This is a genomic window from Paraliobacillus sediminis, assembly GCF_003426055.1.
Map to the genome: position 1 here is coordinate 1,038,087 of NZ_QJSI01000002.1, position 57,671 is coordinate 1,095,757.

At 34.5% G+C, this 57,671-nt stretch carries 66 protein-coding genes and 3 pseudogenes (1 of these 69 only partly in view); 19 read left to right on the top strand and 50 right to left on the bottom strand.

What is annotated here, in order from left to right:
- Positions 1-1,664: the 3' portion of an ABC transporter ATP-binding protein gene (locus tag D2K60_RS11225; protein WP_117170080.1), read on the top strand. It extends 76 nt beyond the left edge of the window; 1,664 of the gene's 1,740 nt are visible here — the last part of the coding sequence; its start codon lies off the left edge, out of view; the stop codon is at positions 1,662-1,664.
- Positions 1,665-1,981: 317 nt separating this feature from the next.
- Here D2K60_RS11225 and D2K60_RS20915 read toward each other — a convergent pair whose 3' ends face one another.
- Entirely contained in the window at positions 1,982-2,077 is a 96-nt protein-coding gene (locus D2K60_RS20915; protein ID WP_338048368.1) for a putative holin-like toxin, read from the bottom strand.
- Positions 2,078-2,481: 404 nt separating this feature from the next.
- Positions 2,482-3,438, bottom strand: coding sequence for a tRNA dihydrouridine synthase (locus D2K60_RS11230; protein WP_117170396.1), 957 nt, complete (start codon positions 3,436-3,438; stop codon positions 2,482-2,484).
- A gap of 424 nt (positions 3,439-3,862) precedes the next feature.
- On the opposite strand from D2K60_RS11230, the gene D2K60_RS11235 reads away from it, so the two are divergent.
- Positions 3,863-4,564, top strand: a complete 702-nt coding sequence (locus tag D2K60_RS11235; RefSeq protein ID WP_117170081.1) for a class I SAM-dependent methyltransferase — start codon at positions 3,863-3,865, stop codon at positions 4,562-4,564.
- 62 nt (positions 4,565-4,626) lie between these two features.
- Here D2K60_RS11235 and D2K60_RS11240 read toward each other — a convergent pair whose 3' ends face one another.
- Positions 4,627-5,388 (bottom strand): SDR family oxidoreductase, encoded by a 762-nt coding sequence (locus tag D2K60_RS11240; protein WP_117170082.1) that lies wholly within the window; start codon positions 5,386-5,388, stop codon positions 4,627-4,629.
- 185 nt (positions 5,389-5,573) lie between these two features.
- Here D2K60_RS11240 and D2K60_RS11245 point away from each other — a divergent pair, with 185 nt between their 5' ends.
- Positions 5,574-6,161, top strand: coding sequence for a TetR/AcrR family transcriptional regulator (locus D2K60_RS11245; RefSeq protein WP_420818818.1), 588 nt, complete (start codon positions 5,574-5,576; stop codon positions 6,159-6,161).
- Positions 6,162-6,222: 61 nt separating this feature from the next.
- Here the strand turns inward: D2K60_RS11245 and D2K60_RS11250 are convergent, their stop codons facing one another.
- From D2K60_RS11250 to D2K60_RS11335, 20 genes are all read right to left on the bottom strand, one after another.
- Entirely contained in the window at positions 6,223-7,101 is an 879-nt protein-coding gene (locus D2K60_RS11250; protein WP_117170083.1) for an ROK family protein, read from the bottom strand.
- 110 nt (positions 7,102-7,211) lie between these two features.
- Positions 7,212-8,651: a glycoside hydrolase family 1 protein gene (locus tag D2K60_RS11255; protein ID WP_117170084.1), complete on the bottom strand. Its 1,440-nt coding sequence runs from the start codon at positions 8,649-8,651 to the stop codon at positions 7,212-7,214.
- A 99-nt stretch (positions 8,652-8,750) separates the two neighbouring features.
- Entirely contained in the window at positions 8,751-10,301 is a 1,551-nt protein-coding gene (locus tag D2K60_RS11260; protein WP_117170085.1) for a response regulator transcription factor, read from the bottom strand.
- A 1-nt stretch (position 10,302) separates the two neighbouring features.
- A complete protein-coding gene (locus D2K60_RS11265) occupies positions 10,303-12,057 on the bottom strand; it encodes a sensor histidine kinase (RefSeq protein WP_117170086.1) in 1,755 nt (584 codons plus the stop codon).
- Positions 12,058-12,090: 33 nt separating this feature from the next.
- On the bottom strand, positions 12,091-12,963 hold the full coding sequence (locus tag D2K60_RS11270; RefSeq protein ID WP_117170087.1) for a carbohydrate ABC transporter permease: 873 nt from the start codon (positions 12,961-12,963) through the stop codon (positions 12,091-12,093).
- A 19-nt stretch (positions 12,964-12,982) separates the two neighbouring features.
- Entirely contained in the window at positions 12,983-13,864 is an 882-nt protein-coding gene (locus D2K60_RS11275; RefSeq protein WP_117170088.1) for a carbohydrate ABC transporter permease, read from the bottom strand.
- Positions 13,865-13,929: 65 nt separating this feature from the next.
- Complete coding sequence (locus D2K60_RS11280) at positions 13,930-15,207, bottom strand: extracellular solute-binding protein (RefSeq protein ID WP_117170398.1); 1,278 nt, start codon at positions 15,205-15,207, stop codon at positions 13,930-13,932.
- Between the two features lie 286 nt (positions 15,208-15,493).
- Entirely contained in the window at positions 15,494-15,643 is a 150-nt protein-coding gene (locus D2K60_RS20670; protein WP_162880760.1) for a hypothetical protein, read from the bottom strand.
- A gap of 58 nt (positions 15,644-15,701) precedes the next feature.
- A complete protein-coding gene (locus D2K60_RS11285) occupies positions 15,702-16,289 on the bottom strand; it encodes a DUF4352 domain-containing protein (RefSeq protein WP_117170089.1) in 588 nt (195 codons plus the stop codon).
- 23 nt (positions 16,290-16,312) lie between these two features.
- Positions 16,313-16,672, bottom strand: coding sequence for a DUF4064 domain-containing protein (locus D2K60_RS11290; protein ID WP_117170090.1), 360 nt, complete (start codon positions 16,670-16,672; stop codon positions 16,313-16,315).
- Positions 16,673-16,783: 111 nt separating this feature from the next.
- The gene (locus D2K60_RS11295; protein ID WP_162880761.1) at positions 16,784-17,728 is read right to left on the bottom strand and encodes a helix-turn-helix transcriptional regulator; all 945 of its coding nucleotides are present in this window, start codon (positions 17,726-17,728) and stop codon (positions 16,784-16,786) included.
- A gap of 121 nt (positions 17,729-17,849) precedes the next feature.
- Positions 17,850-18,377 (bottom strand): hypothetical protein, encoded by a 528-nt coding sequence (locus D2K60_RS11300; RefSeq protein WP_117170092.1) that lies wholly within the window; start codon positions 18,375-18,377, stop codon positions 17,850-17,852.
- Between the two features lie 301 nt (positions 18,378-18,678).
- Positions 18,679-19,176 carry a P-loop nucleotide/nucleoside kinase family protein gene (locus tag D2K60_RS11305; RefSeq protein WP_117170093.1) on the bottom strand — a complete coding sequence of 166 codons (498 nt, stop codon included), beginning with the start codon at positions 19,174-19,176 and terminating at the stop codon, positions 18,679-18,681.
- 104 nt (positions 19,177-19,280) lie between these two features.
- Positions 19,281-19,439, bottom strand: a complete 159-nt coding sequence (locus D2K60_RS20675) for a hypothetical protein (protein WP_162880762.1) — start codon at positions 19,437-19,439, stop codon at positions 19,281-19,283.
- Between the two features lie 58 nt (positions 19,440-19,497).
- Entirely contained in the window at positions 19,498-19,857 is a 360-nt protein-coding gene (locus tag D2K60_RS11310; protein WP_240335299.1) for a hypothetical protein, read from the bottom strand.
- Positions 19,858-20,125: 268 nt separating this feature from the next.
- Positions 20,126-20,959, bottom strand: a complete 834-nt coding sequence (locus D2K60_RS11315; protein ID WP_117170095.1) for a dihydrodipicolinate synthase family protein — start codon at positions 20,957-20,959, stop codon at positions 20,126-20,128.
- Between the two features lie 187 nt (positions 20,960-21,146).
- Positions 21,147-21,662, bottom strand: coding sequence for a GNAT family N-acetyltransferase (locus tag D2K60_RS11320; protein WP_117170096.1), 516 nt, complete (start codon positions 21,660-21,662; stop codon positions 21,147-21,149).
- 179 nt (positions 21,663-21,841) lie between these two features.
- Positions 21,842-22,402: a GNAT family N-acetyltransferase gene (locus D2K60_RS11325; protein WP_275896250.1), complete on the bottom strand. Its 561-nt coding sequence runs from the start codon at positions 22,400-22,402 to the stop codon at positions 21,842-21,844.
- 281 nt (positions 22,403-22,683) lie between these two features.
- Positions 22,684-23,319, bottom strand: a complete 636-nt coding sequence (locus tag D2K60_RS11330; protein ID WP_117170097.1) for a helix-turn-helix domain-containing protein — start codon at positions 23,317-23,319, stop codon at positions 22,684-22,686.
- Positions 23,320-23,597: 278 nt separating this feature from the next.
- Positions 23,598-24,167 carry a GNAT family N-acetyltransferase gene (locus D2K60_RS11335; protein WP_117170098.1) on the bottom strand — a complete coding sequence of 190 codons (570 nt, stop codon included), beginning with the start codon at positions 24,165-24,167 and terminating at the stop codon, positions 23,598-23,600.
- 289 nt (positions 24,168-24,456) lie between these two features.
- On the opposite strand from D2K60_RS11335, the gene D2K60_RS11340 reads away from it, so the two are divergent.
- The 4 genes and pseudogenes from D2K60_RS11340 to D2K60_RS21305 all read left to right on the top strand — a co-directional run bounded on the left by D2K60_RS11340 (position 24,457) and on the right by D2K60_RS21305 (position 25,513).
- Entirely contained in the window at positions 24,457-24,696 is a 240-nt protein-coding gene (locus tag D2K60_RS11340; protein WP_117170099.1) for a hypothetical protein, read from the top strand.
- A 134-nt stretch (positions 24,697-24,830) separates the two neighbouring features.
- A pseudogene (locus tag D2K60_RS21300) lies at positions 24,831-24,935 on the top strand (LysR family transcriptional regulator); the annotation flags it as partial.
- Between the two features lie 3 nt (positions 24,936-24,938).
- Positions 24,939-25,208, top strand: coding sequence for a LysR family transcriptional regulator substrate-binding protein (locus tag D2K60_RS21145; RefSeq protein WP_117170100.1), 270 nt, complete (start codon positions 24,939-24,941; stop codon positions 25,206-25,208).
- A gap of 92 nt (positions 25,209-25,300) precedes the next feature.
- On the top strand, positions 25,301-25,513 hold the full coding sequence (locus D2K60_RS21305) for a LysR substrate-binding domain-containing protein (RefSeq protein WP_117170101.1): 213 nt from the start codon (positions 25,301-25,303) through the stop codon (positions 25,511-25,513).
- 327 nt (positions 25,514-25,840) lie between these two features.
- Here the strand turns inward: D2K60_RS21305 and D2K60_RS11360 are convergent, their stop codons facing one another.
- Both D2K60_RS11360 and D2K60_RS11365 read right to left on the bottom strand, forming a co-directional pair.
- Complete coding sequence (locus tag D2K60_RS11360; protein WP_117170102.1) at positions 25,841-26,821, bottom strand: aldo/keto reductase; 981 nt, start codon at positions 26,819-26,821, stop codon at positions 25,841-25,843.
- A 43-nt stretch (positions 26,822-26,864) separates the two neighbouring features.
- On the bottom strand, positions 26,865-27,140 hold the full coding sequence (locus D2K60_RS11365; RefSeq protein ID WP_117170103.1) for an HPr family phosphocarrier protein: 276 nt from the start codon (positions 27,138-27,140) through the stop codon (positions 26,865-26,867).
- Between the two features lie 202 nt (positions 27,141-27,342).
- On the opposite strand from D2K60_RS11365, the gene D2K60_RS11370 reads away from it, so the two are divergent.
- Positions 27,343-28,269 (top strand): AraC family transcriptional regulator, encoded by a 927-nt coding sequence (locus tag D2K60_RS11370; RefSeq protein ID WP_117170104.1) that lies wholly within the window; start codon positions 27,343-27,345, stop codon positions 28,267-28,269.
- 521 nt (positions 28,270-28,790) lie between these two features.
- Here the strand turns inward: D2K60_RS11370 and D2K60_RS11375 are convergent.
- The 4 genes from D2K60_RS11375 to D2K60_RS11390 all read right to left on the bottom strand — a co-directional run bounded on the left by D2K60_RS11375 (position 28,791) and on the right by D2K60_RS11390 (position 32,307).
- Complete coding sequence (locus tag D2K60_RS11375; RefSeq protein ID WP_117170105.1) at positions 28,791-29,831, bottom strand: NAD(P)-dependent alcohol dehydrogenase; 1,041 nt, start codon at positions 29,829-29,831, stop codon at positions 28,791-28,793.
- Between the two features lie 245 nt (positions 29,832-30,076).
- Complete coding sequence (locus D2K60_RS11380) at positions 30,077-30,646, bottom strand: cyclophilin-like fold protein (RefSeq protein ID WP_205418601.1); 570 nt, start codon at positions 30,644-30,646, stop codon at positions 30,077-30,079.
- A gap of 74 nt (positions 30,647-30,720) precedes the next feature.
- Complete coding sequence (locus D2K60_RS11385) at positions 30,721-31,299, bottom strand: sugar O-acetyltransferase (RefSeq protein ID WP_117170106.1); 579 nt, start codon at positions 31,297-31,299, stop codon at positions 30,721-30,723.
- Positions 31,300-31,329: 30 nt separating this feature from the next.
- Positions 31,330-32,307 (bottom strand): aldo/keto reductase, encoded by a 978-nt coding sequence (locus tag D2K60_RS11390; RefSeq protein ID WP_117170107.1) that lies wholly within the window; start codon positions 32,305-32,307, stop codon positions 31,330-31,332.
- Positions 32,308-32,720: 413 nt separating this feature from the next.
- On the opposite strand from D2K60_RS11390, the gene D2K60_RS11395 reads away from it, so the two are divergent.
- Positions 32,721-33,629, top strand: coding sequence for a LysR family transcriptional regulator (locus D2K60_RS11395; RefSeq protein WP_117170108.1), 909 nt, complete (start codon positions 32,721-32,723; stop codon positions 33,627-33,629).
- Between the two features lie 980 nt (positions 33,630-34,609).
- Here the strand turns inward: D2K60_RS11395 and D2K60_RS11400 are convergent.
- Complete coding sequence (locus tag D2K60_RS11400; RefSeq protein ID WP_117170109.1) at positions 34,610-35,611, bottom strand: DUF3231 family protein; 1,002 nt, start codon at positions 35,609-35,611, stop codon at positions 34,610-34,612.
- 325 nt (positions 35,612-35,936) lie between these two features.
- On the opposite strand from D2K60_RS11400, the gene D2K60_RS20680 reads away from it, so the two are divergent.
- The 5 genes from D2K60_RS20680 to D2K60_RS11420 all read left to right on the top strand — a co-directional run bounded on the left by D2K60_RS20680 (position 35,937) and on the right by D2K60_RS11420 (position 38,805).
- Positions 35,937-36,164 (top strand): Ger(x)C family spore germination protein, encoded by a 228-nt coding sequence (locus D2K60_RS20680; RefSeq protein ID WP_162880763.1) that lies wholly within the window; start codon positions 35,937-35,939, stop codon positions 36,162-36,164.
- A 6-nt stretch (positions 36,165-36,170) separates the two neighbouring features.
- Positions 36,171-36,488 (top strand): Ger(x)C family spore germination C-terminal domain-containing protein, encoded by a 318-nt coding sequence (locus D2K60_RS11405; RefSeq protein WP_275896255.1) that lies wholly within the window; start codon positions 36,171-36,173, stop codon positions 36,486-36,488.
- 98 nt (positions 36,489-36,586) lie between these two features.
- Complete coding sequence (locus D2K60_RS21310) at positions 36,587-36,799, top strand: YvdQ family spore coat protein (protein WP_420818819.1); 213 nt, start codon at positions 36,587-36,589, stop codon at positions 36,797-36,799.
- A 529-nt stretch (positions 36,800-37,328) separates the two neighbouring features.
- A complete protein-coding gene (locus D2K60_RS11415; RefSeq protein WP_117170111.1) occupies positions 37,329-37,871 on the top strand; it encodes a CBO0543 family protein in 543 nt (180 codons plus the stop codon).
- Positions 37,872-38,223: 352 nt separating this feature from the next.
- Positions 38,224-38,805: a CBO0543 family protein gene (locus tag D2K60_RS11420; RefSeq protein WP_117170112.1), complete on the top strand. Its 582-nt coding sequence runs from the start codon at positions 38,224-38,226 to the stop codon at positions 38,803-38,805.
- A gap of 306 nt (positions 38,806-39,111) precedes the next feature.
- Here D2K60_RS11420 and D2K60_RS11425 read toward each other — a convergent pair whose 3' ends face one another.
- Positions 39,112-40,050, bottom strand: coding sequence for an aldo/keto reductase (locus D2K60_RS11425; RefSeq protein WP_117170113.1), 939 nt, complete (start codon positions 40,048-40,050; stop codon positions 39,112-39,114).
- Between the two features lie 967 nt (positions 40,051-41,017).
- Between D2K60_RS11425 and D2K60_RS11430 the strand changes: the two genes are divergently transcribed.
- From D2K60_RS11430 to D2K60_RS11440, 3 genes are read left to right on the top strand one after another with little or no spacing between them, the layout of a single operon-like run.
- A complete protein-coding gene (locus tag D2K60_RS11430) occupies positions 41,018-41,398 on the top strand; it encodes a GntR family transcriptional regulator (protein WP_117170114.1) in 381 nt (126 codons plus the stop codon).
- Positions 41,391-42,263 (top strand): ATP-binding cassette domain-containing protein, encoded by an 873-nt coding sequence (locus D2K60_RS11435; RefSeq protein ID WP_117170115.1) that lies wholly within the window; start codon positions 41,391-41,393, stop codon positions 42,261-42,263. The genes D2K60_RS11430 and D2K60_RS11435 overlap by 8 nt, the downstream gene beginning before the upstream one ends.
- A gap of 1 nt (position 42,264) precedes the next feature.
- The gene (locus D2K60_RS11440; RefSeq protein ID WP_117170116.1) at positions 42,265-42,969 is read left to right on the top strand and encodes a hypothetical protein; all 705 of its coding nucleotides are present in this window, start codon (positions 42,265-42,267) and stop codon (positions 42,967-42,969) included.
- Between the two features lie 518 nt (positions 42,970-43,487).
- On the opposite strand, the gene D2K60_RS11445 is transcribed toward D2K60_RS11440, so the two are convergent.
- From D2K60_RS11445 to D2K60_RS11490, 10 genes and pseudogenes are all read right to left on the bottom strand, one after another.
- Complete coding sequence (locus D2K60_RS11445; protein WP_117170117.1) at positions 43,488-43,997, bottom strand: MepB family protein; 510 nt, start codon at positions 43,995-43,997, stop codon at positions 43,488-43,490.
- A gap of 735 nt (positions 43,998-44,732) precedes the next feature.
- Positions 44,733-45,386, bottom strand: coding sequence for a hypothetical protein (locus D2K60_RS11455; protein ID WP_117170119.1), 654 nt, complete (start codon positions 45,384-45,386; stop codon positions 44,733-44,735).
- A 123-nt stretch (positions 45,387-45,509) separates the two neighbouring features.
- Positions 45,510-45,728, bottom strand: a complete 219-nt coding sequence (locus D2K60_RS20925; RefSeq protein WP_117170120.1) for a hypothetical protein — start codon at positions 45,726-45,728, stop codon at positions 45,510-45,512.
- A gap of 208 nt (positions 45,729-45,936) precedes the next feature.
- A pseudogene (locus tag D2K60_RS11465) lies at positions 45,937-46,106 on the bottom strand (SAM-dependent methyltransferase); the annotation flags it as partial.
- A gap of 139 nt (positions 46,107-46,245) precedes the next feature.
- Positions 46,246-46,473, bottom strand: coding sequence for a hypothetical protein (locus tag D2K60_RS11470; protein WP_117170121.1), 228 nt, complete (start codon positions 46,471-46,473; stop codon positions 46,246-46,248).
- 100 nt (positions 46,474-46,573) lie between these two features.
- Complete coding sequence (locus D2K60_RS20685) at positions 46,574-46,723, bottom strand: hypothetical protein (protein ID WP_162880765.1); 150 nt, start codon at positions 46,721-46,723, stop codon at positions 46,574-46,576.
- 137 nt (positions 46,724-46,860) lie between these two features.
- A complete protein-coding gene (locus D2K60_RS11475; RefSeq protein ID WP_117170122.1) occupies positions 46,861-47,154 on the bottom strand; it encodes a helix-turn-helix domain-containing protein in 294 nt (97 codons plus the stop codon).
- Positions 47,155-47,181: 27 nt separating this feature from the next.
- Positions 47,182-47,433, bottom strand: coding sequence for a GNAT family N-acetyltransferase (locus D2K60_RS11480; RefSeq protein ID WP_240335300.1), 252 nt, complete (start codon positions 47,431-47,433; stop codon positions 47,182-47,184).
- Between the two features lie 422 nt (positions 47,434-47,855).
- Positions 47,856-48,313: pseudogene (locus D2K60_RS11485) on the bottom strand (GNAT family N-acetyltransferase).
- 54 nt (positions 48,314-48,367) lie between these two features.
- On the bottom strand, positions 48,368-48,643 hold the full coding sequence (locus D2K60_RS11490; protein ID WP_117170123.1) for a hypothetical protein: 276 nt from the start codon (positions 48,641-48,643) through the stop codon (positions 48,368-48,370).
- A 185-nt stretch (positions 48,644-48,828) separates the two neighbouring features.
- Between D2K60_RS11490 and D2K60_RS11495 the strand changes: the two genes are divergently transcribed.
- Positions 48,829-49,533, top strand: a complete 705-nt coding sequence (locus D2K60_RS11495) for a CPBP family intramembrane glutamic endopeptidase (protein WP_117170124.1) — start codon at positions 48,829-48,831, stop codon at positions 49,531-49,533.
- Here D2K60_RS11495 and D2K60_RS11500 read toward each other — a convergent pair.
- The 8 genes from D2K60_RS11500 to D2K60_RS11540 all read right to left on the bottom strand — a co-directional run bounded on the left by D2K60_RS11500 (position 49,517) and on the right by D2K60_RS11540 (position 55,373).
- On the bottom strand, positions 49,517-50,245 hold the full coding sequence (locus D2K60_RS11500) for a MerR family transcriptional regulator (RefSeq protein ID WP_117170125.1): 729 nt from the start codon (positions 50,243-50,245) through the stop codon (positions 49,517-49,519). The two genes, D2K60_RS11495 and D2K60_RS11500, sit on opposite strands and share 17 nt — an antisense overlap.
- Before the next feature lie 138 nt (positions 50,246-50,383).
- Positions 50,384-51,316, bottom strand: coding sequence for an aminoglycoside phosphotransferase family protein (locus D2K60_RS11505; RefSeq protein ID WP_117170126.1), 933 nt, complete (start codon positions 51,314-51,316; stop codon positions 50,384-50,386).
- Positions 51,317-51,514: 198 nt separating this feature from the next.
- On the bottom strand, positions 51,515-51,976 hold the full coding sequence (locus D2K60_RS11510; RefSeq protein ID WP_117170127.1) for a GNAT family N-acetyltransferase: 462 nt from the start codon (positions 51,974-51,976) through the stop codon (positions 51,515-51,517).
- Between the two features lie 773 nt (positions 51,977-52,749).
- Positions 52,750-53,142, bottom strand: a complete 393-nt coding sequence (locus D2K60_RS11520; protein ID WP_205418602.1) for a DUF2178 domain-containing protein — start codon at positions 53,140-53,142, stop codon at positions 52,750-52,752.
- A complete protein-coding gene (locus D2K60_RS11525) occupies positions 53,135-53,350 on the bottom strand; it encodes a helix-turn-helix transcriptional regulator (protein WP_117170130.1) in 216 nt (71 codons plus the stop codon). The genes D2K60_RS11520 and D2K60_RS11525 overlap by 8 nt, the downstream gene beginning before the upstream one ends.
- Before the next feature lie 161 nt (positions 53,351-53,511).
- Positions 53,512-54,009: a GNAT family N-acetyltransferase gene (locus tag D2K60_RS11530; protein WP_117170131.1), complete on the bottom strand. Its 498-nt coding sequence runs from the start codon at positions 54,007-54,009 to the stop codon at positions 53,512-53,514.
- Positions 53,999-54,307 (bottom strand): MerR family transcriptional regulator, encoded by a 309-nt coding sequence (locus tag D2K60_RS11535; RefSeq protein ID WP_117170132.1) that lies wholly within the window; start codon positions 54,305-54,307, stop codon positions 53,999-54,001. The genes D2K60_RS11530 and D2K60_RS11535 overlap by 11 nt, the downstream gene beginning before the upstream one ends.
- Positions 54,308-54,473: 166 nt before the next feature.
- On the bottom strand, positions 54,474-55,373 hold the full coding sequence (locus D2K60_RS11540; protein ID WP_117170133.1) for a PhzF family phenazine biosynthesis isomerase: 900 nt from the start codon (positions 55,371-55,373) through the stop codon (positions 54,474-54,476).
- 183 nt (positions 55,374-55,556) lie between these two features.
- On the opposite strand from D2K60_RS11540, the gene D2K60_RS21315 reads away from it, so the two are divergent.
- Positions 55,557-56,024, top strand: a complete 468-nt coding sequence (locus tag D2K60_RS21315; protein ID WP_117170134.1) for a VanZ family protein — start codon at positions 55,557-55,559, stop codon at positions 56,022-56,024.
- A 76-nt stretch (positions 56,025-56,100) separates the two neighbouring features.
- On the opposite strand, the gene D2K60_RS11550 is transcribed toward D2K60_RS21315, so the two are convergent.
- Positions 56,101-56,550: a DUF1569 domain-containing protein gene (locus D2K60_RS11550; protein WP_117170135.1), complete on the bottom strand. Its 450-nt coding sequence runs from the start codon at positions 56,548-56,550 to the stop codon at positions 56,101-56,103.
- Between the last annotated feature and the right edge of the window lie 1,121 nt (positions 56,551-57,671).

Genomic DNA, 57,671 nt, shown 5'->3' on the forward strand with positions numbered 1-57,671 from the left:
TGACTCTAGGATTAGTTGGAAGTCTCATTACTACACTAGTAGGGCTTTCTATCCCACTCCTGACAAGAGAAATGGTCGATGGCTTTTCAATGGAATCATTAAATGTTTTTCTAATTGGGATCATCATAGCCGTTTTTATTTTACAGGCAGTCACCGATGGATTATCCATGTATGCCCTGGCATTTGTCGGGCAAAAAATAGTCGCCAATCTTAGAGAAAAAATGTGGTTTAAACTTTTACGCTTACCGGTCCATTATTTTGACAAAAATAAAAGTGGGGAAACGGTTAGCCGTGTTGTCAATGACACTGGAATTGTAAAAGACTTAATCTCTCAACACTTCCCCCAATTTATTGGTGGCATTATTACGATAATCGGTGCTGTTACGATTTTGCTGTTTATGGATTGGAAAATGACGTTATTAATGTTAATTGCCGTTCCAATTACCGTCCTTATTATGGTACCACTTGGAAGCAAAATGTCGAAAATATCGCGTGGTCTGCAGGATGAAACGGCAAGTTTTACAGGAAGTGTGCAGCAAACACTTAGTGAAATCCGTTTAATGAAAGCTTCCAATGCAGAAAACACAGAGGAAAAGAAAGGCCAATCTAGAATTAATAAGCTTTTCTCCTATGGATTAAGAGAAGGACTGATTTTTTCACTGATCGCTCCATTGATGTATCTTGTCGTCATGGTCGTTATTGTCGTCATTATTGGTTACGGAGGAATTCGAGTAGCAGATGGCACGATGACCACGGGCTCCCTTGTTGCTTTTTTACTCTATCTCTTTCAAATCATCTTTCCGATTACATCTTTCGCCATGTTTTTTACCCAATTACAAAAAGCAATGGGTGCCACGGAACGCATTATTGATATATTAAAAATTGACAAAGAGGAAGGCCAAGAAGGAAAAGACTTAGATATCGCCAATCAAGCCATCAATGTTCGAAATGTATCCTTCTCATACAGTGAAGAGGAAGCTGTCATAAAAGATGTTTCCTTTAACGTGCAGCCGGGAATGATGGTTGCTTTTGCAGGTCCAAGCGGTGGCGGGAAAACGACAATGTTCGGACTGCTTGAGCGCTTTTACATCCCAACAACAGGCGTGATTACAATTGGAAACACACCTATTAAAGAGCTGTCTATGCGTTCATGGAGAAGTCAAATCGGGTATGTTTCTCAAGATAGTCCGATGATGGCAGGTACGATCCGTGAAAATCTTTGTTACGGATTAGAAGATCGAACAGATATTACCGACGAGCGTCTATGGGAAGTGGCGAAAATGGCCTATGCAGCAGATTTTATTAAAGAGTTTCCAAAAGATCTTGATACAGAGGTTGGCGAACGTGGCGTGAAAGTATCCGGCGGTCAAAGGCAACGAATTGCCATCGCCCGTGCATTTCTCAGAGATCCAAAAATTTTAATGATGGATGAAGCAACCGCAAGTCTCGATAGCCAATCGGAAGGAATCGTTCAACAAGCTTTGTCTCGTTTAATGGAAGGCAGAACAACCTTTGTTATCGCTCACCGGTTATCAACCATCGTAAATGCTGATAAAATTATTTTTATTGAAAAAGGCCAAATAACCGGAATTGGTACACACCAAGAACTCGTTCAATCACATCAGCTCTATAGAGAGTTTTCCGACCAGCAATTGACTCAATAATGGGAGGAAGCAGGGGACGGTTCTCTGCTTCCTTTAACAGCAGGAGTCAAAAAAAGTTCTTCGGATGTTTTTCGGAAATTCCAAGTATGAACGAGAGAAAAACTATTGCCTGAAAATATATAGAACATGTAGCATTTACAGAAGCATTGATTTATATTTCAATATCAATATGGTATAATTTAATTAAGATTAACAGAAAACTATAAAAAGACCACAGCTACCAACTGTGGCCTTAGATAATCGGTTCCCCCAGAGGGATCGGCTATCTTTGTTAGGAGTAGACCTCACCTAATCACTTTACGGGTAAATAGGGAGGTCTATTTTTTATTGATCATAGAATTGATCAATGCGAGTAATGCAGTCAAGAAAGTGCCAAAACCAATCAGCACCACGAAACTCTCATACATACCCATAGGGATAACCCCATTTCAAGTGGGGTTAGCCGACCGCTCCCTAACAAAACATTATCCTACTAGATTGTACCATAAATAATCAAGAACAGGAACAAGAGTTCTTGATTTTATTCAAATAGAATTGTTCAATATTTTATGTTTTTTATAGGTCACATGCTTTTACTCAAAGTTTTCAAGCAATGTGCGTACTTGATCCGTTGCTCTGTGTTCATCAATTCATTGTGGGTTCGCATAATATAAATATGAATATTCACAAGTACGTGGACGTGGTATTCTCGCTTATCTCTAATATAAAAAAATTGAGTAAAGATCTCTCTTCTCACTCTTAAAACTGCTGAAGGATGTCGCAAAAAAAGAAGTTCATACTTAAACAAGGAAGCAGAGAACCGTCCCCTGCTTCCTTTTCACTCAAAGTTATCGAGCAATGTGCGTACTTGGTCCGTTGTTTCGGTGTTCATCAATTCATTTCGTAATTCACTTGCCCCTGGAAATGCACGAACATAGACTTTAAAAAAGCGACGAAGTGGTTTAAATAGACGGGGTTCAAGTTCGTTCGAATAGTGATCATGGAGGTCAAGATGCAACCTTAATAGATCAAGTAATTCCTCACTAGTAGGCTCTTTCGCATGCTCTTCAAAGGCGAATGGATTTGTAAAAATTCCACGGCCAATCATAACCCCATCAACACCATACTTGTCAACGAGTTCCAAGCCCGTTTGACGATCAGGAATATCCCCATTGATTGTCAAAAGTGTGTGTGGTGCCACCTCATCACGAAGTTTCTTAATCTCTGGAATCAGTTCCCAATGCGCATCCACCTTACTCATCTCTTTTTTTGTACGAAGATGGATCGATAGATTAACAATATCTTGTTCCAATAAGTGTTTAAGCCATTCGCGCCATTCCTCTACATCGGTGTAACCAAGTCTTGTTTTCACACTAACAGGTAATCCACCTGCTTTTGCTGCTTGGATTATCTCTGCGGCAACTTCTGGACGACGGATAAGACCGCATCCCTTCCCATTTGCTGCTACATTCTGGACAGGACAACCCATATTAATATCCACACCACGGAAACCCTCTTCCGCCATTCCAATACTCATTTGTCGAAAATACTCGGGTTCATCTCCCCATATATGAGCCACCATCGGTTGTTCATCTTCTGTAAAAGCTAAACGACCACGCACACTTTGGTGTCCCTTTGGATGACAATAACTTACCGTATTTGTAAACTCTGTAAAAAACACATCAGGTCTAGCTGCTTTACTCACTACATGGCGGAAAACAACATCCGTTACATCTTCCATTGGTGCCAATATAAAAAATGGCCGTGGTAAATCAAGCCAAAAATTATCTTTCATATTCAAACTCAAATCCCCTCATTATTAACGCATCACGTTAAATCTTGATGTAATCCAAAAAAAATATAAAGCAAAGATATCTCTGCTTCAATAACACTTATACCATGATTCAGTACTTTTTATCAACCGAAAGAAAATTTCGATAATTCCATCCTTTAATCATACCAAATAATAGAACAAATAAAAAAGTAAAACGGCCTGTCACGTCCCTTATTGTACCACGGAGGTAAATTTCTATTTCATCAAACCACTCAATTGTTCGCGATTATTTGAAAAGTTCTGCACGGGTTATAGCTGAGGGCTAGCATTTTATTTACACGCCTTAAAGTTTACGGAATTAAATTAACAAAATATGGTTGACTTGTATGATGTTTCATATTAAGCTAGTAGAAATTTAAAAAGCATCTAAAACGGAGGCGAGGAAATGGCAACTACTAATTGGCAAAGACAAGACATTGCAGAACATTATTTAGAACAGATTAGAGGCGGCGTCCCTTATGGCGCTGATCAAGCTAAAATAATGCTTCAAGTAATCAATCATTTCTCCCCTAACCCAAAAAAAATAATCGATTTAGGCTGTGGAAATGGATTTTTAGCTGAAATTTTGCTTAAAACGTATCCAGATGCTCATGCACTATTATTAGATCATTCCGAACCAATGATTCAAGCCGCTACTAAGCATATGAGTCCATACAGTGATCGTTGTGACATTATACATGCTGACCTTAGTAATTCTATTAAAAAATTTGCAACACCAAATTCGATTGATTGTATTGTATCGGGGTTTGCTATTCATCATCTACCACATGAAAGGAAACAGGAGCTTTATAGAGAGATTTATAATCTTTTAACAGATGGTGGGATATTCATAAATATTGAGCATACAGCTTCAGCCACTTCTGAGGTGGAAAAATTATATGATACGCTATTTATAGACCATCTTGCTATTCATAATAAAAGGGATAAGAAAGACGTTGCGATGGAATATCACAGCCGTCCTGATATAGAAGATAACAAACTGGAAAGAGTAGATATTCAGGTTAATTGGCTTAGAGAAATTGGTTTCAAACATCCAGATTGCTATTTTAAGTGGTTTGAACTTGCCGTTTTTGGCGGGGTAAAATGAAGCAGGGGAATGAAGCAGGGGACGGTTCTCTACTTCCAAACCGTCCCCTCCTATAATTTTATTTAAAAAGCTGCTGTCCAACCAGCATCGGCTGTCACTACAGTCCCATTTACAAAGCTAGAATCTTCTGATGCCAAGAATAGAGCAACCTTTGCAATTTCCTCTGGTTCTCCTACACGAGGCATGGCAGCTTGGGCCAATTGCGTACGGCTTGCACCAAATTCATTAAAGCCTTTTACACTCGATGTGATACCTGTTGCAACACCACCAGGAGCAATTGCATTGCAACGGATTCCTTTATTGGCATACATGAATCCTGTGTTTTTAGTTAGACCTACAACAGCATGTTTAGAAGCAACATAAGCGGCTCCCGCATGCGCACCATTTAATCCCCCTGTAGAAGCAGTATTGACAATTATGCCTTTACCTTTTTCCTCAAAGATTGGAATAGCCTTACGCATTGCACGCATTACTGCTTTTGTATTGATATCGAATATCAAATCCCATCGTTCATCTTCTACGTCGCCTACAGCTTCCATTCCATCCATAATACCAGCGTTATTAACAAGAATATCTAATGTGCCATATTCTTTCACTGCAGTATCAATCATATTTTCAACATCAGCCAAATTAGCTACATTTACTTTTACAGCCTTAGCATTTCCACCGTTTTGAGTAATTGCTTCTACAGTTGCCTCAGCACCTTCGATATTAAGATCTGCTACAATAACCTTCGAACCTTCTTTTGCGTACAATTCCGCAATTGCTTTACCCATACCAGATGCTGCTCCAGTTACAACGGATACTTTATCTTTTAATTTCATACAGATCCTCCTTTTTTTAAATGCGCTTACATTATTCAATAGTTGTTTAATATTCAACAACATCTATAGTATAATAAAGAAACACTTGTTGATGCAATCAACAATAATTCTATCTTTGTTTATTAGCATACATTTAAGTATGTATTGATTATTAAGTCTAAGATTTTAAACAGAGGAGGGGGAAAGTGTTGAATACTAATACAACTGGAGACAAAAGAATAAAAAGAACAAAGAACGCCTTAACGCAAGCACTTTTTGCATTAATGGCTACTAAAGCGTTTAAAGATATAACCATTACAGATATCGTTAACGAAGCAGACTATAACCGTGGTACTTTTTATCGGCATTATAAATACAAAGAAGATTTACTTGATGAAATATTAGGAGAAGTTATCGCAGACTTAGCTAAATCTTATAAGGAGCCCTTACGTAATAATAATAAATTAGATATTCGTACGTTAAATGCATCCGCAGTAAAAATATTTGATCATGTATGGGAGCATAAGCACGTATATCAATTAGTCATTAAAGCGAATGCCCTACCAGGATTTCAAAAGCGCATTACTGATGAATTAAATACATTATTACTTCAAAATATTTATCACGCAAAATTAGACGATACAATTAATCTAAACTTATTGTCTAGTTACCAATCCTATGCAATCTTAGGACTGATCATCGAATGGGTAAATGATGATTTCAAGTATTCCCCACCATACATGGCAGAACAGTTAGTTGGGATATTAAAAATAAATCCTACCCTACAAGATTAGCAGGAAGCAGGGGACGGTTCTTTGCTTCCGAAGCAGAGAACCGTCCCCTGCTTCCCCTGCTCTATTCCTTCATATATCCATAAACTGCACCTAATAGATTAGCGTTCTGGCGGAATTTGCATGTTGCGATAGTGGGCTTAACTTTTGCCAAATCAATCATACTTAAAATTCTATCGAGCTTCTCATTTATCCGATCAATTAAGTCCTCTCTAGCACTTACACCTCCACCAATCAATATAACTTCTGGGTCATAAATATATTGAAGATTGTAAATTCCTACAGCTAAGAAGTGATAAAACCGGTCCAATGCATCGATACAAATTTGGTCACCTGTTTCTGCTAATTCAAACACGTCTTCTCCCGAAAGCGTCTCATAATCAACCTGTTTTCGCTTCGCAACATATTTTACTATAGCTTTCGTTGATGCGATTCTACTCCAGACATGATCGCTATTTTCTAAGTCAGTCGTTAGTAGCATGTAGCCAAACTCACCACCGTGTAAATTGTTCCCCTTATGGATCTTACCGTCTTTAATAACAGAACCACCAATACCTGTGCCAATAACCATAACGAGCACATCTTTTTTTCCTTTGGCAGCACCATCCCATACTTCAGCATAGCCGGCGCAATTCGCATCATTCTCTAGATAAACAGATTTCCCTGTTCGTTCTGCAATTAATTCTTTGATATTGGGCCCATGTATAAAAGAAATAGCGCTTGAACCATAGATGATTCCTTCGTCAGATACAGCACCTGGCGCACTAATTGCAATTCCTTCTACTTCACTGTTTCCTTTACTTACTTCATCAATTAGATTGACTAATTTATCTAATGTATCTGGTGTTTTCACTTTATTATTTTCTATAATAGTAGCATTCTCTCCAACAATTCCGTACTTTATAAAGGTCCCACCAATATCAAAGGACAAGTATTTTCGCATAAGTCACTTCCCTTTTAAATTTTAGTAGCTATTTGTTCCTCTTTGATAAAAAGATACTTCACTGCCACATAAGGTGAGGCAGCGAAGCATCTAACTTTTCACAAATCAAACTATTTATTAATCGCATCATTTTTAGCTTCGAACTGTCTTGTCTCAATAACCTGTTTATACCAATATGCAGATTTCTTCAAACTACGATTCCGATTATCTTCTAAATTAATTTCAACAAGACCATATCGATTTTTAAATGCATTCATTGGGGATACACAATCAGAGAAAGCCCAAAGCATATAACCAGTACAATTTACTCCTTGATCAACTGCTTTTAGAAGCCATTTCAAATGTTCGCTGATAAAATCAATTCTATAGTCATCTTGAATCACATTTTCTTCATTTTTAAAGCGGTGTTCATTTTCTACACCCATCCCATTTTCAGCAATAAACCATTCGATATTTCCATATTCCTCTTTCATACGAATACCCATATCAAACATGATGTGTGGATATATCTCCCATCCGCGATACGGGTTCATTTTCTTGCCTGGAAGATCAAATTTTTCATAGTAGTAAGCTGGGTGGAAAGGAATATTCTCATTCCATGCAGACGTTCGGGCCTGAACACGATGTGGGAAGTATAAATTCAACCCTACGTAATCGACTGTATTTTCTTTGATAACCTGTAATTCCGCTTCTGTATAGTCTGGTGTAATAGTATGCTTATCCATCAACTCAAAGAGCTCTTTCGGAAATTCTCCTTTTATCGCAGGATCTAGAAAGGTACGATTGAAAAATAAATCATACATTTTCGCCGCTTCCTGATCATGTGGAGCAGTCGAACGCGCATAGGTTACCTCTGGATTTAGTATAACACCAATTTTGGCACCTGTTTTATTTTTTAGATCTTTTTCTTTAAATAACTGCACAAGTCTGGCTGTCGCTAGTGCTTTATTGTAGTTCCACTGCATCCATATCTTTGTGTTTTGTTCAAACGGCCAACGAATTGCATCTAAATACACACGCGTTTGCACAACAACAGGCTCATTAAACGAGAACCAATGCTTGACACGATCGCCATAGCGGTCAAATACCTTTTCAGCATATTTGATAAATAATTCTATCACATGTTTTGATCCCCAACCACCATATTTTTCAAATAATACTGCCGGAACCTCATAGTGTTCTAAACAGAACATTGGCTCAACACCATTTGCGATTAATTCATTAATCACATCATCTACATAGCTTGCATATTCTTCATCAACGACCGCATTCTCGTAATCTGTTAAAAAACGTGCCCAATTGATCGACGTACGAAAATGTGTAAGACCAATTTCTTTCATCAATGCTATATCTTCTTTATAGCGATTTTTAAAATCCGTCGCTACAGCTGGGCCATAACCATTATACCAAACTTCCTTGTTGTTTTTATACCAAAGATCAAGATATGAATCCTGTGATTCTTTTTTTCCTGACCATCCCTCTGATTGCCATGCTGAAATAGCGGCACCAATCATGAAATCCTTTGGTACAGTTACTTTTATGTTTTCCATATTCGTTTTCCTCCTTAGATTCCTCTAATGATTCCGATATGCCTCGACATACATTGCCCTTGTTAACGCGTCACCTTTATAAAAAGCATCCTAACCGACTCACCCATTTTTGACTGCCGTTAATTTTCTATAGGTTGTTGGTGTCATGCCAGAGAATTTCTTAAATACTTCCACAAAATACTTATACTCATGGAAACCAACTTGTTCTGCTATCTCACTTACTTTAAATGGTGTTTGTGCAAGCAACGTTTTAGCTTCCTCCACACGCATATGATTTACATATTCATTGAAATTTCTTCCGGTCTTCTGTTTAAATAAAGAACTGAAGTAATTTGGCGAGATGTTAATAACGTTTGCAACTTCATGCGCCTTTATTTCTGACTTATAATAGGACTGGATGTAGTCAATTGCTCTTGTAATGAGCCAGTCTTTATCATCAATATCTGTTAATTTATACGCACATATAATTTTTTCTATGTCATTTTCAAACAATTTCTGTAGTGTTTGATAAGAGTCAGTCAAAAGCGTGTCCATGCTCTGATTAAAATAATAATAGGTCGTACTCTTTTCTCTTTGCTTCAAATTCTGCAGCGTTTCGATCACTTTTTTTATTACGTCACTACAAACTGAAACAGATTCCTCAAATAGAAAGTGATTTATCTTAAGATAACGAAACAATTGGTTCGTATATTCCGTGATTTGTGTTCGATCAAAACGTACAATTGCATGGATTAAACTATCTTGCATGTCAACTGGAAAAAGTCGCTTAGTTGCAGCTTCTTCATCTATTTCCGAACGGGTAATTATCTCGGCTTCTCCTATAGATAACGTTTTCAATTCTTCAGTCAACTGATTAGTCGTTTTATAAAGATTCTTTAGTTTAATACTCGTTTTATTAAAGATGAATTGCTTTGAAGCATTGTCTTTTGCAATAGGTAGTAATTCTGTTGGTGTTAGGTTATTTTTATCTTCCAAAATACACGTTAGCAAAATATTAACACTAATATAAATCGATACACTAGTGAATTGATCAGTAGCTAAACGATTGTCTATTTCCCTTTTCCATTTAAGTTTAAAATCGTTTAATTCCTCATGTTGCATGTGTTTGGATACATCGATATAATTTTTCATTATCGATATAAATGGGTAAACTCGTTCATTTTGTAAGGTCTCAAATTCAACTGCAACCTCCCCTGGATCATAAAATACCTGGTGATATACAGCATTCATGAAAGCTGAATAATGAAATTGAGTCGATTCAAGTTGCACTTCCTTTATTTCTTTAATGACTTTCCCTACAACTTGCAACAGTTCATCAATGTCAACCGGCTTTACTAGATATTCCTTCACCCCTAAATGTATCGCTTGTTTAGCATAGCTGAATTCATCATACCCACTGATCATAATAACTTTAATAGCAGGATAATTGTCAGCTAGGTGTGCCGCTAACTGTAACCCATCTTTATTGGGCATTCTAACATCCGTTATGACTATATCAATCTGGTCGTTTGCTTTTATTTTGTTAATCGCATCTTGACCATCATGTGCGACACCGATCACTTCCACATCATGATTTTCCCATGGAATAGTTTGTGTCAAACCACGACAAATAATTGGTTCGTCATCTACAATTAAGACTTTAAAGGTCATCCTACTCACCTGATTCTTTTGACATATTTTTAATATCACTATCTCCGAGTATTGGCAACTTCAAGCGTATCCAAGTACCCTGTTGTACTTCTAACCGCTCCATCCCAAATTCAGTCCCAAAAGCAATATCCAATCGTTCCTTAAGGTTAATCAATGCATAACCTGTTTCTGGTACCTCCTCAACAGTTTCCACTTTATTCGGAAATCCCCGGCCATTATCGATAAGATCTATCCAAACTTCTTGACCTTTTTTGTAACAGCGAATATAAATTTTCCCCTGTCTCGGGAGATCCTTAAAGCCATGAAGGATACTGTTTTCTATTAAAGGCTGAAGGATTTGCTTTATAATATGCGCTTGCTTTATTTGGTCATCGTAATAAATAGTAAAAGTCAAACGATCTCCCATCCGACTTCTTTGTAATTCTAAATAGTTATAAATATAGGCCATCTCTTCAGCTATTGTTACCCACATTTTCCCCATATTCAGATTCATTCTAAAAATCTTTGACAGTCGTTCGATTAATTGACCTGTTTCTAAAGCATTTTCCATTCTAGCTGTCCAACGAATCATATCAAGGGTGTTATACAAAAAGTGTGGATCTATTTGGTTTTGTAGCGCTTTAAGCTCTGACTCATTTTGTTTGATTTTCAATTTATATTCGATGTCAATATACTTCTGGACTGTGACAACCATTTTATTAAATCGCATGCCTAACTTACCAATTTCATCACCAGAATTAATCGTTACCTTCGCAGAGAAGTCTCCCTTTTCTAACTGTTTCGTTTGCTCCGTTAGCTCAACAATCGGTTTGATATGCCAGTAGTAAAATCCGATAAAAGCAATTACACCTAGTAAACCAAGTAAAATAATCATATTTACAATTAGTGTTCTTACATTATATAAATTATGAACGACCTCATCTTGATTCACCATCACAACAGATGACCAATTTGTACCCTGTACCTTCTTCTTAACTATCAGAAATGTATTACCGTCTGATTCATAGGTGTGCGTACTTTTCTCACTATTTATAACTAGGTCCGTTACATTCGGATCTGGAAACCGATTACCAACTAGCGAACGATCCTTGTGGAGTACAACGTCACCTTCATTAGACATAACAAAGTATTCACCTTGTTGTGACGGGTCAACTTCCACCGTTTGATAAATTTTTGACTCATCAAGTCGAATCTTTATGAATCCAATTGGATCAGAAATACGATTTATATCATTAATAACTCTTGTTAAGCTGATTACAGTGTTAGTTCCTGACCATTCATTAAAGACCTGATAGGAATTACTCCAGTGTGGTCCCCCACGTTTTTTAACCGCTTCATCCTTTAAGTCCACTTCATTGCCTATCCTAGAGTTACCAAAGTTTAGGGAAATACCTTCCTCACCTGTCAGTTCGATTGAGTCGATATAATCGTAGCTCATCATTTGAAACGTGAAATAACCTTTAATTGCATCCTCCGCTTCTCTTATTTGCTGCATCTCCTCCAGTGGCGTTGTGAAAAATGTCTGGAAATTTTCATCAAAAATCATATAGGAGGACATGTTCTCAATCTCACGGATAATAGCTGTCAGGTTTTTTTCATTTTTCTCTAGCCTTGAGCTAATATTTTGCTCCGCTTGATTTTTAAATGCTTCTGTCGCTTGGTTGTAAATTAAAATACCAAAAAGAATAGTAGGTAGCGTTATTAAAACGATAAATAGTGTTACGAATTTATTTCTTAAACTCCAATTACGGAACATATACATCAACCTTTTATGTTTGCTACCTATATACTATCCTTTTACAGCACCTGCTGTCATTCCATTTACTATATCTTTTTCTAAATATAGATAGAAAGCAAGGATTGGAATCAACGACATTGTCAAACCAGCCATCTGAGCGCCATAATTGGTTGTAAACTGACCAGCGAAACTAGCAAGACCCAATGGTAGTGTTTGTAACCCTGGATCGTTTATTAAAACGAGAGCAAATGAGAACTCGTTCCAGTTATAAATAAAGTTTAAGATTAGAACCGTTGCTACCGCAGGACGAGACATTGGTAAAATGATCGAGCGGAATATTCTAAAGATACCGGCACCATCCATAATAGCTGATTCTTCAATATCCTTTGGAAATTGCTTCATAAAACTCGTTAATAGAAAGATAGTTATCGGTAAATGAAACGCGATATATGGGAATATCAATGTAATCGGTGTGTTCAATAAACCAAGATTCCGCATTAAAATAAACATCGGAACGAGTGTTGAGTGAATCGGAATTAACAAACCGAAAATAAATAAGGTGTAAACAAATTTGTTCATCTTAAATTTAAATCTTGCTAGGAAATAAGATGCAATCGCACCGATTAAAACCGTTAAAATTGTTGCCGTTACACAAATAAATATACTGTTTGTAAATAATGCACCTAAATTCGCCGTTTTCCATGCACTAATATAGTTTTCAATAATAAATTCACGTGGAAATCCAAATTGATTCGTCGCAAATTCTTTCTCCGACTTAAACGAGTTGATGATCATCCAAATAATCGGATACGCATTTACTAATGCAAACACAGACAAGACAAGATAGATAATTGGATTCTTAAGTCGGTTCTTTTTTAATTTTTTCTTTTTAATTTCTGGTGATTGGTTTACTACTGGTTCCATTTAACTTATCTCCTTTCTATCAATCTTTAATCATTCTTTTTCCTAATAGCTTCGTAACAATAAAAATTAATGTTAAACTAAAGAAGAATATAAATACTGATACAGCACTTCCGTAACCGTACTGAAGCTTACTAAACGTTTCATTGAACATATATAATGCCATTACATCAGTCGAATGCGCTGGCCCACCATGGGTCATGACATAAATTAAGTCAAATGTTTTTAAACTACCTGAAATACATAAAATAACAGCTACGATAATCGTGTCCCATATCATTGGTACAGTGATTTTCCAAGTAGTAGTCCATTCTGAAGCACCATCAATTTTTGCTGCTTCTAGCACTTCTTCCGGCACATTTTGTAGTGCGGCTAAAAAGATAATGAGATATAAACCAACGAACTGCCAAATTATTACGAATGAGACAGAAATCATCGCCCACTTTGTATCTCCAAGCCAATTTTGCGCCAATCCTCCAAGACCTATTGTTCGAAGCAACTCATTAATCATCCCGTTTTCCGAGTTGAAAATAAGACCCCATGTTAACGAAATTACAACAGTTGATAATACTACGGGCAAAAAGCCAATCGTACGGAATATTTTTAAACCTTTTATTTTCCGATTTAACAATAGTGCGAGGAACAAAGCAATCGGTACTTGACCAAATACAGAAGCCATTACGACATAAATATTGTTTTTAACAGAATTCCAAAACAATGGTTCCTGGAATAACCTAACAAAATTATCAAGTCCAATAAATTTCATGTCCGAAAATCCATCCCACTCCATTAGTGAGAAATAAAAGGATTGTAGAATCGGCAAAATAGCAAAAACAAGATAAAGAAGTACAGCTGGTAATAAACCAAGGAATATTACAATTCGTGTGTTTTTAGCTGCGTGCATTTTCTCACCCCTTGATAATTACAGTTTGCCAAAATAATGGCAAACTGTATGATTGATAACCTCAATTATTCATTTTCTACACTCTCTTGCATTTCAGCAGCAAGCTCTTCAGGTGTCTTCTCACCGATTGTAATAGACTGAAGACCGTTATTAATAATATCCGTTAATTCTGGCGTTAATGTCGCATCGTAAACTGGTGATAATCCACCTTGTGCTAATTTGTTAGCTTGTTGGAATACTTGCGGCACGTCTTCTCCCATTTCCATATCTACAGGAACCGTGATATTCGCCTCTAGTAATTGGCGATACATTTCATCACTATAGAAGAACTTTAAGAATTCAAATGCTGCTTCTTTCTCGTCACCGCTTAGCTCACTATTAAGCGCGATTCCACCACCTGCAACACCTGCAATTTTCTCTTGGTCTCCTTCGCCTCCAGCAAAGGTTGGGAATCCTGCAACACCAATAGCATCTACATCTTCAACGCTGTCAAGGATTGGTCCAATAGCCCATGAGCCCGCGAAGTGCATAGCCGTTTTCCCACTAATAAAGTTGTTTCTCGCTTGTGCTTCATCCAACGTATTCATATCAGCGTTGAATGCATCTAACGCTGTTAATTCCTCGATAACAGCTAATGATTTAATAAACTGTTCATTTTCAAACGTACCCTCACCATTTAATACATTTGGCAAGTAATCGCTTCCAGTAAAACGATCAGCAATTGTTGAGATATAAACAGATTGCAACGGCCAAATACTTTTGTTTCCTAGTGCAATTGGCGTTACTTCATTATCATTTAATGCTTGAATTAATGTTGTTAAATCTTCATATGTTTCAGGAAACGTATCAAAACCTGCTTGTGCTACTAATTCTTTGTTATAGAAGATTAAACTCGTTTCACTAATGTTACCTGGAATTGCATATTGTTCTCCATCAACTGCATAATCCTTCATAATACCTTCTGGAATAGAGCCCTCCCAGTTATCAGCGATTTCAGTTATTGGAAGAACGGTATCACCTTCTACTAATGGAGCAAATCTTGCCCCTGGCCAAACACGGAACATGTCTGGTAACTGTTTTCCAGCGGCTTGTGTTCTGAGTTTCGTTTCATATTGATCGTGTGGAATTGCTTCGATTATTACTTTAATATTATCGTTTTGCTCATTAAATTTTTCTACCATACTTTTATATGTTGTGTTCTCAGGACGATCTTCTGTCCAGTCGTTCCATAATGTTAGTTCTACCACATCACTTCCAGAAGACGCTTCGTCTCCATCATTACCACATGCAGCTAATCCAATGACCCCAATTAAACTGATTAACATAAGAACAAGTTTCTTCATCATTATCTCTCCCCTTTTTGTTAAGCGCTTACATGTAGTGTAACTGCTTTCATAAAACTTAACTATCCGAAAATACTATTAAAACATCCGAAAATTTACGTTGTATTCATTTTTTATTTGTATCTTTGTATTAAAAACGATAAGCGTGCTCCATATGTACTATCATCATCCGTATTCGCTTGCTTGATTGACAATCAAGTAAAAAAAGCACCGCTAAATGACAAGATTGCCAATTGCAGTGCTTAGTTATGAGTCTATTTATTGCTTGTTTCTGTTGTATGTTAATTTAATTTTTACAACCGTTTTTTTCACAAGTGATCTTAGAAGTAGTATTCATCCAATGACTTGAGTTTTCTGTTGTGTAATATCCGCAACCCGTTTTCCTACCCTTTGTTCCACTATGCACAATTCCTGTTGGCAAATGTTTAACTGCCATTATCATCACCTCCCTCTATTCCACTTCAAGAAAATCAATCTAATAAAGGAGAATGTAGTTACTCAATATCTGAGCTATTAATCTTCCATTCTACTTCAGCGTTTTCTTTAAATGTGAACATTGGCTCATAATACACTTCAAAAAACTCCGATTCACCCGTATCATACTCTAAAGCCCCTGTTGCATTTTTCCCCTCTTTCAAATCAATACTAAACATGTTTGTATCTGCGTCATCACTGCCATAGTAAGCGTCAATAATATTTCCATCTCCGTCATAAATTGAGAATTCTGTATTGTCTACATAGCCACTTTCAGCACTTTTATTATGAAAACTTACTTCTAACCTTAAGACATTACCGTTTTCTGCAGCCATGTATTCGCTAGCCTCTACCCAAGTGGCACGATCAATTGTTACTTCCATACCATCAATAGATACTGTTTCACCAATACCATATACTTTTTCTTCTTCAGATTCACTTTCTTCTTCGCTTGCTGCTGCCTCTTCTGTTTCTACGTCTGCTTCAGTTTCCTCCACAGTTTCTTCTGAAGTATCGCTACTTTCGACTTCTTCTACTTGTGATTCACCGCAAGCTGCCAATAATAGTAGCAATAATACCGCTAATAATAAATAATAGATATTTCTCATAAGTAATTGTCCCCTTTTTGTTATTACGCGCTGATAGAATTAGATTCTTTTTTTACTTTATCTTTTCGTACTAATCCCATAATGCCAGCAATACCAATTAGTACCGCAGATATTAGATAGAAGAATGAAATACTAATTAGTCCTCCAACAGCAGAAACTAGTAATAAAATTCCGCCTAATTTAGCTTTTGATTTCACAACTACTGATCCTACAATTGCTAATGCAGAAAATAGGAATGCCGACCAGCCAAGACCGGTTATTGAACTTGAACCTGTTTCGTTAAAGGCTGCATCCAGTCCCCCAACAAACAGCGCAATAATTGCGCCAAAAAAACCTAAAATACCTCCAATAAGTCCTAATACAAATTCTGTTGTTCTACTCATAATCGATCATCCTTTCTAAAGTTTACTAAATAAAATAAGAAACAAACCTAATAATTAGATTTGTTTCTTAGTATACAAGTCAATGTGGCGGTATACGTGTCACATAACATTTTATTTGTTATATATTTCAACTAAATTCACAATATCTTGTTTTATTTCACTTCTAAGTGCTTGTGGCTGAATAACTTCCGCACTCATTCCCATTCCAAGAATCCACTTTTTGATTGATTGTTGCCCATTTAATGTCGCTTTAAACCGGATGTCGTAGTTGTCTAGTACTTCGATTACCTGGTCGTCACTATAAATAGACTCTTTGATGCGATTAGCAAGAGGCGGATGGATGATTAATTCCACTTGTATCGGGTCTTTAATAAACCCTAAGTTAGGAAATTCTTGACGAATATCATAATCTTTCGGTAGCACGTACGCTTGATCTAGTATACTTACTTCTTGAATACGCATTATTTTAAAATTGCGCATTGCTTGCTTCGCTTCACAAAAAGCCGTACAATACAGGTTTTCATCATATACAACAAAAGCATATGGATGAATAATGCGACGTGTTGTTTCATTTGTTGAAGCTGCTATATAACTTATTTCAACACTTTTACTTTTATTAAACGCTTCATATAATAATTTATAATGTGCGGAAGCATTGCCAACTTCATTATTAATCAAATAATCATTTGCAAAATAAAAATGGCGACTATTCAAATCTAAATCACGCTGTGCTGCTTTAATTTTCTCAAATGCATGCTGCAATGTAGCTGATTCATCTGGTTTTCTAGACAAAAAGCTTTTGATCGCAATTTGCAATTGTTGTATTTCGTTTTCATCAAAATTTCTAATCGGTAAAAATGTCTGCTTATTTAGCGAGTATCCTCCATTTGCTCCACGCTCACTCTCCACATAAATGCCAGCCTTTTCTAATTCATCTTTATACGTACGAATCATACGGGGCTTAACTTCCAACTCCTCAGCAAGCTCTTCTAGTTTCATTTTCTTTCGAGCCAATAACAACTCTATCATGCTTAGACAATTGCTCACCTTACTCATAGGCTCCTGCCCCTTTATATTTGTTTCGTTATGGTTAAGCATATTAGCTAATGGGGATATGTGCAATTGAATTAATTTTCAGTAGACTAGTTACCACCACAGCTTTTTTTGAGTTTTCACTTCACTCAATCAATTCGATTGAATTAACAGGAAGGTTTTGGTTTTTAAAATCTGCATACTCTTCTTTCATTTCTGTGAAGTGTATCCAGTATTTCGTATCTATTGTGTAATCCTCGGTAACTTCTTTAGAATATTGAAGTCCTTTTGCAGGTTCTCCCAACACTTTAACACCAGTTATATTAGCGTCTTCCGTTTTAACGACAGTTAGAACAGGTAAGTTTTCGTATTCTGGATCTCCAATAGACAACTTCTCGATTGAAGTGTAGTCCATAAGCCACTCTATTGAATCAGTGGAGTATTGCAGAACTGCAACATTTAAGGAACCGCTAGTATCTGTAAATACATAAATAAAATCATTTTTAATTTCATAGTTTACAATAGTATGTGGTGGATAATCGTGTTGATTCATTACTTCTTGTATCTGTTCTTCTAAACTAAGTGAAGGATTTGTTTGTTCTTCTTCACTTCCTTCATTCGTACAGCCAACTAAAATTAAAGCTAAACCAATACCTAGTAAAAAATTCTTCAAAAGATCATCTCCCTTTGATTATGGTAGAGTACTAACAACATTTATTTAAGTACTTTAGTTCACATATTGGTTTTAACATAAAATTACAATAATATTCCAGTACAACAAATAGGGTTGCCATAATCGACGCCCCCAGTTTAACTATTGCACCCATTAATTTGATTGTGCCACTTCACAAAGTTATATCCATTTTAACATATATATATTTGAGACTTTTCCTACTCACTTTTCATTTTATATCTTATTGAGTACCCTACAGAAACAGAAGGTATTCTATACACACGAATCATTGAACTTATTGTTATTCTTTCCCGCTAAATTCCAAAATATTTAAACCCTCGGATAACTCTGGTACTTCAAAAAATTTAGTAACATGATTAAACACCGCTTCCGTGTCAAAATCCGCTCTTTCGGGTTGTTCGTTGCGCCTTTGTGCAATTTGACGTAAGCATTTCTCGTTATTTAAATTAAGGAAAATTAGTTGATGGCTTGCATTGACCTCTGACGCCATATCCAAAAACCACTTTCGCTGTTTTTGAGTGTTAGCTGGAAAATCCATCACTACATCTGTACCGACACTTAATATGTTTTGGACATGCTTTTTCACCATCGGCTTAAGCTGCGCTGAGAATTTTAGATAGTTCTCAAATGTTGCAATCTGATTGGGATAAAGAGATGAAAGCCATTCATCCTCAGATATCAGTACCGCATGTTTGTCTATCGTCAATTGTTTTGATTTAGTTGATTTTCCTGCGCCCATTTTTCCACAGAAAAAGTATAGCGTCCCTAATTGTTTCATATTTTAACCCCCAAGGCTTATTTGTTGAATAATCTCTGGTGATAATCACACTTCTATTTAGGTAAGACAATTATAAAAACAAATCTTTTCTACTTTAATATATGTTATTTGAAATTATCTGGATTGATATATTTCTTTAATATACTTGGGGTTACGAACCTTATTGAAACTACCTCCCCACAATCCAAACAGACAGTTAGTTCTTTTTCAAACTCTGGTACCTTTACAAATGAATTTCCACCACAGTTTTTACATTTTTGCATTTCATACCTCCCCCTTGTATTAAAGTAAAGCAACCGTTACTACATTAAAAAAGTTTCTTTAATTCCTTTCAATAAATATTAAATCATCAGAAGGGGTTAGATATTTCTTTTCTCCTATTGTAAAATCAGCACCTTGACGATCTACTTCAACATATTGACCAACTTTTCCACCATTCATAAACACTAATAGGTATATATCGTCTCTATAGTCGATATTACTTGGGTCATTAAAATTAACATCTAATTGTTTTTCTATTCCTTCTTGAGTAGTATAAGGTGTAAAAAGGAATGCCTTTTCCCAATCAAAGGACGTTAATGATTTAAGACTTATTTCACTATTGTTTTTATCTTCTACTATCGAATAAACCGACTCTCCTAAATCTTTATGGTGCTGAACATTGCCACATCCTGCTAACAAAAGAATGATGAGAACTACAATTAATTTCTTAATAAATATCTCTCCTTACATTGAATCCAAAATAATATCTTCTTCAACTCTTCTGCAATGCAACGTTAATTTAAGCACTTTAATTCACATATTAATTTTAACAAAAATTACAATAACTATTTCGGTACAGAAAAATAGAGTCGCCATAATCGACGACCCACTGTTTAACTATTGATACCCGTTACTTTAAGTGCAGCAATTCAGAAAAAATTACATAATTAGATAAACATTTTAGTAATCAGTCTAAAATATTACCTATTGGACTCCTGCAAATCCCCATTGGAATACCCTTATGATTAATAATTTTTTTTAGATTCACAATAGCATTTCCTTGATAAACTTGTTCCATAATATTTTCTGTCTTTTCGCTTTCTTGTTTACTTACTTTTTGCTTCATAAGAACTTTTTGAAACCATTGACTAATTTCTGTCGGTGAAATATTCCCAGCAATGGAAGAAAGGCGATCATATCCATTTAATACTTTTTCTTCTAAATCTACTTCTCCACCAGCATAAAAATAAAAATCATTTCTATGCATACCGTTTTTTATTCGTTCAACTTTTTCTTTGTTTCCAGCATCTTTTATTCCAACCACTAAGTCTATCTTACTTAATTGAATAATACTTTTCTCTGATAAATCAAATCCAGTTCTTTTTGGATTGTTATATAAAATTGTAGGTTTATTACTATGATCCATAATCCTCTTTGTATAAACGAATGCTTCTTCTTGTGTCGGTATAACATACGGTGGATACCCTAGCATGATACCAGATATTTTTGTGTGGCGAATCTTTTCAGCTAATTCCTCTGCTTCTTTCTGTCTAATTGAAGCCACCCCAAATATAATTTCCATATTACTAAGGAGTTTTTCTTCCAATTCTAAACCGTTTATTATTTCAATTTTCTCTTGGAGGCTTAGACTATGCTGTTCTCCAGTAGTTCCAGAGACAAGGACAGATTTTACTCCTTGTTTATACAGATCTCTTATATGGCTTATTGTTCCTTGAATATTTAAAGATTCATCTTCAAAAAAAGCTGTTGGCACAGCAATATGGACTTTTTCTGTTAGCATTTTGTTATCCCCTTAATCCTTTTTATCTACTTAATCTAAACTGCCCGTTAATTAAAGTACCATTGTTCACACTTTAATTTTAACATAGCATCCCAAAAGCCCTTTTCAATTACATCGAAAAAGACCACCACAAATGACGATCCTCTTGTTGAACTTTTGCACCCTTTAGCTTAACAAGAATGCAAAATTATTTCAGTTTAATCCAATACCTTTTTAATGTATTATTCTTTTCATCAATGAAATCCTTATCACTTATTCCGCCGTTATTTAATATAACTTTATTTGATGCGGTATTAGTAGAATTACAAACTAAAAGGACTTCTTCTAAATTCATTTCCTTTGCTTTTTCTAATGCTAACGAGAGGATTTGGATAGCGTAGCCATTATTTCTTTTTGAAGGTCTAATGCCATACCCGATATGACCTCCACCATTAAACAGTGGCTCCGTTAAGCGATGACGAATATTTACGACACCAATCAACTCATGATTATCTACTAACCAATAAGTCGAACTTTCTGGTATCCAGCTTTCGGGTGGTTCTATCCCTTTTTCGCAATCAGATAAATAGTTAAGCAACGATTGGAAATTCTCTGGGTCTTTTTTTATTACGAATGGTATCATTTCCTCTTCGCTTTCCTTCCACTCTTGGTAAAAATCAATATATTTTGTTTTTAAGTCTACTGTTGGCTGTGCTAAAAACATATCTAATATCTCCTTGCTTTTAGGCTTTAATAAATTTCATTCCTTCTTAATCATTACTGCCAGTTAGTTTAACAATGGCAGCAGCTTGTTCCACTATTGCACCCGTTAGTTTAAGTACATTTTTTCACAATTGGTTTGATACAGTACACTAATTTACCCCCAAGTAGCTGAATATCACTTTATTTTGAATTCATGTAGTAGATGAAATTATCTGTCCATTCATTAAACTCATAGGTAAATCCTTTTCTTGTACACTCATAAGTAAGCCCAACACTTTCCGCTAAACTAATTGAAGGCGGATTATCTATATTGATATGGGCTTCGATTCGATGGAAGTCAAGGTTCTTAAAGGCGATACTAAGTCCTTCCTGGACAGCCTCTTTACCAAATCCGTTTCCCCAGTGCTGATTGTGAATCCTATACTCCAAAAACCCCCACTGAAATTCACGTCTCATTACCGTCCAGAACCCGACCATGCCGATGTGCTTATTGTCAAATTTCCGAAATACACCAAAAATGTACCCTTCATCTTGAATGGCTAACTGCTGATGCCTTGTAACCACCTCGTTAAATTTTTCCTGAGTCCACTCACTCAAATCCATTTTAACACCGTCATGTTTGTACTGTTGGGGAAGTGTATTACTAAATCCCTCCAGCCACCGTTCGTAATCCATATTTTCTAAAGGTCTTAACACCAATCGTTCAGTCTCTGACAAAAGATTAATTTCTTTTTTTGGCAAAATGACATCTCCTTAGCATAAATTTTCTTAGTAATAAAACTCGCTTTTTCAAAATCATTTAGTTTATAAGCCATAAGACATCACACCTTTCGTTAGAATTATTTTACATTATTCTTTTTTATCGGGCGATAGATTCTAGTTCAACATTACTGTCAGTTAGTTTAACAATGGCAGCAGCTTGTTCCACTATTGCACCCGTTACTTTAAGTACATTATTTTACATTTCGTTTCACAATCGCACCTTGATTGCGATATATACCTAAGAGGGTTAATTCAAAATTTTATTTATCTGATGACCTTGGCTTCCTCCATATCGGTATGAAAAATTTAATGTTTTTGATAATTAAAATGACAGTACCAAAAACACCTGTGACGAATGCATTTATACTTCTTTCAAAAGGCAACATCCCATATAAAAAGTAAGAGAAAACAAATAACAAATCAAGCCATATGATTTTTTTCGATCCGGATTTTCTATTGAAATAATCCCTCGCTCCTACGAATGTTAAGACTGCTCCGATTAAAAATAGGACACCATACCACATTTGTGAAAACCATAGAGGCATTGAACCCATATCTGATTGATTGGAAGGAGCACCCATGTAACCTAAAAAACCAACCAGCATAATAATTCGACCAAAGACAGCTGCCATTTGCATTTTTATATCTTTTTTACTTCCATCAATCCGAGCTTCGACGTCTTTTTGTTCTTCTACATATTGCTCAGGAGAAACTAATTCTTTCATATCACTATCAAATAAATCAGCCAGTTTCATTAAATTATCTGTTGACGGTTCTGACTGGTTTGTTTCCCATTTTGATACTGCCTGTCGACTCACTCCAAGATGTTCAGCTACATATTCTTGCGATAACTTTAAAGATTTTCTTTTACTTTTAATATTAGAACCTAATGACATAATGCAACGCTCCTTTTTCAATATGATTACTGTAATCGTATCGGTTTTACAGGTTGCACACCACCAACCACACAGCAACTATTGGTTGCAATAGTATGATTTAACACATTTATTCAATAAAATGGCACGATTGTAGAACTTCAGTTAATCATTGCTCTTCTTGAACTATTCTGCCATTTAATTAAAGAAAGGCATGCATTTTCTTATTTGAGAAACGCACCCTTTAGTGAAAAAGCGACTGTTCTTAATGAACAATCGCTTTTTCAGTTGAAAGAAACTTACTCAATAGAATTTTTATAATAAATTAGGTTATCTGTCCATTCTCCAAATTCGAAAATAAATCCTTTTCTTGTACATTCATACTTCAACCCAACACTCTCTGCTAAGTTGAATGAAGCAGAATTATCTAAATTGATATGGGCTTCTATACGGTGGAATTTCAAATGTTTAAAAGCAATATTAAGTGCTTCTTTTACCGCTTCGTTACCATACCCTTTTCTCCAATGCTGATTATGGATTGAGTATCCTATCCTACCCCATTGGAAGTCATCTCTTGCTAAGGTTGAAAAATCCACCATACCTAAATGTGTACCGTCTTCTTTTTTAAACACACCAAATACGTGTGCAGTATCTGTAAGTGCTAACTCTTGGTGTTTATCTACCAGATTATGAAACCATTCCTGTGTACAATCACTCATATCTATTTTTCCTTTATCGTGGCGATATTGAGATGGATAACGGTTTTCAAATTCATTTAGCCAATTTTCATAATCGGTTTTCTGTAATGGTCTTATTACTAATCTTTCTGTCTCTGAAACAACCTCAAATTTTTCTTCTGTCAATTTCAATGTGACATCTCCTCTGTATAGACTTTTTCCTAAAGACAAAACCTGCTGTGTTAACTTGATTTAGTTTATATGCCATAAGACATCACACCTTTCTGTTTGTAATATAAATATAATACTATTATTTATTATTTATTTAAACTAACCTGCCAGTTAGTTTAAGATCAACAATTCACAATCTAACAGTTCTTCATACCAAAACTTTACCATAAATTAGAGGTTTATTGTTCTTATTCTTTAGAAATGGAAATAATTTCTCTATGACATTCAAATATATTGGAGGTATCAAGCTATGCAACTAACCAAAGCATGGGAAGCATACAAAGCTAAAAAACAAATTGAAGGTTTTTCACCCCACACCTTATATGCATACCGACTGCAAGCGAAGCTTTTAGTCCGTCACTTCCAAGATATCAATCCCAAATCCATTTCGACTCAAGGAATTAAAGAATACTTATCTTCATCTAATCGGGCTGGTATAGATAAGTATCTATGCTCAGTTAAGTGGAAAATTGAGAAAAGAGTTTTATAAAAAATACTTTTAACTTATTTAGATTTAAGATTTATGATTTATGATATAAGGTACCTTTGAAAAAGCGTCTCCTCTTTATCATGAACTCATTATCTAAACACGAGGAATTTTTTTCTAAATGAGCAGACAAACTAGGCTATGTACAGTCTAATATCACCAATCGAATTAAGAAACTGGAATCTGAACTAGAGGTTACGCTATTTAATAGACACCCTAAAGGCCTTAGTTTAACTAAATGAGGCTTGATTTTTTATGAACATGCAGCTTCCATAAATAAACGGGTTAAAGCAATTCCTGCTGTTCGAGAAGCAGAAAACTTTGGGGGGAAGTTAGCTATTGGAGTTGTTGAGACACTTGCCTCAAATAAATTTATGAATATACTTTCTGATTTCCAAAAACAGCATCCTAATGTATCGATTTCGTTAATAACAGGAACATCACCAAAATTATTAGAGATGATCCAGAAATACAAGCTTGATGCTCCATTTATAACAGGCCAAACAAAAAACTAATTTGTTCGAAATCGAATATATAATTCAAGATGTAGTTAGTCTAATTACTAAAAAAAGGAGTTAAAGCTGAACAGACATCAAAGACTTGGACTATATTTCCAGAAGGATGGCCATTTAGAAAGGTTTTAGAAGAATGGTTAGACAGTAACGAGGAGAAACCAACTAACTTTATCGAAGTTAGTACCTTAGACACTTTGGTAAATTGTGTGAAGTCGGGGTTGGCTTCAGCAGTTCTTCCTGTATCAGTAATTAATAAAACCCAAGAAATAGAATGCAACTCAACCCCTCTTCCAGTAGCTTATTGACTTATGGAAACACATCTTATTAGACGCAAAGATTTAGCAACTAATAAGGTTTTATCATCCTTTATTCAAAAAATTAATAAAAGTGAACTATAAAGAGTATCCGACGGTAGAGCCGACGATGTTAATTTCGCTCTATAAGGGCAAATTAACCTTGCTCATCATAAGCGCCCGTTAGTTGCTATAAGTATCAATTATTTTGATTAACAAAAATTGCCGAACTTCATTTAGAAGCACCGGCAATTCTTGTTAATTTTGATGAAATAATTATGAAATATTCACCTTTCTTTAGTTTACCCACTTACACATTCATAACTGTAAAATCATTCGTTAATTATGTCCAACTATTGGATGTGGTACATATGGTCCTTCTAGAAATACAACATCTTCATTTGTTAATTTAATAGTTAGAGCGCCAACGGCATCTTCGAGATGAGATAATTTTGTAGCTCCGATAATAGGGGATGATACGACTTCTTTCTGCAGCAACCAGGCAAGTGCGATATGGCTACGCGGGACACCATATTTCTCTGCGATGGCTGCTACTCGTTCTACAACCAATTTATCAGCATCAGCAGTTTCATCATATTTATTTTTTTGAATTTGATCCGTTTTTGAACGATACGTTGTTTCCGACGAATCGCGCGTCAATCTCCCAGATGCGAGCGGACTATATGGTGTTACACCAATCCCTTCTTCCTTACAAAGAGGGAGCATTTCTCGCTCCTCTTCACGGTAAATAAGGTTTAAATGATTCTGCATGGATATAAACTTAGTCCATCCATTTTTGTCCGCTACATGTAATGCCTTTTGGAATTGCCAAGCATACATAGCAGACGCACCAATGTATCTTGCCTTACCAGCTTTCACAATATCATGCAATGCTTCCATTGTTTCTTCAATAGGCGTATTGTAATCCCAACGGTGGATAATATAAAGATCTACATAATCAGTTTGCAACCTCTTAAGACTTTTATCGATTTCACTCATAATTGCTTTTCGGGAAAGCCCAGATCCGTTTGGACCCTTATGCATTTGCCCATGTACTTTAGTAGCTATTACCACTTCATCACGATTTGCATATTCCTTAAGAGCTCGTCCAAGGTATTCCTCACTTGTCCCTAGAGAGTAAACATTCGCTGTATCAAAAAAGTTAATTCCCAACTCGAGTGCTTTTTTTATAACTTGTCTAGATTCATCTTCATTTAGCACCCATTTGTGAATCCATTTACTAGCGTCTCCAAAACCCATACATCCCAGACATAATCGAGATACATCTAAACCTGTGTTCCCAAGTTTTACATATTCCATGATAATCCCTCACTTTTTTAAAATTTAATAAAGTTAAACGTTGCTAGTCAATTAATTTCATTTTACTAAAATGGTCATCTATTGATTGTAAAGCTTCAAGCTCATCAATCCCTTCGACCCTTATATTAAATGGAGCACCAGGTCTAATTCCCAGGGACATAACATCCATTATAGACTCGGGCGAGTAATTTAATGCAACCGAACTCCCCTCATATTCGAGAACTATTTTTGATACATATTTACTTGAAGTAATTGCTAATACGCTTGCCAGACGAGCAAATCCCGTAATTGATATAATGTTATATTTTCTTTCAATCATTGTTCACCTAACTTTATAGCCTTCTTTGAAAAAATATATTGGTGCTTACATTTCATTCATTGGCCTATATATATTATGCAACAGTTTAGAAGCAATCGTTATCTTATTTCTATCATTTTTTTGCCTAATTCTATCAAAGGCATTTACTTGATCGACAAATATGAGATAAAATGTGACTATCACAAATACAGGAGAATCCGACATGTCTGATGAAATCTATAATCAACAGAACGAACTTGCCAAACTCATTGAACGTTATTCAGAGCAGGACGGGGTACATCCTACTGCTATCCCATCTTTATTCTTAATTCGTGAATCAATTGTTACCGAACCAATTGCTAGAGTGAATGAAACATCCTTTTGCATAATCGTACAAGGTGAGAAAGAAGTGTTATTAGCAGAGGAACGATTTAGATACGGTTCTGGTAATTACATTGTTGCATCTGTTGACTTGCCGGTTACCGGGCAAATTATAAAAGCCTCTTCTAACATTCCTTATTTGGCCCTAAAACTTGAATTTACACCTAATCAAATAGTAGAAGTTTTAACTGATCCTGCTATTCAAGTGGGAAAGAAGAAAAAGGCCAAACGTGCTATGTATGTCAGCAAGGTACAATCTACTCTTTTAGATGCTGTTATAAGGCTAATCCGGTTGCTAGAAACTCCCAAGCATATCCCTATACTGGCCCCATTATTCACAAAGGAAATTCTCTATTGGATTCTACAAGGACCAAATGGGTATGCACTAGAACAAATGGCAATAGAGGGTAGCAATGGCAATAGAATAAGAGAAGTTATTGAACATATTGTCAATAACTATGACAGCTCTCTCAATACAGAGAAACTTGCTAAAATAGGAAACATGAGTATTGCTTCTCTTCATAGGCACTTTAAAGAGGTTACTTCTATGAGCCCTATTCAGTTCATTAAAAAATTAAGACTCCAGGAATCTAGGCGCATGTTAATAGCAGATGCGACAGATATTGGTGATATTGCATTTCGTGTAGGTTACGAAAGCCCATCACAATTTAGTCGAGAATATTCCCGTATGTTTGGTCTTTCACCAAGAGAAGATTTAAATCGGATGAGGGAAGAGCCAAACAAAATATATACTCAGTTGAAATTATAAAAGCTAGTCTCCCATTCAAAAATCACTATTCTCGACGGAACTTAAGTACACTCGTATATACTATGTACCACAATATATAAAAGGGCTGATTTGCAAATTTTTTCTAAAATTATTATCTAACATTAGAAAAATTGCTCGTATTGTTCCATTATTGATTGAGTCAGATAGTGCAGGTCTAGCTTTTGATTGTTGTTCACCTTCAGCTTGATCTACTAATATATCATGGTCCCCCAGATAATCTTTAACTGTATCAATTTGATGGACATGAATTAGTTACATCTCCTTTTAGATTTTCTAGTCTATAAATCTCATTTCAGGCATTTTAATAGCTATCACTTATTCCCATGGAAATCCCAACTACATATAATCATGTAACTAAACTTACTATTTAGAGTTAACTATAGGTCAACTATTTTAATAAAGTTTTCTATGTTTCTCCTTTCCCCTATTCTAAAAAGGAGAAATAAGAAAGGATGTCCTAAAAGCTAGGCTTTCAAGACATCCTTTCTGTATTACATAACTCACATCGTACTAATGTCAATAACGAATCGATACTTTACATCTGAAGCTAATACGCGTTCGTATGCCTTATCGATCTGATTGGCCGAAATCACTTCAATTGTAGGAACAATATTATGTTCTGCACAGAAATCCAACATTTCCTGAGTCTCTCTGATACCTCCAATCATTGAACCTGCAAATGAACGTCGATGAGGAATGAGTGAAAACACATTTAATGCCAATGGCTCTGCAGGCGCACCTACATTCACTAGAGTACCATCCAACGTTAACAATGAGAGATAAGCATTAATATCGATTTGTGCACTTACCGTGTTAATGATTAAATCAAAAGTACCCGCAAGTTTATTAAATGTCTCAGGATCACTTGTTGCATAGTAATCATTGGCACCGAATTGCAAACCATCTTCCCTTTTCTTCAATGACTGAGACAGAACAGTAACTTCTGCACCCATCGCGTGTGCAATTTTAACAGCCACATGACCAAGACCACCCATACCAACAACGGCTACTTTCTTATTCGGACCAGCTCCCCAATGATTAAGTGGAGAGTATGTCGTAATACCCGCACAGAGTAATGGTGCTGCTGTATCAAGCCCGATATTATCTGGAATTCTAACTACAAAGTCCTCCGTTACAACAATATGGGTAGAATAGCCACCCTGAGTAGGTTCACCGTATTTGTCTACACCAGCGTAGGTAGGGACATTTCCTTTTAGACAGTATTGTTCCTCTCCTTTACGGCAGTTCTCACATTCACCGCAGGAGTCAACCATACATCCAACCCCTACCCGGTCCCCGACCTTGTACTTTGTAACCTCGCGTCCTACTTCTGTGACAATTCCCGCAATCTCGTGTCCAGGTACAAGAGGATAATTCACTTCACCCCATTCGCCATGAGCAGTATGAATGTCTGAATGACATATTCCTGCATATTTAATTTCAATCAAAACATCATGTAAATCAAGATCGCGTCGTTTAATTTCAGCAGCTCGAAATGGTTTATTTGGACCATCAACAGCTCGTGCTTTTGCCATTACCATAGAAAAAACCTCCAATAATAATTTAATTTGAGAATGTGCTGTACAGGGTTTAAAACATTTCCTTCATCCATGTCTATCCCTGCTTCTTTCTACAAAACAGTGTTAAACCTTATAGTTAACTCTAGGTCAAGAGGTAAGTTTAAATCTTTTTTAAATACATTGTCCATACAGGATTCATTTATTTTTACAAACAAGCTATAGCTCGCAATTCTTTTTTCATTTAGGTTTCATACAAAAACTACATATCAATCTTCAATTAAATCAAAGCTAACGCGTATATCACCGTCACCGACAGCTTGAGCAAATCTTTCCTCGTCTTCGATATAGCCCAGACGAGTGTAGCTATGGGAACTTGAGATACTTTCATAAAAAAATACCAAGCAATTGTCCCCATAAAGCATAATATCTCCCACATTAATATTGCCGAGTCTTTTGGAATCTGTCGGAAGTTTATCTGAAAAGTAATAGAACTTTTCATTTCTATGAAGATCCTCCATGTCTATGCTTAAGGGGAGTTTTTCAATGAGTGCTTGTGCTGTTGGGTTATCATAAAGCCTTGCTAAGAATACTTCGTCGCCTATTGTAAGATTTAGAGCTATGGTTGATTCGGGTGTCATATCAACTTCAACCCTTTCATTGTTAGTTTCACTGTTTGGCTCTACTTCTACATTCGACTCTTCACTTTCTTGGTTAGTTTCACTATTGGGCATTTCCCCTACATTTATCTCTTCACTTTCATTTATATCACTAGTAGCACAAGCAGACAGAACAAAGCTGATTATAAATAAACATAGAATGAAAAGTATTTTTTTCATTACCCATTTCCCCTTCTTTATTAAATAATTTTACAAATCACCTCGCAATAGTAGACACAAATAAAACAACAGTATTACTCCTTGCTGCTTTCTATTTTCTTAAGAATTTTAGCAGGTACACCGCCAACAATCACGGTAGGCGGTACATCCTTGGTGACAACAGCACCAGCAGCAATAATAGCGCCATCACCAATCGTCACACCAGGAAGCACTGTGGCATTTGACCCAATCCATACATCTTTACCAATCGTAATGGGTGCAGGATGCATCGTGCTGCGCTTTCTAGGATCAATGTCATGATTAAGGGTAGCTAAAACGACATTGTGTCCAATAAAAACACCATCACCAATTGTAATACCACCTTGATCCTGAAAGCGACAACCTGAGTTGATGAAGACATTCTGCCCCACATTGATATTTTTCCCACAATCCGTATAAAAAGGAGGGAACATCGCAAATGTATCGTCTACCGGTTTTCCAATTAACCTAGAAAATTGTCCCTGAATCTCTTTAGGAGTATGATACTTTCCGTTCAGCTCTGCGGTTAACTTTAATGCTTCCTGTGAGACATAGTGCATCATCTGGTGCATCTTTGAACCGCCTATAATCGTTTCACCTCTATTCAAGTGTGCTAAAAAGTCATGTATTTCCATTAGAATCCTCCTTGTGGATAATATTTTTCATTATGGTAATTTGGTGCCTCTTGCTGTAACATACAGAGAATACCATTCCTCGCGGGTCATTAATTCCGATTGGCGGATCGCATCATGGCTATTCTTAATTCGCTCTAAATTTGTTGTCCCGATGACCGGCTGAATTTTTGCTGGATGACTCATCAGCCAGCCGAGCACAATTGCTTCTCTTGTTGTTCCTTTTTCTTCAGCCATTTTTGCTACCAATTCCCGGGTTTTAATATCAGCCTCTGAGAGATTTCTCCCCGCTTTACCTGAATAAATCCCTTTCGCCAATGGGGACCATGCCTGAATTTGGATATCCTGCATGATAGAGTGTTCAAGTAAACCTTCTCCAAAATGAGATGCCTTTCCAGATTTATTGTTTACCAATACTCCTTGATCCACCCAATCCCGCTTAAGTAAACTCATTTCAAGTTGATTTACAATAATCGGTTGTTCGCAATATGCTTGAAGCAATTCGATTTGTCCTTTATTCATGTTAGAAACACCCAAATGACGTACTTTTCCGGATTTTTTCAATAGGTCAAAAGCTTCTGCCACTTCTTCCGGCTCTATTAATGGGTCCGGGCGATGCAATAACAAAACGTCGATGTATTCTACGGAGAGCCTTTTCAATATCCCATTAACAGAGCTTAAGATATGGCTTTTCGAAAAGTCATACCGAATTGGCCCTTTTTCATCCGCAAAACGGAAACCGCACTTACTTTGAATAATCATTTGCTCTCTTAAATCCGGTTTGGCTTTTAGTACCTTTCCGAAGACTTCTTCCGCTTTTCCTAGTGTATAGATATCGGCATGATCAAACATCGTAATCCCTGATGAAAGTGCTGTATCAATAGCGTTCTCCATTTCAACAATTGCTTCTTTTGTTATAGGACTGTTATCCCAACTTCCCCCATATCTCATACATCCTAAAACGACACGGCTCGTCGTAACATCTCGCTTTTCCAAAGGCAATGTACGCATGAAAGATACCCCCTTCTTTTTGAATGTGTTTACATATTCCATTTAATTAAAGACTTAGGAATCCAAGAATTGATTACCTATTTTTTAAAAAGGGGGATCGTGATCGGCATTTTTTTATTTTTTAAAAAAATTGTGTTCCCAAAAAATCCAATTAATCCTATTTCGGTATTTAAGTTACCGAAAACCCATGCGATCAATAGAAATTAGTAAATTATGATGCTTATAAAAAACGCATACCTAACGTAAACTCTAAGGATGATTTAAAGAATGTTCAAGTTTCCTATTGGTTTACTCTTGGTATTAATTTTAACCACAATCCACTCATATAACAAATACTCATATCACATATCATGATATGCTTGAATAGCATATCTAAATTATATATACTAGTCATTATTAAGGGGGATTCTTATATGGAATTAAGGGTTTTACGATATTTTCTCACTGTTGCAAGAGAAGGAAGCATTACTGGTGCTGCTGAATTTTTGCATGTTACACAGCCAACTCTGTCAAGACAATTAAAAGACCTTGAACAAAAATTAGGAAAAAAACTATTTAATCGCAGTAGTCACAGTATCATTCTCACAGATGAAGGAATGCTTCTACGAAAAAGAGCAGAGGAAATCATTGAAATGATTGATAAATTAGAGACAGAATTTAGTTCTATGAAAGAAACAGTAAGTGGTGACGTCTACATAGGTGGTGGGGAAACAGATGCCATGAAACACATTGCAGGGGTAGTGAAAGAATTACATGGAAGTTATCCAAATATACGATATCACCTATACAGTGGAAATGAAGAAGATGTGACGAATCGACTCGACCGAGGATTACTTGATTTTGGTATTTTGATAGAACCAGCTGATTTATCTAAATATAATTATATCAACCTCCCAGCCAAAGATGTCTGGGGCGTGGTTATGAGGAAAGACAATCCGCTTGCTGTGAAAGACACCATTAAACCAGTGGATTTACTAAATGTTCCGTTAATATGTTCCCGACAGGCTATGAAACAGACTTTTCCTGAAAATGAATTTGCGAGTTGGTTTGGTGAGGAGTTTGAAAAGTTAAATGTGGTGGCAACATACAATCTTGCCTATAACGCTGCGATTATGGTTGAAGAGGACGTTGGATATGCAGTAGTCCTCGATAAAATTGTAAATACTTCTAATGCTAGTAATCTTTGTTTTAGACCGCTAGAGCCAAGGCTGGAATCTGGACTAAATATTGTCTGGAAGAAGCATCAGACTTTTTCCACTGCTGCTGATCTGTTTTTAAAAGAGATTCAGGCAATTTTTAAAAAGTGCTTATCAGATTTATAGCAATGAAAATAGTATGAATTATTTTTTAATCTTTCCTGGAGAAGGCTTAGGGTTAACCTGGCTTATTGACTAGACACTTAAATCAGGCAAATGTCAGCCTAACAGTATCCTGACTTACTTGTATTAGTTTAATTAAATACACTTTCCATCACCCCTATTTTATTATTATATCAACTTACGAAAAACAATCAAAACCACCAGTTTGAACTGGTGGTTTCTCTGCTGCTAAAGATAATATCGGGTTTGATGATAGTTCTGTTCTTTTTACTATGTAGAATTTATTATTTTTTATAATGGATTCTCTAGTAACAGACTAAATCAGTTTTCCATCCATTTTTCAAAAACTGTTTGATCATTCTATAGCTGTTATCTTCAACAATCGCGCCTCATTGTTAAAGATCAATTTCCTATTATATAGTATCCTTGAACTGTGCAGCAAACGCACTGTAAAGATTAGTAAATCCTTGACTATCCACAAACTTTATAAAAAACTTCCTTTAAATTGTTGACATATAATCAACCTAACAAAGACATTTCTACGGATATAAACCTAGTAATGATTGGTTTCCATATTCATCTTATTCACGTTATTTAAAATTCCACATATTATTATTAGATTATACTAATGTCATGTTTAATTTTTTTATTATTCCAACTTTATCTTTTGAGTTTAGAACAGTAGACTTGCAAAAGATTCTCGGATAGTTTTGAAGAGAAACATACAAAATTATTTCCACTGGTTTCAAATTAATTTTATGCTCTGTTTACTATTTTTTTCAACCATTTCAAACCAACTCTTCTGACATTATTAAGATTGTCAAATCTCACACTTAAATAAACGGTTAGCAATAGTTAAACAAGTGATCGTCAATAAGGGACGATCCCTATATTTGTATTTGAAGAATTGGTGGAATTTTATGTAAAAGTAATTAAATTAATGTAGTAGTTGTTTGGAACAAAGAATATTTAATTATAAAACTTTAATGCTTAAATAAATCATCTCTATTAGGTGTTTGAGGTGGCTCTTCCATCCAATTATTACTTATCATAATTTCTAGTCCTTCCTTAGCGAATAATGCAATTTCTATTGATAACCTTTGATAATTAAATACTAAATCATATCTCATACTAGCCGTCGAGGCAGTAGCATAGTTTCCTTGACCACTTGCACTTAATACACTCATTAAAAACATCATCAACTTATCTGAAAAAACTCGGTTCGTAGAATCAGTTACACAGTTATCCCACGACATTGGTGTACTAATATCCGATTGCGTTAGGATTTTCGAAAATATTTGTTTGTGTTTTCGAGAAATTTCTTTGCCTCGTCGCATAAAAGTCATAACTTCTTCAGAATTAGTTGTTTGGGCGAATCCCGTACATATCATTTCACCAACAGAATTCGTTTTGATATTTTGAGAAAGATGTAGGACTTCGATGTGATTTAATGTCCTTTTGTTAAAAGGGTTAAGTCCACTTGATAGATATCTGTTTCCTTCAATATATTCAATTTCATCTAATTTTGTTATATATGGAGATCTAATATACGTCCCTTTCGATAAAGCAGTCTCAACTGTTAAATTATATAGCTCAGAGCTATCAGCGAGAAACGTTGTAAAGAGTGACCGAATGTCATTACGAGTGGAGGTTCCTTGCGAGATACTCCAAGCTAACATTCCTGCTGTACCCAAATTCTCAATAAAAGATAACATAAAGCCATCTGTAAATAATCTCGGAGATTTTAAGTCTACATCCTCCTCAGAAAAACCATCTGGAAAAGGAATTTTCTCAAGTTGAAATATTTGCCCAATATCCTTAACAGCTCTTTCAGAAATATCAAATGCTTGCTCAACTACAGGAAGAATATCGTTGTCTTCTACTGTTTCTCGAAAATACTTTAAGATTTGAATAGCCATACTATTTTGCATATATTGTAACCAAAGCATTGCCATTTCTGATGAAGTAATTTTGGTTTTTTCCAAAGGGATATCCTCCTTATTTTTTTAAAGTTAATATAAGTGTTCCCAAATCACTAATATTTATTAAAGTTAGAGTTTCACAAGGGAGTTTTAAATGAACTTAGATAAGACTATAAACAAAGAGTTCTGTCAGGAGTGAGTTGTTTATGAAGGAAGAACAAACAGAATTATTAAATGAGATATCATCAAAACAATACAACTGAGATTAGAGAACATTTTGAGCGCAGCGGGAAATTATCGAAACACTTAGAGACTATTCTAGGAAAGGTAGAATAAGTTTTACAAATCATTTCTCCGATTGTACTTTCATATCATTATATTAGTCTATATGATCCAGTCGGGTGTGACTTTATTTACGCTTCCAAGACTGACAGCGTTTACGAGAGACCGTCTAGATGATGGTATTGATCCCATCCTGCCACTGATTAAAACAGGAGAAAAAGAGAGCGTCATTGATGGAGTAGCCTTGTTTAAAGAGGATCGGTATATTACTAAGATAAACCCGGAAGATACATTAACATTTTCGGTTTTATACAGCAACTTTCGTACAGGGTAATTAATCCTGTCGCTTCCCAATGAAAATAGTGAACAGGAGGAATTGGCTATATTTAGTTCCTTTCGAAGTATGAGGGAAATAGAGGTAGTAAAAAATTCAGAGCCTTTTGAAGTTAATATTAAAGCGAACCTAATTGGGAGTATCGTTGAACATCATGGTGATTTAGTTTTAGGTAATGAGGGAGACCAAGCAAAATTAGAAAAAATGACTCAAGAATTTATTGAAACAAAAAGCATCGAAATCATAAAAACCTTACAAGAAAATAAAGTCGACAGTCTCGGTATAGGCAAAGCCATTCGAAATAGCATGGATTACAATGCATAGGAAAGTTTAAACTGGGACGAAGCGTATCCAAATGTAAAAGTAAATATCGATGTAAATATGGCGATACGTGATTTCGGATTGGTTGAATAACAAAATGGGTGAAATATTATAAACAAGCTATCAACTCCCCATTTGCAACACAAATTTGTTCTAATACAGCTGCAGCATATGATGGATTAGTGTCTTGTAGTCAGATCATTGGTCAATCTATTCGACTAGACATTTCTATGATGTTTGGACAATTCCATGTTCAAAAAGCAACACTTGGGGCTAAAGAAGTTCTTCGACTTAATAAAGAAAAGCCTAGATAATTCCACCACCATTACACCATAATAAAGTTGAGGATATCTAACGTAGAAAGGGTATACTTAGACCATTTACTCCATATTCCTTATTCCACATTCATACTTATTTCTTTAAGTACACAGTTTAACAAACTCTAAAAAGGACTAATAAAGATCCAGTTAAAGGCTTGTAAGTTATTCAATAAGTCTTCCCCCTATAATTATTTTGTTAAAACGCCTACCAGAAAGACGTTTCTTATTGCGCAGTATGAGTCAAATACGACAAAACGATCACCCTAAAAAGTGATCGTCTTGAATAAATAGCATTTAGTCACGAGTAGCGTTGTACTGTGTAGTATTAACTTGGTTTATTAATTGTTCTCATCAATATAAGCACCTTAATTCTAAATAAATTAATTCACAACCTTAAAAACGCACACCTTTTTAGTACTCAAATTTACTAAATCATGTCCATAGCGGTCCCTAGTAATATGAATAGGAATCTAATATAAGGGAAAACTTAAAATAGAAAACTTAAAATATGGAGGAATAAAACATGGATGCATTAGGGGAGAAAATAGATAAACTTACAAATCAAGTGACTGACTTAAGAATGGAGTTATGGACCAATTACACATTATTCACTTGGCAATGGTGGATGCTTCTTGTTGCATGCATCATAATGTTGGTACTATTCTTTTTATTTATCAAGAAAGAAAGACTTCTCTCCTCCATTGCGTATCTCGGTATCATATACATATTAAATAGAAACTTAGATGATCTTGCAACAACAATGGATTGGTATGACTATCGAATACAACTTGAACCGATTATCCCAACAATGTTACCTGCTAATCTTTTTATCATTCCAATTGGACTTACATTAACATACGACAGATATGAGAACTGGAAATCATTTTTGATTGCTTTAGGCGTATTTTCCGCTTTTATATCTTACATCGCTCTTCCCATGATGAAAGCCGTAAACATCTACCTCGAAAAAAGCTGGAATGCCAATTGGTCTTTTATAAGTCTAGTTATAATGGCTGTTATTTCTAAGGCTGTCATAGACAAAGTTAAATTAAAATATAATGGTTAATGATTTTTCAAAGAACAATAATAGAAATGACTACCAAATGTCCTTTCTTATTCACAAAAAACACCATCTATAATATCTCATATACTTACTTCTTTAGTTTTTAAGTACATTCCTCACAATGTACTCTAAAAATAAAGATCTTTGCTGCGCAGTATTCGTCAAATGCGACAAAACGATCACACTAAAAAGTGACTGTCTTGAATAAATAGCATTTAGTCACGAGTAGCGTTGTACTGCTCAACAACTTTTGTTGGTAGTTCTTTTTAAAGAAAAGTACCCGTTTAAGTATGCATAAGCAGTTAATAGTCCATTATAACTTATATAGTAATATTTCTTAAGGAGATTTAACATAATGGCTTTGGTGACAACCTTCAATTTATTATTTTCGATAAGTCCTAATTGGGATGAAATAATCGAACAGCGCAGACAAATTAAAGATATGCTTATAGACTATTGGCTTACTAATACTTTATTTTCTTTTAATTGGTGGTTCCTTTTAGCCATTACAATTATGTTTTTTATAATATGGCTCATCGTTCTCGATAAAAAAAGAATTATTGAAATTGCTGCGTTTGGTCTTATAATAGGAACTACAATTTTTATTTTAGATATAATCGGTATTACATTAGTTTTATGGTCTTATCCCGACAAAATAATACCAGTGATACCTCCAATAATTGAAATTCATCATGTGCATCTACCTATTATTTATATGGTAATTTACCAATTCTTTAATTCTTGGAAATCATTTTTAACAGCTATGACAATGGCTTCGTTAATTTTTTCTTTTGTTTTTGAACCATTGACGGAGTGGTTAGGAATTTATGAAGTCTATAACTGGAAATACATATATTCCTTCCCTATTTACATTTTTATCGGTTGGATATTTAGGTGGACAATAATTAAGGTTAAGCAAATCGAAAATAGAAGATAAAGCACTCCCTTTTATTGGGGAGTGCTTATTTCGCTTCTGTAACTTAATTACATTCCTTAAGATACCTAACAGCCCTTCTCTTAAAATCCTTGATTACAAGTATGATTGTACTACGCAACAACACATTTTGTAATAAATTACAAGTCTTGTTAAGCATCATCTCCTATAATTGTATAAAAATGCTTACTGTTTTAAATATTCATCCTAAAGCAACTCCATAGCTTCAATAATCTTGTTATCAGCAATAAGACAAAGAAAAAAACTCAACCAAATGAAAAATGAGTTTTTTCTTAATCCAATTAATTATTAATAACGGCTTCCAAGCGCGGCATCATTTGGCATGATCGCATTGATGCGCTGTAAATCTTCAGAAGTCAGTTCGACATTCAAAGATCCTACATTTTCTTCTAGATATTTGATGCGTTTCGTTCCTGGAATCGGCAAAGCTCCGTTTGCCATAGTCCAAGCAATTGCCAATTGTGAAGGCGTGCAATTTTGCTCCAAAGCCATTTCCTTAATCTTATCAACTAATTCCACATTTTTAGAGAAGTTTTCTGGTTGGAAACGAGGAAGACCTCTACGCACATCAGTTTCTTCGAAATCTTCAAATTTGCTCAGCTCTCCTGATAAAAACCCTCTGCTTAAAGGGCTATACGCCACAAAGCTAATACCAAGTTCGTTGACTGTCGGTAGGATTTCAGATTCCACTTCACGGCTCCATAGAGAATATTCGGTTTGCAAAGCCGTGATTGGATGTGTCGCATGTGCTCGACGGATTTGCTCAGGAGTTGCTTCTGACAAACCGATAGCCCGAACTTTTCCTGCCTGTACTAAATCCGCCATCGCTCCTACTGTTTCTTCGATAGGAATATTGGGATCGACACGGTGCTGGTAATACAAATCGATATAGTCAACATCTAACCGCTTAAGACTTTTATCAATAGACTCCTTAACGTGATCAGGATGGCCAAAGATGCCTTCAAAGTTAGGGCTAAACCCAAATTTGCTTGCAATAACAGCTTGTTCCCGTCGGCCCTTCAACGCTTTGCCAAGCAATTGCTCGTTATGTCCATTGCCATATACATCGGCAGTATCAAGCAATGTAACCCCTAATTCTAATGCGCGTTGGATTGTGCGAATAGACTCCTCATCATTAACTTGACCGTACAGTGGTGACATCCCCATCAAACCTAATCCAATAGCTGACACTTCTAAATCGCTTTGACCTAATTTTTTCGTTTTCAACTTGTAGCTCATCCTTTCTGGTATCTTTGCAGATTAAGGAATTTACCTAGTTGGAACTCCTTGTATCAAACTATACAAGTTAAAGTACACTTTAAGTCAAGAGAAACGATTAGATCATAGATCCCTTGGATTTTTTTTAAGAATAAGTAAATCATAGAGGATTATTTTCCTGTTTATCTTCTCCAGATGTTTTAATGTCATCGCTAATTGCTTCTCAACAAAAGATTAAATAAACCATTTATTTTTAAAGTATGTAAAATTACAAGTTTACATGTCATCAGATTATCGGTAGTTTCTAATAAATAAATTATATAATTTTAAAACCAGCGACCTCTTGCTTTAGTGTCCTTTTTCACAAACTTATATAAATCTTAAATAAATATCCTATAGTGAATTATCATCCTTTATCACCTATAAGAAGCCATATTTTGTTTGATTATTGCGTAGTATAAGTCAACTACCCATTACAAAAATTCATCTTATTCTGTATTTTACTCATTGAAATTACACAACGGTATGCATTGGTAAGCGCATGGCATTTACCGGTACATTCTTTGTCATTCAGTGGTTCATAGTATGGCGAGGGTGGTACATTTCATTGTCTGTAATCTCCCCTACTATATTTTCTTGAATTGCTATTAAAATGTAAAGTAAAATCACCAGTAATTCAGATTCATAGATTCTTGCAGTCAGTATTTTCTTTTGAAAACACTGCAACGCCTAGTATAGCTGATGAGAACCACATATAGTAAAAACATTAACAAGGTCTGGTTTATTCCCTTCCTAATTGATTGTAAGTGTCTTTCTTCTACCTCCCTTCATTTTTGAACTGCTATTTCTATGTACATGAAACAGACTAATTCTTGTATTAACTCCCCTTCCACCGTTGACAAATTATAAATACTTCGCATATACTTATATACATAACTATATAACCATATAACCAAGAGCGGAGGTGACCCAAACATTGAGTAAATCCTTAGATGATAAAAAACCTATATTCATTCAAATAAAAGAAGTGATTGAAGACCAGATCATTAATGATCAACTAAAAGCGCATGACCAAATCCCATCGACAAACCAGCTCGTTCAGTTTTATAAGGTGAATCACATTACTGTCTCCAAAGGAATTAATCTCCTAGTGGAAGAAGAGATCATTTATAAAAAGAGGGGTGTTGGAATGTTTGTGGCGGAAGGGGCGAAAGATAAATTGGTGCTACAACGAAGAGATGGTTTTGCTGAGGAATTTGTTCTACCGATGTTAAAAGAAGCGAGAAAATTGCAGTTACCTGACAATGAAATCGTAAAAATTATGGAGAAATTGAAAGGGAGTGTGGAAGATGACTAGAAAAGTGGAGGCAAAGAATATAAGTGTTTCTTATAAAGAATTTGAAGCATTGCGTGATATTAACTTTACGTTGGAAAACGGGAAAATCTACGGATTAATCGGTAGAAATGGCGCTGGGAAAACAAGTCTACTCTCATTATTAGCTTCATATAGAAAGGCGACGAGTGGGGAAATAAAAATAGATGGAGAAAGTACTTTTGAAAATGAGAAAGCAATGGCTCAAGTTACGTTCGTTCACCAAACAGACTATAAAGACGAATATGACACTATTATTCAATTTTTTGAACTTGCAGAGCGCTATCGTCCTACCTTTGATCGAAAATATGCTGAACAATTGGTAGAATTATTCCGTCTGCCAACAAATAAATCACTAAGGAAGTTATCAACGGGAATGCAGTCTGCTTTTAATGTAACAATCGGATTAGCAAATAGAACGCCAGTCACCATTTTCGATGAGGCGTACCTAGGAATGGATGCTCCAACTCGAGAAATTTTTTATAAGGAAATATTAGAAGAGCAAGCGCGTCACCCTAGACTTTTCATTTTATCTACCCACTTAGTATCAGAAATGGAATACTTGTTTGACGAAGTTCTTATTATTGACAAAGGAGAATTAGTGATTCAAGAGGATATGGGTACTCTCTTACAAAAGGGATTCTCTTTGACAGGTGCGATTAAAGATGTAGAAGAAGTAGTCGTTGGCCTTAATGTATTAAGTGAACAACAGCTCGGGGGAACAAAATCAGTGATGGTTTACGGAGATTTAACAAAAGAAAAAGAAGCTGCTGTAAAACGAAAAGGTTTAGAAATAGGGAATGTCTCACTTCATGATTTGTTTATTCAGTTAACAAAGGAGGGAAATTAAAATGAACAAAATGGGAAAGAAAATAGCGTTTGACCTATACGGAATACAAATGAAATGGGTAGCGTGGTGCTTGCCAATTGTTTACGTTTTTTACTTTGTAACTGTTTGGTTCCTGGATGAACCAGAAATAAGATCGATGTCGCTACTCACCTTTACTTTTCAATCAGCAACGATCTTTATACTCATTTGCGGGATTCTTTCAAGCTTAGCATTCCTACCAATGTATGTGAAACATGGTATTACTAGAAAATCGTACTTTCAAGGAGCAATCCTGTCATCCATCGGATTAGCAATTACTATCATAGGTATTACAACGATTCTAACTTGGTTAATAAGCTTATTTAAAATAAATGTTTTCAAAGATGTGGTATTATCATCCTTTGAGGTAAACAGTTGGCTAGTGACTATAGTTTCTTATACCCTCGTAATCATGATCTATTTTATAGCTGGATGGTTAGTTGGGTTAGGATTTTATCGTTATGGAGGTATAGGCGGTTTTGTTTCCATCGTGGTTGCTCTTGTAATAGTATCTTTAAATGATTTATTATGGGCGTTCAACACCCCTAAACCGGTTATGGGATTATTTAGCTTAAGTATTCCAGTACCTCCTGTTGCAATTGCGATTGTAGGATCCATCGTTATAGCGTCGTTATCCACTATATTAGTTTACAAAATAGTAAAAGATACACCAATTAAAATAGCGTGATGCGAGAAGAGCGAACGATCTTTGGATCGTTCGCTTGTTATTTGGTTGGATGGACAAAGAATTAGTGCAGAAAGTACTGAAACAATAATTTTCTCTAAAAATATCATTTATCCATCCTCTTTTCCCCTCAATACTAATTCTGATAAAATTTACCAATACAAACCTTGCTTAATTTAATAAAACTAACGCCCTTGTTAGTTGAACTGTAACTTTTTAATTACTCCAATATTTATCATTAGTTTGATTGATAAATATTCTACTTTTTAAATCTGCTTTCTGTGTTAATGCCTTTCAATTTTATTTCTTTGATTGTAATTTACCTACTATCCTTTTTCACGCTAAACCGCTTCATTAATTTAAGTAGAGCAATCCACATAGTTATTTTAACATAAAATTCCAAGTAAATATTTAAATACAAAAAAACGATCGTCGTAATTGACGACCTCTTGTTAAACTCTAACACCCGTTACTTTAATTTCGATTTCACTAAACTATTAGCAGCTTAGGACTATCTGATTTTAGTTAGAATATAGCTTTAATAGCTCTTGCAATGGTAAAATATTTGAATTATCCACCTCAACAAAGTATTCTAATTGCCATTTTTGTGTTTCGATAGCCTGCTTGCTAGTTGGTTTTTCCCATCTAGGGTAAACTCTAATTGCCATTTTTCCTTTTGTAGTGGCTGTTTTAAGGATATTTCTTTTTACAAGAACTTCTTTTGGGAAAATAAATTGTCCAAAATTACCTTCACCAGTAAAGGTATTGATAACCAATAAATCAGTAGCTTTTTCATATGAAAAGGCTTGGTTTTTATAATTCCTATCCTTTTCCCAAAAGGCAACAAACTGACCTATCTTAGTAGGTGTTTTCTTTGCGACTCTAAATCTAACCGATTTCGAATTTAGTTGATATATACCAGCCCCATAATCTGAATTTTGAGTTTCTTCTTCGATAGCTTCTATAAAGAAGTTATTTGGTTCATAAAAATTTTCATTTACATATGTTAATGCTTTAAAAAAATCATTCACTACTTTTACCCCTTTTTTATACCACTAGATTCAATGGCTCTTAAATACAGATAACAGACTGCCCAAATCAAGTAATTTAATCAACCTTACCGTTACATTAAAAAGCTTAGGAACTATCGCTCTAAAACTACTTGTTCTACTCTTGAACCCTCTAATTGAATATATCTTTTAAATATGTTCTAATTCCCATCTAATCTCAAATTCTAAAGAATATAACTTACTAGTCCATCTTAATCCAGAAAGCTCTGGGAGAAGGTTTCTAAAGGTTATTGAAATCATTTGGCATTTTCATTATTTATTTTTTTATTCCTTATAATACTATGAATGACCAGTCCGATGAAAAATATAAATAACAATGCAAATACTACCACATTGCCTATCTCCTGATTAGTATAGTTTCGGTATGCATATAGTGCCATTGAAATAGAACTCACTATTAAAGAAATTATTATTATTGGATGGGTTTTAACTTTTCCCAAGAAAAATCTCCCCTTTCTTCTTCCACTACCCTGCGACGTTAATTTAAGTAAAACTGTTCATATGTTTATTTAACATAAAACCCCAAAATTATAAAAATACATAAATATGATCGTCGTAATTGACGACCTCTTGTCAAACTCTTAAACCCGTTAGTTGTATAGTTGCACATTTTTTAAAACAAGGTACAATGCCGAGACGTTCAATTTACAAATATACGACGGACTAATTTCATTAAATAAACCTTATTCTCCCTAACTATAAAATACGTTCAGTTTCTTCCTCTATTAACTTAATATGAATACCATAAGATGTTGCTCCTTCAAAATGTTTTGGAACATCTGATACATCGAGTGATTTCTTTAAATTAATATTTTTTTCTTGATTAGCTTCTATTGTAATACTATATGGTCCAGCTATATTCATTAGAGACGCCATTCGTCCTTCATCTTCCCTATAAAAGGTATCTAAAAATTCTAATTCAAATGTCACAGCTTCATTACTTTTATTCTGTAATACAAGATTGCATTCCGCATCCAATAAGTCTTTGCTCACATAATTAAAATCGCAATTCCCCTCACCATCGTATGAAATTGCTTCAATACCACTTGCAAATGTCTCTTGGTAGATCGTAATTAGGACCGTTGGTAAAATTGAATATAGTATTACAACTACAATTATTGTTCTGACGCGATACTTCTCCAAGCCTATGGCAAGTAATATCATGGCAACTATAAATAAAATTGCACCAATTATACCGAGCAAATTATACCCATCATTATCGCTGATTGGAAACAACATAAAGGTAGTACGTGCATCAAACATTACATTATTAGGAAATGTTAAAAATAAAACCATACATAAACCTAAAATAATAACTGAACTAATCAATGCCACTTTACTTTTTATCATAGTATCTCTCACCTCTTAATTATAAGTTTAATAACCTTTTTCACACACCTGCTACGTTAATGGAACAAGCATACATTCGCCTTGTTAAAGGAGCAAAACCGATAGCACAATTAACAATACTCTTTATCTTCCATATCTAAGAAGGACAAAACTACCGATCCATAATACTATAGCAATTTGTGTTAGTAGATACATTGCAAATTCAAAAGTGGTTAATTTTCTTTTGCGCTTCGTCTTTTTCAAATGTCTTACATGAAAAAGTGAACATAATAGTAGTACCGCTATTGATAATTCATATGTGTTTTCCAAAACTTTAACCAAAGGAATATCCTCCTCTACCAGAGATAATGTGTTCTAACTTCTTCCAAAATGCACTTGTTAGTTTAATTGTAAAACTTTACAAACTTTTTATGTTAGTTGAACTCTGAATTACTAAATCGGCTTTTTCTATTGGTGAAACTATTCTCATATTAATGATCTTCTGCTTTCCTGTATCTCTTTTCAAACTTTCTAACGTTATTCTGTGTTACATCACTTTCACGATTAAATCTCTTTTATCTTGTGCCAATTGCTTTTTAGATATATCCGTAACTGTTACAACCGCACCAAGCGCAGCTAAAATTGGCCTTGTTTCCCTCCTACAGAAGCTAAACAAAGTATTATTAATCCCTCTAATCATTTCGGAAACCAATTTCTCGGGACTGATTTTTCAGTAGTAACGCAAGAGTCAAATAGCATCTACATCTTCTGTTCAAATTTCTCTATGTAGTATTTCACCAAAGTCTATTGCAAATTATTTTTTCATATCCAAATCCAATGTCAACAACACTTGCTTTTTTTAATTGAACACTCGCATCTACTATTTTAATCTTTCCAAAATTAAATAATCCTTTGTTTTTGTTATTGGAATACTATACGCGTTAGCGAAAGCAAGCAAATCATTATAAATAATTTCTGGGTCAAAATTAGAAATTCTAAAATTTAAGCCTGTATTATTTTTTACAATTACACATTTCTTTCCCCAGCCAATACGTTTGAATTTCACACTATCAATGTGTTTAGGTTCAACTAAAAATAAAAATTTCAATTGAACTTCCTCCTAAACCCATAATGGAATAGTGCATACCAATGTATTATGGAAAATATAAAAGTCAAGAAAATCCCAAGAAGACAACAGATAATAGCTGTTATAGCCTTTTTCCATTTTGTTTTAAACGATTTACTTCTTTCAACCCCAAGAAGCCATAAACTATTTCAATAATACCAAGAACCAATGAAACAATAGATTTTCTATTACTCTTGATATCAATATTATTTGAAACATGTACATTGTTCACTTTTCATACCCCTTTGGTCTTTCTATTTTCTAATCACTTCAACTCTTCTGCTTCTTCAGCAAAAAGTAGCGCTTACTTTCTTGTGGAACAATCGCACCAGATAATAGTATAGCTAGCAATAATGCCTGAAAATATGTTTACTCTCCAGGATTTTCTAACCATTCACGTAATTTAGCTCTTGGGTAATATACCTTATTATTTATAACAATATGTGGAACGTCTGGGTGTTCCTTAATTAGATATTTTGCATCTTCTTTTGATATGCCCATAAAGTCATGCACATCATTTTCCGTTATCAGTTCGTGTTCTTCCTCTTCAAAGATCTCACTAAAACTTTTAGCATTCGGATTATTAAAATTTATCAGTCCGTAACCTATAAAAAAACCTGCAGCAGCAATTCCTAGAGCTAGCCAAATTAAATCAAATTCCATCGTGTAATCCCCTTTTTTAGTGTATTATTATTCCATTAAAGCAACCCTTATATTAATCTCTGTATCATATCTACGAAGCTTGCTCCCAATACCCTTGTTTCTATATTCTTTACTAGTAAATACGTTAGTCATATAGACAAATGGATATATTACTCTGCCTGGGCGTGGTACTTTATGTATTAATTCTATGAATATATGTGATACAATTTCTCCATTTTCCTCGGCAACCCAGATAAACCATTGACCACTATTACGTGCATTCTCTAAAAGGACTGGCATTCTTTTTCAAAATGATTAAATGGAGTCTGAGTAACTTTTCACTTTCATCAAATTCAATTGTAAAATCCCATCTCATTTTATAAATTGCTCAAAATGCTTTGCTTCAGTAAGTCTTATATTCATTCTTATTCCCTCCTTTAACATTAATTCTACTGCTACTAAATTGCTTCATTAATTTAAATACATCTATTCATATTTTTATTTTAACATAAAATTCCATTATAATATTTAACTATAAAAAATAGAATTGTCGTAATTGACAATCCCTTGTTAAAATCTTGCATCTATTATTTTCGATGAACCAATTCACGATTTTGCTATAAGAAAAAACTCTCATCATTAAAAGGAGTTTTATATGTGCAAACCTTCTGAACGAGACAAACTCATCACCACTGCAAAAATACACACTACTAAAGTATTAATCAACAACTTTGATTAGATAACTCCCAATCAATTACTTTTCCTGTATATCCGACTTTTTTCAAACCCAGTTTTTCTGAAACTCGAATAGAACCATAATTGTCTGGCAGAGTATCAGCTATTACTTTTTCCACTTTAGATGTACTAAAAGCCCATTGTATTAAACTTCAGCAGCTTCCGTAGCATAACCATTATTGCAATAATCTTTAAGGAAACCATAACCAATTTCTACTACTCCATTTTCATCCGGTTTCCCATTAAAACCTAGATTACCTATTACTAGATCATCAGATTTACGAACAACCATCCAACTCCCCCAGTTTAGTAAAGAAGGGTAAATATTTAACTGCTGCAAATAGTTGGAGATTTCAGGTCCATTATTATAGTTTTGGTTTAAAGTAATTTGAACTGTTTCTACTGTACAAGATATGATTTTTAATCTATCAGTTTCAAGTACCATTTGTCTGTCTCCTTTTATTTAAAAATCACTCCCATTATTATTTGATAAATTTACTTAATCTTGTTTTTCAAAAGTTTTATAATATTCTACACCTAAGATAATTAGACCTGAAAATGTGAAAATAACTCCTAATATGAATGGAAATCCTAAGAATAATGACTGTACAACTTCATCTCCATATTGTTTCGCACCAAAGATTACATGCCATAACTTTGACTTACCAGACCATTCTGTAATATGGGTTGCATATATAGTTCCAGATAAAATAATTGTTACTATGGTTAATAAACCACCTAACATTACAAATCCGCCAATTATGGTTCTTTTCATAAATTCACTCCTCCTTTTTATATAAAATCATAGTAACCTCTATCTGTCGTCACTAAAACCTGTCTTATACCTTGCTTGTCTAGTTCCTTGAAATATAGGATTTAGTTTCTATAAGTATTTATTAAAAAACACTTGCAGGTGACGTAACGTCATCTATTATCCTGTAAAGTAAGGAGGTAGTTTACATGAATAATCGCGAATTGTTCTTTCTAAAATCACCGTGGACCTGGAAAGAACTATTTAAACTACTTATATTAGTGTTAGTGATAGTTCCCATTTTTTTAGAACATCTGTTAAAAGGATATTTGTCAGATGTTTTACAAAATGATCTTTACTCGGGAACATTAGTTGGACTGAGTATGTCTTTAATTTTTATGTTTGGGCTATATATCATTGCAATTAAGCCAAAATGCCTTAGTTGGAAAGATGTCGGTCTTAAAAAATTCTCAAAAAAATACTGGGGAGCAATTATTGGTTGGACGGCAGTATTAATTGTAATAAGCGTCGCTTTGGTCATTGTAATGGAGTTGCTTATAGGTGTAGGAACGGAGAATAGCAAGACTGAGAGTCTACAGTCTAGACTGACTCTATTTAACTTCTTAATTGGATTTGTATCAGCAGCGATTATTTCTCCATTATACGAAGAAATATTTTATAGGGGATTTCTTTACCGTTTTTTACGTAGCAAATACGGAATTACTCTAGGTATATTAGGCAGTTCCATTATTTTTACGATTGTTCATATTCCAACTTTCAACACATTGCCAGTCAATTTTGTAACAGGCTTAATTTTTGCATGGACATATGAAAAATCAGGTTCTGTCATCCCTGGAATCATTATACATGGTATTTTTAATGGAATTGCCATCATCCTTACTGCTCTTGGATGATGGTATCAGCCTTCTCGATAAAATCGATAATTTCCTGCCTTATAGGATATAGATTCAAATCACTGGATGATTCTTGAGAACGACGTACTTCCCAGAATTTATTTACCAGCTTTTGATCTCCTTGAAACGTTTCCTCTGAAAGTATCTCCATGTCTTCCATAATGAGTTTAGCATGTTCAGACCCAGGAGCAATATCTTCCTGTATGCATCGTTCTATTCGTTTAATTAGGTTAATCCATTTTTTTGTTGATAAATTATCCTGGTTCATTTTCGGTAAGCGCTCATGTAACGTTTCTTGCTCTTCCATAGAGAAAAAGGAGCTCCAAGTTTTATTCTGTGCTGGTGGGACAATTAGTGAGATTAGGTCTTCCCAGTTAATTGTACCTTCTAATTTAAGAATGTGAAGCAAAGAAGTTGTTTGTGCAATTGATTTTTGAGTGTTAACTAACTGCTCTTCTAGATGTAACTTTTGAGCTAATAGAATGGTCTCTGTTGATTCGTCTTTTACAATCCTTTTTATTTCTTCGAGTGGAAGAGCAAGTGATTTAAGTAGAATAACTTTTTCGAAAATTAAACAATCTTCTGCAGAATAGAACCGTTTACCTCCCTCGCCTAGTTTTGATGGATGAACAAGGCCGATCTGATCGTAATATCTAATTGTCCTAATTGAAACCTTGAATCGCTTTGCCAATTCCCCGCTTGATATGTGCATGGTTTCTCTCCTTAACTATAAATTAATTGTATTTCTAGTTATGCTTATTAAGCAGAAGAGGCGACTTCTCTTATTGAATAATCATACTCGTTCTATAATAAGATCTTAATTACTTGCACACTTTTGTAATTTTAATTCTTAAAGAGCCTCCCAATAAAGTTTGTTATTTAAGTTTTTAACACACCATTGATAATGCCCATCTTTGCAATTGCGCGAATAAAAATTAGCGGAAATATAGCTATATATCAAAACATAGAAATATAATCTTTTTCTAACATCTTCGCCTAATGTAGAAATAATTATGTTTAAGTATCTCTCATATATATTTGCATTTAACTCATTATACATATCAAAACATACCCATCCTATTGCAATATCAAATAAGTTGTCACCGTACATTGTCATCAATCCAAAGTCAATTAAACCTGTAACCAAACCACTCTTATTAACCATTAAATTCCCCGGATAAAAATCGCCATGAATTAGAGCGTATTCACCTTCATAACCCGATGACAATTTTTCTACTAATTGGTCAACTTTTGCATCGTAATTCACGACATCTTCTTTGAAATAAGGCTCTAATACCTTTTGTTTTTTTAAAATTAATTCTTTCAATAAATCAAACCAACTATTTATTTTCACTAAAGGAACCTGATTATCATTGAATAGAGTAAAACCTTCAAGATTATATTTTATTTTTACAGATTTTAATTCGATAGTTGCATTAAGATATGTTTCCATCATCTTATTTTGTTCGGTATAATTCATGTCCGAGAATACACTTTGTAAATTACTACCCTGAATTCGTTTTTCAATAGTAACTAAAGTATTGCTTTCCACAAATGTATCGTAAATATAAGGAAGCTCATAGCTCAAAGAACTTGAATTAAGATTAGAGTAGAAAGTCTTCAGGCTATTTTGCTTACTTATATCGGACATATCATTATACAATTTTAATATTTCATTAGTGTCATAAGCATAAACATCGGCTTCCATCCCGGAACCTAAAAGATCTGATTTAGTAACATTATATTTATCCAATATCATTGAGTTAGTATTAATTTTTGTCATCTACAAACACCTCTTAATTTTCTTGTTTGCTTGTGTACTGTACTAACCTGCTTCGATAGTTAGTTTTGTTTGCATTCGCTTATTAATGAAAAACACCCACTAGCTTATTTCATATACTCATCTAGATTATTGGGTAAAGAATATACTAAATAACAATATTGGAATGTTGAGAAATATCTTGTCTTATCCTCGTAGTACTTATCTTATTTTTTCAACCTTTGTGCATTTAAAGTTGTTTTTCTCGTACAAACTTAAAGCATTTTCATTCCATTTAGATACATGCAATTTTATTGGTAATTCATTAGCAGTATTCTGAAGATGATTTATTGCCCAAAAAACTAGTTCTGTTCCATACCCCTGACCTTGAAACGCTTTATTTACAATGAGGTCATCAATTTCATTGCTATAACAAGCAACTGAACCGATTAGTTTTTCATTTTGTATCAATAGATATATATTATCTTTCTTATCAGTAATCTGTTCTTTTGAAGAATAGAAATTATACGGTTTTATATCTAATGCTTTTCTCATATCGTAAAAACACGCGTTATATATTTTCTGGTAAGTATCATAAAATTCATCTGAATATGCGATTAAGCTCAATTCCGACTCTACTCTTCCTCCAACATAGTGCATTTCGAAAGCAATTATTTCAAACATAAATCCCCCTCATATAGCTCATTAATATGAATTAACTGCATCTGCTTTAGATAGAGATAGGTGTCTCAAGCAATTTAAGCACATATTGAAATACAAATAAGAATGCATGAAACACCTTAGGTTTATAAAAGTTGTTTGCTTTACTGTTACTATCCGCATTAATCCTTAGATCAGAAAAGGATTTTATTTCCTCAAAACATTATGTCTTAGACTTTTTGTTGAAAGTCATTAAATCAGAGAAAGCCAGTCCAAGTGATAAACCAAAGGGAATAGCGAAATCATACAAATTTATTCCCGATTGTCTAAAAAAATAATCGATAAGATAATGTACTGTACTGAAAGAAATAAACCAAGCCATAAACGTAAAAAGTCTCTTTCTTATTTGAATCCAATTTAACCTCCTTGTATTCGCAGTCACTATATATATAAAGAACATTGCAAGCAGAAGAAGATAAATGACATATCCAATAATAAATGTAATAGATAGCAAAGTATCTATACCCTTATACATTATAAATACCGTAATTATCATACCTAGCCAAAAAATACTATGTAAAATTAAGATTAACGAAATATTCTTTTTCATCTTTTACCCCTAATTTCAGAATCTTGATCCGTTTGATTATCAGAAAAACAGCAGTCAAATTGCGTCTCAGTAACTGTTACTTTAATTGGAGAAGGCTGCTTTCGCTAATTTAAATATAACTATTCACATGTTTATTTTAACATAAAATCCCAAAAGAGATCGCCTTAATCGACGACCTCATTCTAAACTATTTATACTTTCTTGCATAAATAAACTCTGTAATTGGAAGCGTCACAAATGTAAGACAGACCACAATAAGCAAAGGATAATTCTCAATATCATTCAATTCAGATACTCCTTCTGAGATAAACAGAATTGAACCAGATAATATCATTAATACAAAGTAACCAATCTTTGCACTTTGGGTTTCAATATACTTGTCTAATTCGTCCTTATCTTCAGGACCTTCGGGGTCGCCCCAAGTAATAGAATTAATAAAGTATGCTAAAGAAATAAAACTAAAAAATATTGAACCTCCATCTATAGTTCCAAATCGCACCCATTTGTATATGGTGAATCCTGCAAGTGTACAAAATAAAATAAAAGTTATGACAACAATGATTTTTTTTGATTTAACCACTCTTTTTCCCTCCATTCCCCAATGGTATAAATAAATCCTCCATAGTGATTTCTAAATACATCGCTATATCAAATGCCAATTGTAAACTTGGATCGTATTTATTGTTTTCGATTGCGTTGATCGTCTGCCTACTTACATTACATAACTCTGCTAATTTACCTTGTGAATAACTGTTCTTTTCTCGGTATTCTTTCATTCTGTTTTCCATTTCATATACCACCGCCATTTACCTTAGGTGTAAAAAGACTTTTACACTTCTATAATAAAATAATCCAAAGAAAGTGTCAAATATGTTTTACACCTTCTTTGGATTTCATGTGATTTTATATCTCTTTTTAAACTTCCTCGATCTATTTAGTTGTACAAAAATCACAAGATTTTCGACATATAGTATTCATCAACAAATGCACCATCAATAAATAGTGCATTTCTTTTAGTCCCTTCTATTTCAAATCCAACTTTTTTATATAAGGATAAACCTGCTTCATTCTTTGTGACGACAGTTAACTCTAATCTACTAACGTTATTATTCTCAGCCCAATGCACCAACTTATTAAACAACTCTATTCCAATTCCTTGTCCTCTATATCCTTTTAAAATACCAATGACAATGTATGTTGAATGCCTATTTCTCCGTGCATTTCCGCCTATTGCAAAAAGGAATCCAACTAATCCATTATCCTTTTCGGCCACGAGTATAGTAGAATTCCCAGCAGCTTTCATACTCTTAATCATTTCTTTTTGGTTATCCGTTTGAATATTTCTTTCTCCAGCTTCCCAAAGCATATACTTCGAACTTTTCTCAACTTCATTTGTAAGCTTTGCTAGTTTTTCCGAATCTGATATTGTTATTTCTCTAACTATCATTGCTTTTCTCTCCCTGATTTTCTAACCATTCACGTAATTTGGCTCTTGGGTAGTACACCTTATAATTTATAATAATATGTGGAATGTCTGGGTGTTCCTTAATTAGATGTTTTGCATCTTCTTGTGATATACCCATAAAGTCATGCACATCAACTTCCATAATCAGTTCGTGTTCTTCCTCATCAAAGATCTCACTAAAACTATTAGCAGTTGGATTATTAAAATTTTTGAGTCCGTTACCAATAAAATAGCCTGCAGCAGCAATTCCTAGAGCTAGCCAAATTGAATCAAATTCCATATCGTTATCTCCTTCTATAGTACAATCTTATTGCATTAAAGTATTAGTTATAGTAATACCTGTGTCTTATATACGCATTAGAAAAATTATAGTTTCACTATTAAAAAAACTGGTCCGTTAGTTAATGTATGGCTCCTATTGTTTAATTACACTTTCTCACAAACTATTAGTCTTCTAATAAAACATCGAACGCTTTAACATAAACTGCATTTCCAGTAATCTCTACGTCATGTTTATCTTCATTCTTAGAAACTTGTACCATTACCCGACCATCTTTTTCAATTTCATGACCTTGCTCAACGATTAGATTTAATGGTTCTTTAAAATTGTTATTTATGTATGTGGCATAAAATGCACCCATTACCCCAGAAGCAGTACCAGTAACTGCGTCTTCAATCGTACCTGAATATGGTGAGGAGAAGTGTCGAGCATGCATATCAGCACTAGAATCATAGGTTTCCAAACAAAAAGGATGAACAGATGATTTAGGCATTTCCTTTAATATTTTTGGAAACTGCTTATTATTTGGCACTATTTTTTTAAAACTATCAAGTTGTTTTATCGGTATTAACAGTGTCCAAACACCTGTACTTCCATAGAGTATCGGTAAATCAGCATCAAGGTCTGCTTCTTTTAGTCCGATTGAGTTGGCTAAATCTTCTTTTGAACCCGAAAACACCTTGAATTGAGGAGAAGCCTGTTTCATTGTTATAAATATCTCACTATCAACAGAAATGTTAATTTTAATCGGGAGAATGCCCGCGTTTGATTCAATTGTTAACTCTGTTTTATCTCCTAATATTCCTTTACTTTTTAAAGCATAAACAGTTGCCATTGTTGCATGACCACATAAATTCATTTCATGCCCTGGTGTAAAAAATCGTATTCTAAGATCCGCTACCTCCGATTTAACTGGAAAAGCAGTCTCATTAAACCCTACTTTGAAAGCAATTTCCTGCATTTGGGCATCAGTCAATTCATCACCATTCAACACTACTCCCGCAGGATTTCCCTGATTAGCTTCTTTACTAAACGCATCATAATGATAAACCTTGATCGACTTCACAACTCATCCCTCCAATTGTTTTTCCAATTATCACTAATTTCTTAATTAAGTAAATTACCCCTATAGTTGAATAGTATCGACTATTTATTTCGTCATTCTCTCAGAATTTGCATCCTTTTCATACAAGCACTAATTCCTTCATAAACTTCATAGAACTATAAAAAGGAAAAGAGGGAACCAAATATGAAGGTTATATATGTTGAAAATGATACGTTTCAAAGCGCATTTAATATAGCTTTTGCTTTGTATATTTTTATTTTGTTTATCATAAGTTTTTTAGGAATAAGCTGGTATTCTCCAAGAGTTCAGACTGATTATATTGATGTATCTCATAACATTACTCCATTCAAAACCATATTTACTTACATATTAAATTTTCATCATTATAATTTCGATACTTGGTTTTATAACACAATAGGAAACGTTCTGATGTTTATACCACTTGGATTTTTACTTCCCCTTACTTTTAACAATTTCAAACGATTTACTCAAATAATTTCTACTTCAATCATTCTAAGTTTTGCAATCGAATTAACCCAGTACCTGACTAAATTAGGGGTATTCGATATAGACAAGATAATTCTAAATTTCATCGGGTGTTTAATTGGTTTTTATACCTTCAAACTTACTTGTAAACTACATAGAGGTTAGTGTGATCGACATCTAACATGAAACATGTTTATGTTGAAATAACGCACCGGTTAGTAAAAGTTATCAGTTTGGTTTACTATACACCAAACTGTTTTAAATGATGGTCAAGGTGCTTATAAATTCCTTTTCCCCATTGCTCGGAATTAAGTTTACCGAAAAAAGGATGTGGATGATTTGTACACTTCTGAGGACCACTATTTTGAAATGATACAATTTTTTGTTTTAGTTTTAACTTTTCTGTTTCAAACTCTTTTTTATCTACAATCAAAATGGTAGGAATTGTTGACATATTTTTGGCGAATGGCTTGTCATTATAAAAAACTGGTTTCACAAACTTCCCAATTAATACCCCTAACCAACCTCTAGAAGGTAAAGTATTTCCCATTGCAATGTCTTGAAAGGATGAACAATGTGCCAACATTTGAGCAACATCCATCTTACCCCATTGCGATTTTGAATTTGAGCTTAGAGTGTCAATTCGGTTTAAGATTTCCTCTGCGTGCGATTGATTAAAAATATCCTTCATTATGTGCCCCCTTTAGCATATTTTTCCCCATATCTCTAATTGATTGTTAAAGTACCAGATTCCTAAATAGTCTATATGCAATTAACTGAATGATGGAACAATACATTTAGTAGTCTTTTAATGAATTCTTAGATAATATCGAGGTAATGCTCCTCCCGAATATTCCACCTGAGCCGTTGTTGACAAACTATTAGCTGGTTTAGTTGATGAAAAATGCTCGTATACTATTTCTTTAAAGTACTCGTTTATTTAAAAAATCTTAATTTTTTCTATTCTTATTTTAACATAAATATCCAACCTAATTTCAAAATATAGAGAACTTGCTATTCAATCAATCTGGCCAGCAACTCACTTATTTAAAATTACACGGTTTCAAACCACAACATAAATCCAGATAAAGCCAGAAGTAAGATTGTTCCAAATAGTAATAGTATAAAATGTTTCTTTTTCTTGATAACTAACATTTCAACAACTTGAACCGCAAATGATAATCCTAACGATAAATACATGCCAAAAGGAGGACAAAAAAGAAGATATTTATCAATCATAGTCATGGTTTTATAGAAATAACAAAAGCCAAAATATCCATCATATTTTGGCTTTTTAACTATTCATATTGTTTTACTAACGCTTTATTTGTCTCTTTTTTTGTAATTTACGATAATTAATATTATCACAATGACATATCCAATAGTTGTAATTAAATAAAAACCCTTGGTCATAATGAGAAGAATGATGCTAATTAAAATTAGAACAGCATTATCCTTATTTGTTTTAAATAAACGATAAACTATAATAGCAGTTATTATGACATATCCGATCAAAGAAACAAGGTATATTGCTTCCAATTCTATCCCCTCCATATCTCACCTTCTTACCAATATATCATAACATATATAACCATTATTTAACAAATTAGGAGTAGCCAAATCGACAACTTCTTGTTCAATTAAATCCTACTAGGTTATGCCACATTACTATGTTCTTAATAAGAATGATCGGCAAAAAAATTTTGAGGTTTAGCGACATCTAAACTGATTGGCACCCTAGATGAAAGCACTAAAAAGGATTGTCACGTTGACAATCCCTTAGTTAAATTTTAAATATTTTTCAACGCCTTA

Excerpts from the sequence above, each read along its gene's own strand:
- D2K60_RS20915 (WP_338048368.1), bottom strand. The coding sequence starts at position 2,077 with ATGGGTATGTATGAGAGTTTCGTGGTGCTGATTGGTTTTGGCACTTTC.
- D2K60_RS11230 (WP_117170396.1), bottom strand. The coding sequence starts at position 3,438 with ATGAAAGATAATTTTTGGCTTGATTTACCACGGCCATTTTTTATATTG.
- D2K60_RS11235 (WP_117170081.1), top strand. The coding sequence starts at position 3,863 with ATGGCAACTACTAATTGGCAAAGACAAGACATTGCAGAACATTATTTA.
- D2K60_RS11240 (WP_117170082.1), bottom strand. The coding sequence starts at position 5,388 with ATGAAATTAAAAGATAAAGTATCCGTTGTAACTGGAGCAGCATCTGGT.
- D2K60_RS11250 (WP_117170083.1), bottom strand. The coding sequence starts at position 7,101 with ATGCGAAAATACTTGTCCTTTGATATTGGTGGGACCTTTATAAAGTAC.
- D2K60_RS11255 (WP_117170084.1), bottom strand. The coding sequence starts at position 8,651 with ATGGAAAACATAAAAGTAACTGTACCAAAGGATTTCATGATTGGTGCC.
- D2K60_RS11260 (WP_117170085.1), bottom strand. The coding sequence starts at position 10,301 with ATGACCTTTAAAGTCTTAATTGTAGATGACGAACCAATTATTTGTCGT.
- D2K60_RS11265 (WP_117170086.1), bottom strand. The coding sequence starts at position 12,057 with ATGTTCCGTAATTGGAGTTTAAGAAATAAATTCGTAACACTATTTATC.
- D2K60_RS11270 (WP_117170087.1), bottom strand. The coding sequence starts at position 12,963 with ATGGAACCAGTAGTAAACCAATCACCAGAAATTAAAAAGAAAAAATTA.
- D2K60_RS11275 (WP_117170088.1), bottom strand. The coding sequence starts at position 13,864 with ATGCACGCAGCTAAAAACACACGAATTGTAATATTCCTTGGTTTATTA.
- D2K60_RS11280 (WP_117170398.1), bottom strand. The coding sequence starts at position 15,207 with ATGAAGAAACTTGTTCTTATGTTAATCAGTTTAATTGGGGTCATTGGA.
- D2K60_RS20670 (WP_162880760.1), bottom strand. The coding sequence starts at position 15,643 with ATGGCAGTTAAACATTTGCCAACAGGAATTGTGCATAGTGGAACAAAG.
- D2K60_RS11285 (WP_117170089.1), bottom strand. The coding sequence starts at position 16,289 with ATGAGAAATATCTATTATTTATTATTAGCGGTATTATTGCTACTATTA.
- D2K60_RS11290 (WP_117170090.1), bottom strand. The coding sequence starts at position 16,672 with ATGAGTAGAACAACAGAATTTGTATTAGGACTTATTGGAGGTATTTTA.
- D2K60_RS11295 (WP_162880761.1), bottom strand. The coding sequence starts at position 17,728 with ATGAGTAAGGTGAGCAATTGTCTAAGCATGATAGAGTTGTTATTGGCT.
- D2K60_RS11305 (WP_117170093.1), bottom strand. The coding sequence starts at position 19,176 with ATGAAACAATTAGGGACGCTATACTTTTTCTGTGGAAAAATGGGCGCA.
- D2K60_RS20675 (WP_162880762.1), bottom strand. The coding sequence starts at position 19,439 with ATGCAAAAATGTAAAAACTGTGGTGGAAATTCATTTGTAAAGGTACCA.
- D2K60_RS11315 (WP_117170095.1), bottom strand. The coding sequence starts at position 20,959 with ATGCTAACAGAAAAAGTCCATATTGCTGTGCCAACAGCTTTTTTTGAA.
- D2K60_RS11320 (WP_117170096.1), bottom strand. The coding sequence starts at position 21,662 with ATGTTTTTAGCACAGCCAACAGTAGACTTAAAAACAAAATATATTGAT.
- D2K60_RS11330 (WP_117170097.1), bottom strand. The coding sequence starts at position 23,319 with ATGTCATTAGGTTCTAATATTAAAAGTAAAAGAAAATCTTTAAAGTTA.
- D2K60_RS11340 (WP_117170099.1), top strand. The coding sequence starts at position 24,457 with ATGCAACTAACCAAAGCATGGGAAGCATACAAAGCTAAAAAACAAATT.
- D2K60_RS11360 (WP_117170102.1), bottom strand. The coding sequence starts at position 26,821 with ATGGAATATGTAAAACTTGGGAACACAGGTTTAGATGTATCTCGATTA.
- D2K60_RS11365 (WP_117170103.1), bottom strand. The coding sequence starts at position 27,140 with ATGATTGAAAGAAAATATAACATTATATCAATTACGGGATTTGCTCGT.
- D2K60_RS11370 (WP_117170104.1), top strand. The coding sequence starts at position 27,343 with ATGTCTGATGAAATCTATAATCAACAGAACGAACTTGCCAAACTCATT.
- D2K60_RS11375 (WP_117170105.1), bottom strand. The coding sequence starts at position 29,831 with ATGGTAATGGCAAAAGCACGAGCTGTTGATGGTCCAAATAAACCATTT.
- D2K60_RS11380 (WP_205418601.1), bottom strand. The coding sequence starts at position 30,646 with ATGAAAAAAATACTTTTCATTCTATGTTTATTTATAATCAGCTTTGTT.
- D2K60_RS11385 (WP_117170106.1), bottom strand. The coding sequence starts at position 31,299 with ATGGAAATACATGACTTTTTAGCACACTTGAATAGAGGTGAAACGATT.
- D2K60_RS11390 (WP_117170107.1), bottom strand. The coding sequence starts at position 32,307 with ATGCGTACATTGCCTTTGGAAAAGCGAGATGTTACGACGAGCCGTGTC.
- D2K60_RS11395 (WP_117170108.1), top strand. The coding sequence starts at position 32,721 with ATGGAATTAAGGGTTTTACGATATTTTCTCACTGTTGCAAGAGAAGGA.
- D2K60_RS20680 (WP_162880763.1), top strand. The coding sequence starts at position 35,937 with ATGATCCAGTCGGGTGTGACTTTATTTACGCTTCCAAGACTGACAGCG.
- D2K60_RS11415 (WP_117170111.1), top strand. The coding sequence starts at position 37,329 with ATGGATGCATTAGGGGAGAAAATAGATAAACTTACAAATCAAGTGACT.
- D2K60_RS11420 (WP_117170112.1), top strand. The coding sequence starts at position 38,224 with ATGGCTTTGGTGACAACCTTCAATTTATTATTTTCGATAAGTCCTAAT.
- D2K60_RS11435 (WP_117170115.1), top strand. The coding sequence starts at position 41,391 with ATGACTAGAAAAGTGGAGGCAAAGAATATAAGTGTTTCTTATAAAGAA.
- D2K60_RS11440 (WP_117170116.1), top strand. The coding sequence starts at position 42,265 with ATGAACAAAATGGGAAAGAAAATAGCGTTTGACCTATACGGAATACAA.
- D2K60_RS11455 (WP_117170119.1), bottom strand. The coding sequence starts at position 45,386 with ATGATAAAAAGTAAAGTGGCATTGATTAGTTCAGTTATTATTTTAGGT.
- D2K60_RS11475 (WP_117170122.1), bottom strand. The coding sequence starts at position 47,154 with ATGGAATTTGATTTAATTTGGCTAGCTCTAGGAATTGCTGCTGCAGGT.
- D2K60_RS11480 (WP_240335300.1), bottom strand. The coding sequence starts at position 47,433 with ATGCCAGTCCTTTTAGAGAATGCACGTAATAGTGGTCAATGGTTTATC.
- D2K60_RS11490 (WP_117170123.1), bottom strand. The coding sequence starts at position 48,643 with ATGAAAAGAACCATAATTGGCGGATTTGTAATGTTAGGTGGTTTATTA.
- D2K60_RS11495 (WP_117170124.1), top strand. The coding sequence starts at position 48,829 with ATGAATAATCGCGAATTGTTCTTTCTAAAATCACCGTGGACCTGGAAA.
- D2K60_RS11500 (WP_117170125.1), bottom strand. The coding sequence starts at position 50,245 with ATGCACATATCAAGCGGGGAATTGGCAAAGCGATTCAAGGTTTCAATT.
- D2K60_RS11505 (WP_117170126.1), bottom strand. The coding sequence starts at position 51,316 with ATGACAAAAATTAATACTAACTCAATGATATTGGATAAATATAATGTT.
- D2K60_RS11510 (WP_117170127.1), bottom strand. The coding sequence starts at position 51,976 with ATGTTTGAAATAATTGCTTTCGAAATGCACTATGTTGGAGGAAGAGTA.
- D2K60_RS11525 (WP_117170130.1), bottom strand. The coding sequence starts at position 53,350 with ATGGAAAACAGAATGAAAGAATACCGAGAAAAGAACAGTTATTCACAA.
- D2K60_RS11530 (WP_117170131.1), bottom strand. The coding sequence starts at position 54,009 with ATGATAGTTAGAGAAATAACAATATCAGATTCGGAAAAACTAGCAAAG.
- D2K60_RS11535 (WP_117170132.1), bottom strand. The coding sequence starts at position 54,307 with ATGGAATTTGATTCAATTTGGCTAGCTCTAGGAATTGCTGCTGCAGGC.
- D2K60_RS21315 (WP_117170134.1), top strand. The coding sequence starts at position 55,557 with ATGAAGGTTATATATGTTGAAAATGATACGTTTCAAAGCGCATTTAAT.
- D2K60_RS11550 (WP_117170135.1), bottom strand. The coding sequence starts at position 56,550 with ATGAAGGATATTTTTAATCAATCGCACGCAGAGGAAATCTTAAACCGA.